Source organism: Sinomicrobium endophyticum (assembly GCF_052983315.1).
Genome location: NZ_JBRKIS010000053.1, coordinates 1 through 57,671, shown reverse-complemented (window position 1 = coordinate 57,671; position 57,671 = coordinate 1). Strand labels below are relative to the sequence as shown.

42 protein-coding genes are annotated in these 57,671 nt (G+C 44.3%); 12 read left to right on the top strand and 30 right to left on the bottom strand.

The annotated features are described in order from the left end of the window. Positions 1 to 23: 23 nt before the first annotated feature. The 5 genes from ACVBDU_RS20535 to ACVBDU_RS20515 form a co-directional block, all read right to left on the bottom strand. Positions 24 to 935: a DUF5777 family beta-barrel protein gene (locus ACVBDU_RS20535; RefSeq protein WP_447181568.1), complete on the bottom strand. Its 912-nt coding sequence runs from the start codon at positions 933 to 935 to the stop codon at positions 24 to 26. Positions 936 to 1,242: 307 nt separating this feature from the next. Further along, a complete protein-coding gene (locus ACVBDU_RS20530; RefSeq protein WP_447181567.1) occupies positions 1,243 to 1,791 on the bottom strand; it encodes a YceI family protein in 549 nt (182 codons plus the stop codon). Between the two features lie 18 nt (positions 1,792 to 1,809). Beyond that, positions 1,810 to 2,241 (bottom strand): OB-fold protein, encoded by a 432-nt coding sequence (locus ACVBDU_RS20525; RefSeq protein WP_447181566.1) that lies wholly within the window; start codon positions 2,239 to 2,241, stop codon positions 1,810 to 1,812. A 12-nt stretch (positions 2,242 to 2,253) separates the two neighbouring features. Further along, entirely contained in the window at positions 2,254 to 2,574 is a 321-nt protein-coding gene (locus ACVBDU_RS20520; RefSeq protein ID WP_447181565.1) for a hypothetical protein, read from the bottom strand. 98 nt (positions 2,575 to 2,672) lie between these two features. After that, positions 2,673 to 3,542 carry a COG4315 family predicted lipoprotein gene (locus ACVBDU_RS20515; RefSeq protein ID WP_447181564.1) on the bottom strand — a complete coding sequence of 290 codons (870 nt, stop codon included), beginning with the start codon at positions 3,540 to 3,542 and terminating at the stop codon, positions 2,673 to 2,675. A gap of 204 nt (positions 3,543 to 3,746) precedes the next feature. Here ACVBDU_RS20515 and ACVBDU_RS20510 point away from each other — a divergent pair, with 204 nt between their 5' ends. Beyond that, positions 3,747 to 4,877: a LytTR family transcriptional regulator DNA-binding domain-containing protein gene (locus ACVBDU_RS20510; RefSeq protein WP_447181563.1), complete on the top strand. Its 1,131-nt coding sequence runs from the start codon at positions 3,747 to 3,749 to the stop codon at positions 4,875 to 4,877. Between the two features lie 86 nt (positions 4,878 to 4,963). Beyond that, positions 4,964 to 5,272, top strand: coding sequence for a ribosomal eL19 family protein (locus ACVBDU_RS20505; RefSeq protein ID WP_447181562.1), 309 nt, complete (start codon positions 4,964 to 4,966; stop codon positions 5,270 to 5,272). Positions 5,273 to 5,457: 185 nt separating this feature from the next. Here ACVBDU_RS20505 and ACVBDU_RS20500 read toward each other — a convergent pair whose 3' ends face one another. The 11 genes from ACVBDU_RS20500 to ACVBDU_RS20450 all read right to left on the bottom strand — a co-directional run bounded on the left by ACVBDU_RS20500 (position 5,458) and on the right by ACVBDU_RS20450 (position 27,052). Further along, a complete protein-coding gene (locus ACVBDU_RS20500; protein ID WP_447181561.1) occupies positions 5,458 to 7,620 on the bottom strand; it encodes a family 43 glycosylhydrolase in 2,163 nt (720 codons plus the stop codon). 105 nt (positions 7,621 to 7,725) lie between these two features. Further along, the gene (lacZ, locus tag ACVBDU_RS20495; protein ID WP_447181560.1) at positions 7,726 to 10,911 is read right to left on the bottom strand and encodes a beta-galactosidase, LacZ type; all 3,186 of its coding nucleotides are present in this window, start codon (positions 10,909 to 10,911) and stop codon (positions 7,726 to 7,728) included. A 225-nt stretch (positions 10,912 to 11,136) separates the two neighbouring features. Continuing rightward, a complete protein-coding gene (locus ACVBDU_RS20490) occupies positions 11,137 to 12,732 on the bottom strand; it encodes a glycoside hydrolase (RefSeq protein WP_447181559.1) in 1,596 nt (531 codons plus the stop codon). Between the two features lie 326 nt (positions 12,733 to 13,058). Next, positions 13,059 to 13,931, bottom strand: a complete 873-nt coding sequence (locus ACVBDU_RS20485; protein WP_447181558.1) for a sugar phosphate isomerase/epimerase family protein — start codon at positions 13,929 to 13,931, stop codon at positions 13,059 to 13,061. 185 nt (positions 13,932 to 14,116) lie between these two features. Beyond that, positions 14,117 to 15,157, bottom strand: a complete 1,041-nt coding sequence (locus ACVBDU_RS20480; RefSeq protein WP_447181557.1) for a zinc-dependent alcohol dehydrogenase family protein — start codon at positions 15,155 to 15,157, stop codon at positions 14,117 to 14,119. A 164-nt stretch (positions 15,158 to 15,321) separates the two neighbouring features. Then, positions 15,322 to 16,740, bottom strand: coding sequence for a cardiolipin synthase (cls, locus tag ACVBDU_RS20475; RefSeq protein WP_447181556.1), 1,419 nt, complete (start codon positions 16,738 to 16,740; stop codon positions 15,322 to 15,324). A 231-nt stretch (positions 16,741 to 16,971) separates the two neighbouring features. Further along, positions 16,972 to 18,534, bottom strand: a complete 1,563-nt coding sequence (locus ACVBDU_RS20470; protein ID WP_447181555.1) for a glycoside hydrolase family 43 protein — start codon at positions 18,532 to 18,534, stop codon at positions 16,972 to 16,974. A gap of 143 nt (positions 18,535 to 18,677) precedes the next feature. After that, positions 18,678 to 19,823, bottom strand: coding sequence for an endo-1,4-beta-xylanase (locus tag ACVBDU_RS20465; protein ID WP_447181554.1), 1,146 nt, complete (start codon positions 19,821 to 19,823; stop codon positions 18,678 to 18,680). Between the two features lie 220 nt (positions 19,824 to 20,043). Continuing rightward, complete coding sequence (locus ACVBDU_RS20460) at positions 20,044 to 21,978, bottom strand: RagB/SusD family nutrient uptake outer membrane protein (protein WP_447181553.1); 1,935 nt, start codon at positions 21,976 to 21,978, stop codon at positions 20,044 to 20,046. Between the two features lie 11 nt (positions 21,979 to 21,989). Continuing rightward, positions 21,990 to 25,085, bottom strand: a complete 3,096-nt coding sequence (locus ACVBDU_RS20455) for a SusC/RagA family TonB-linked outer membrane protein (protein ID WP_447181552.1) — start codon at positions 25,083 to 25,085, stop codon at positions 21,990 to 21,992. A 230-nt stretch (positions 25,086 to 25,315) separates the two neighbouring features. Further along, positions 25,316 to 27,052: a glycoside hydrolase family 43 protein gene (locus ACVBDU_RS20450; RefSeq protein WP_447181551.1), complete on the bottom strand. Its 1,737-nt coding sequence runs from the start codon at positions 27,050 to 27,052 to the stop codon at positions 25,316 to 25,318. 736 nt (positions 27,053 to 27,788) lie between these two features. Between ACVBDU_RS20450 and ACVBDU_RS20445 the strand changes: the two genes are divergently transcribed. Beyond that, positions 27,789 to 31,886 carry a hybrid sensor histidine kinase/response regulator transcription factor gene (locus ACVBDU_RS20445; protein WP_447181550.1) on the top strand — a complete coding sequence of 1,366 codons (4,098 nt, stop codon included), beginning with the start codon at positions 27,789 to 27,791 and terminating at the stop codon, positions 31,884 to 31,886. Between the two features lie 24 nt (positions 31,887 to 31,910). Here ACVBDU_RS20445 and ACVBDU_RS20440 read toward each other — a convergent pair whose 3' ends face one another. From ACVBDU_RS20440 to ACVBDU_RS20430, 3 genes are all read right to left on the bottom strand, one after another. After that, complete coding sequence (locus ACVBDU_RS20440; protein ID WP_447181549.1) at positions 31,911 to 33,359, bottom strand: phytoene desaturase family protein; 1,449 nt, start codon at positions 33,357 to 33,359, stop codon at positions 31,911 to 31,913. Positions 33,360 to 33,597: 238 nt separating this feature from the next. Continuing rightward, positions 33,598 to 33,837: a hypothetical protein gene (locus tag ACVBDU_RS20435; protein WP_447181548.1), complete on the bottom strand. Its 240-nt coding sequence runs from the start codon at positions 33,835 to 33,837 to the stop codon at positions 33,598 to 33,600. Positions 33,838 to 33,839: 2 nt separating this feature from the next. After that, on the bottom strand, positions 33,840 to 35,501 hold the full coding sequence (locus ACVBDU_RS20430; protein ID WP_447181547.1) for a YeiH family protein: 1,662 nt from the start codon (positions 35,499 to 35,501) through the stop codon (positions 33,840 to 33,842). 315 nt (positions 35,502 to 35,816) lie between these two features. On the opposite strand from ACVBDU_RS20430, the gene ACVBDU_RS20425 reads away from it, so the two are divergent. From ACVBDU_RS20425 to ACVBDU_RS20385, 9 genes are all read left to right on the top strand, one after another. Beyond that, the gene (locus tag ACVBDU_RS20425) at positions 35,817 to 36,176 is read left to right on the top strand and encodes a hypothetical protein (RefSeq protein ID WP_447181546.1); all 360 of its coding nucleotides are present in this window, start codon (positions 35,817 to 35,819) and stop codon (positions 36,174 to 36,176) included. A 325-nt stretch (positions 36,177 to 36,501) separates the two neighbouring features. Beyond that, complete coding sequence (locus tag ACVBDU_RS20420; RefSeq protein ID WP_447181545.1) at positions 36,502 to 36,927, top strand: hypothetical protein; 426 nt, start codon at positions 36,502 to 36,504, stop codon at positions 36,925 to 36,927. A gap of 186 nt (positions 36,928 to 37,113) precedes the next feature. Continuing rightward, positions 37,114 to 38,196, top strand: a complete 1,083-nt coding sequence (locus tag ACVBDU_RS20415) for an efflux RND transporter periplasmic adaptor subunit (RefSeq protein WP_447181544.1) — start codon at positions 37,114 to 37,116, stop codon at positions 38,194 to 38,196. A 23-nt stretch (positions 38,197 to 38,219) separates the two neighbouring features. Beyond that, complete coding sequence (locus ACVBDU_RS20410) at positions 38,220 to 41,462, top strand: efflux RND transporter permease subunit (RefSeq protein WP_447181543.1); 3,243 nt, start codon at positions 38,220 to 38,222, stop codon at positions 41,460 to 41,462. Then, on the top strand, positions 41,455 to 42,906 hold the full coding sequence (locus tag ACVBDU_RS20405) for a TolC family protein (protein WP_447181542.1): 1,452 nt from the start codon (positions 41,455 to 41,457) through the stop codon (positions 42,904 to 42,906). Before ACVBDU_RS20410 ends, ACVBDU_RS20405 begins: the two co-directional genes overlap by 8 nt. 688 nt (positions 42,907 to 43,594) lie before the next feature. Then, entirely contained in the window at positions 43,595 to 44,266 is a 672-nt protein-coding gene (locus ACVBDU_RS20400) for a response regulator transcription factor (RefSeq protein ID WP_447181541.1), read from the top strand. A 3-nt stretch (positions 44,267 to 44,269) separates the two neighbouring features. Further along, a complete protein-coding gene (locus ACVBDU_RS20395) occupies positions 44,270 to 45,547 on the top strand; it encodes a sensor histidine kinase (protein WP_447181540.1) in 1,278 nt (425 codons plus the stop codon). Between the two features lie 80 nt (positions 45,548 to 45,627). Beyond that, positions 45,628 to 46,080, top strand: a complete 453-nt coding sequence (locus ACVBDU_RS20390; RefSeq protein WP_447181539.1) for a PepSY-like domain-containing protein — start codon at positions 45,628 to 45,630, stop codon at positions 46,078 to 46,080. Positions 46,081 to 46,306: 226 nt separating this feature from the next. Further along, entirely contained in the window at positions 46,307 to 46,771 is a 465-nt protein-coding gene (locus tag ACVBDU_RS20385) for a PepSY-like domain-containing protein (RefSeq protein WP_447181538.1), read from the top strand. 103 nt (positions 46,772 to 46,874) lie between these two features. On the opposite strand, the gene ACVBDU_RS20380 is transcribed toward ACVBDU_RS20385, so the two are convergent. The 11 genes from ACVBDU_RS20380 to ACVBDU_RS20330 form a co-directional block, all read right to left on the bottom strand. Next, positions 46,875 to 47,486 (bottom strand): hypothetical protein, encoded by a 612-nt coding sequence (locus tag ACVBDU_RS20380; RefSeq protein ID WP_447181537.1) that lies wholly within the window; start codon positions 47,484 to 47,486, stop codon positions 46,875 to 46,877. A gap of 875 nt (positions 47,487 to 48,361) precedes the next feature. Beyond that, positions 48,362 to 48,655 (bottom strand): RNA polymerase sigma factor, encoded by a 294-nt coding sequence (locus ACVBDU_RS20375; RefSeq protein WP_447181536.1) that lies wholly within the window; start codon positions 48,653 to 48,655, stop codon positions 48,362 to 48,364. Then, positions 48,652 to 48,951 carry a hypothetical protein gene (locus tag ACVBDU_RS20370; protein WP_447181535.1) on the bottom strand — a complete coding sequence of 100 codons (300 nt, stop codon included), beginning with the start codon at positions 48,949 to 48,951 and terminating at the stop codon, positions 48,652 to 48,654. The genes ACVBDU_RS20375 and ACVBDU_RS20370 overlap by 4 nt, the downstream gene beginning before the upstream one ends. A 783-nt stretch (positions 48,952 to 49,734) precedes the next feature. Then, positions 49,735 to 50,343 (bottom strand): hypothetical protein, encoded by a 609-nt coding sequence (locus ACVBDU_RS20365; RefSeq protein ID WP_447181534.1) that lies wholly within the window; start codon positions 50,341 to 50,343, stop codon positions 49,735 to 49,737. Between the two features lie 65 nt (positions 50,344 to 50,408). Next, on the bottom strand, positions 50,409 to 51,668 hold the full coding sequence (locus tag ACVBDU_RS20360) for a hypothetical protein (RefSeq protein WP_447181533.1): 1,260 nt from the start codon (positions 51,666 to 51,668) through the stop codon (positions 50,409 to 50,411). Between the two features lie 392 nt (positions 51,669 to 52,060). Continuing rightward, entirely contained in the window at positions 52,061 to 52,492 is a 432-nt protein-coding gene (locus ACVBDU_RS20355) for a hypothetical protein (protein WP_447181532.1), read from the bottom strand. A gap of 281 nt (positions 52,493 to 52,773) precedes the next feature. Beyond that, entirely contained in the window at positions 52,774 to 53,238 is a 465-nt protein-coding gene (locus ACVBDU_RS20350; RefSeq protein WP_447181531.1) for a DUF423 domain-containing protein, read from the bottom strand. Between the two features lie 194 nt (positions 53,239 to 53,432). Continuing rightward, positions 53,433 to 53,903, bottom strand: a complete 471-nt coding sequence (locus ACVBDU_RS20345) for a hypothetical protein (protein WP_447181530.1) — start codon at positions 53,901 to 53,903, stop codon at positions 53,433 to 53,435. A 167-nt stretch (positions 53,904 to 54,070) separates the two neighbouring features. Then, positions 54,071 to 54,535: a hypothetical protein gene (locus ACVBDU_RS20340; RefSeq protein WP_447181529.1), complete on the bottom strand. Its 465-nt coding sequence runs from the start codon at positions 54,533 to 54,535 to the stop codon at positions 54,071 to 54,073. A gap of 190 nt (positions 54,536 to 54,725) precedes the next feature. After that, positions 54,726 to 55,592 (bottom strand): outer membrane beta-barrel protein, encoded by an 867-nt coding sequence (locus tag ACVBDU_RS20335; RefSeq protein WP_447181528.1) that lies wholly within the window; start codon positions 55,590 to 55,592, stop codon positions 54,726 to 54,728. Between the two features lie 96 nt (positions 55,593 to 55,688). Further along, positions 55,689 to 57,671 (bottom strand): MBG domain-containing protein (locus ACVBDU_RS20330; protein WP_447181527.1); only part of this gene is annotated, 1,983 nt, incomplete at its 5' end.

Below are 57,671 nucleotides of genomic sequence, written 5' to 3'. Positions count from 1 at the left end.
ACTTCAGCTTCCCTTTTATATTTCTACCATTCCTTTTCTTCATCCCCCGGAATTTTCCGGCGTTTGTTACCAATTTGAAAGGCCCGGGATATATTAAATCCGAAGTGGATATCTCCTTTAAAGAAATCATCTGTCGTCTCCGTGATAAACGACTTTTCGATCATGGTAATGGCATTGGAGACCATGAGCTGGAATACGTGTCCGCCTGTTTCTATGTCCACACTCAAAGCAAAGGCATTTTTGGTGTCCACGGACTTTAAGGGGTTAATCGTGTAAAAATATTCGGCGTTGACAGACACTCTTTTGCTCAGTTTATAACGGCCACCTGTACCTACGGCAAATATATCATGAGGATCGGCATCTGTTTTTACCGAATTGCGGTGTACGTATGTCGGAGAAAGTTGCAGCGACAGGTTTTCGTTAAATTTCCGGGCGATGAGTACCTGGGTGGTATAAAACAAACGGTCACTGAAATCGGGCTTGTCTTCCGGGTCGTAATCCTTTAGTGTTTTCCAGGCAACACTGCCGAACAGGGACACACTTAACGGAAACGGTTTTTCTCCCGTGGCCTGCTTGAGAAGTTTGTATTTCGCAAAGCCGTCATAAGTCTTCTCAAAAGAACTCCTTCCTATACCGAACATCAGATCATCGGTTAAGGCGTATTCCAGGGCAAAGCGGATATTGGAATCATCCAGGCCGAACAATTCGTCTATACCGTCATTGATCCGGCCGAAGCGGTGGGAAATGAGAAATTCCAAAACGCCTTTTTTCCGGTTTTCTATGGAATGGCCGTTAATGATCCGGGTGCCTTTGAATGCAGCACTTACGTATTCTTTATTTTCCGGAGTTTCTTCGTCCAGTATCTCCATAAGGTCCTGGGCAGATACCTGGGTATAAACACACAGGAAGAGCAATATGAATATTGTTTTTTTCATTGATTTCAAATAGGTTAAAAGTTTTTATTTAATGTGCCTATGCGATAATGTGCCGTGCAAATCGGTCAACCGGTTAATAATGCGAATTAAGGATTGATATTAAACCTTTATAGCCTTCAGAGGGTATACGTTGTTATGATTTAGTTATTGGTTATTGGGTTATTTGGGCAATACCTATAGATTTAGTAACTCAATAACCTAATAACCGGATTGAAAAACCGCAATTAATTGATCTTTAGCCAAAACAAAAATCTGACCCTTAATTCGATCATTAATTGCCCCATTGGCTCATTGACTAATTGGCACATTAATTATACGGCAGGTGTTTAAGCTTAAAAGAAACCTCTACTTCCCTGGCTATATTGTTGCGTACAATGGCCGGTATTTTTATGTCGTAGTCTGCAACGGTTATCATAAACTTTCCTTTCAGGGTCACCGTATCGCCTTCCATATCGGTTTTAGCTTCGATTTCCACGGGTTTTGTAATACCGTGAATCGTCAGTTTTCCCTTTACCTCTGCCACGTGATTGTCTCCGGAAAGGACTTCCTTTAGGTTGTATATCTTTCCTGTAAAAGTCGCTTTGGGAAACTTATCGGACTCTACATAATTCTCATTGAAGTGTTCCTGCATCAGGGCTTTTTCAAAAACGAAAGATTTCATCAGTATGCTTATGGCGACTTCTCCGGAAGAAAGATCTATTATACTCAGCACCTGTTTATTCTCCGCCTGGATATCTTCTACCGGGGTGTGGGAATAAAAAGAGATCTCTCCCTGCCTGGTAAGATATTTTTCCTGGGAAAACAACACGGAATTACAACTTATAAAAACCAGTAGTATTATGAATCTGATATACATTTTGTTTATTTATTAGTTTTAACTGCTGATCACTACTCTGACCAGGATAACATCGAGCAGGAAGCCGGTGCATATTCCTTTGACCTCTATCTTTTGTCCCTTATGCAGGCCAAGTACCTTTTTATTTTCCGTAGGATACATATTGCATATGATGTTCTCTACGGAATTTTCCAACCCGAGGGTGATAACACTGTTGCCATCGGTTGCACTGATGTCTTTTATAACTCCTTCTACCTGTATAATCTTGTCCAGGTACAAACTATTGGCACCTGTTTCATCGGTTTTAAATGCTTCTATCAGGGTGGTTGCCGTAAGGGTATAGTCCGGATCAGCCCTATGTACATCGGTATGGGGTTTGTTATACAGTTTCATAAAGACCAGGGAACCTATTAAAGCGCCCGCAGCTATAATTATGCCCGAGATATAGACAGAACGTTTTACTTTATTCATAAATTTCCAGTTTTAATTGTCCGGAGCTCCGTTGTCTACCCAACAGCCTATCATGGCAATTTCCTCCGAAGTCAATGATCCCTGCAATGGCATTATCCTCGCCTGGGTAAGCTCCTTAATCTTTTCGGCATTGTTCTGTACCACGGTAAAATCGCGGAAATCGAGCGGATGCCCCGAACCGTTGTGGCATTGTATGCAGCTATTGTCTATTACAGGCCTGATCGCGGTGGTGAAAGAGATATCGGGATCGCATGGAAACTGTTCCATATCCTCATTCTCTACATTATACTCGCAGGAAATCATACCAACGGCAAGCAGAACAAAGGCCGACACACGGTTTCTTTTTATAATTTCTGGTATCATGGGTCATTAAAATAAAATGAAGGGGAAAGGAAATTGTTTCCATTCCCCCTTTTTTAAAATTATTTGTTCTATCCTTCGTCGGTTGCTTCCGGGGCTTCGCCGGATTCCGTGTTCACTATGGGCCATACTCCCGGACCAGGAAAGCTGATTCCCTTGTTATCGCCTTTGGTTTCATCTTGTCCGAAATAATACAGGGGCCATCCTTTATAAGTCAATTGATCGCGCTCTCCGTGGACACTGATCGTGTTAAAATCGTCAGCATTCAATATACTGGGAAGCCTGTCCAGGTCTATATGAAAGATCGGCCACACGGCATCATTGGAGAAATCCTCGTTCGTATAGGTATTATTATCCCTGGTATCCGGCGCAAATGCGTAAAGCGTGTTCCCTTCGGCATCGGTTATGTAAAAAGAATCGCCATTGCCTTCCACATATGCTCCGTTTTCGTTTATAATGTAGTTTTTGCCGTCATGACCTACCAGTTGAGCGTGAACGTACATCAGCGAATAATCGGGTTTGGCAACATACCATATATCGCCTACCCCGTCTCCGTTAACATCTCCGGCGTCACTGTCATTCGCAAAATAATATAACGGCCATCCCTTGTATGTGGTCTGTTTTGTCCCGTCTTCCCGTGTTATGGTTGCAAAGTCATCTGCATCCAATCCTTCATCCACGGTAATGTCTTCGGTATAAAATACGGGCCAGACACTCAGGCATCCTCCCGTACAGGTTGAAGCCGCCCGGGAATCATCGGAGAAGAAATACAAGGTCATCCCCTCGCTGTCGGTAAGCATCGTTCCATGTTCGGAATTTTCTGTCAGTTCAATAGTGTTCCCCGTAGGTTCCGGATCCGGTGTGGAAGGGGAATCATCATCACTGCTACAGGAATAAAGGGCTGAAATTGCAGTTGCAAACAAAAATAAGGTTTTTTTCATGGTGTAAATTTGTTTTAAATTCGACACATCAAATTAACTGAAATCAAATGTATTACATATAATAAATTTGAACGAGAGGGAAAAAATAGCCGATAAAAAGGAAAAAACCCGATTAAAAAACCCGATGTAAATAATCTTTTGGTTTAATTTGTTAATAATTTCTTAAAATCCGTATTTTGCACGCCGTAAAATACTACCCTTTATATGAAAAAAGATCAAGTTTACTTTTTTACTTTCTTAGGCCTGGCTATCGTAACCTTTATCGTAGGCTATTTTAGCATGAACTACCTGCTGGAAATATCTACCAATCATTTTTTGCAGACCCAGATAGAATCTAGCAAACGGGAAGCGAGTGAGGTTTCCTCCCTGGTACAGTATCAACTGGAGAACGGCCTGTCTAAGGAGCAGGTGATAGACAACCTGCAAAGGAGCCTGGAGAATACGAGTATGGAATCGGGCTTTGTTTGTATGTTCAACTGGTCGGGAGTTGAGATCTGCCACCCTGACCCGGAAAAAATAGGACAGCAGATAATTCCTGAAGAATCCTTTGTTCAACCTGCTGTGTATGCCGAACCGGACTCTTATGACCTGTACAATCTCCTGAAGGAAAAAAAAGAAACAGGCGGTATCCGGGAATTTTCGGATGAAGGAAGGGATTCGGAGATTATTTACCTCTATCCGGTGAAAAATACGGACTGGATTATCGCCGCCCATGCCAACATCAACCATATTAAAGGGCGAATGCAGACGCTCAAGAGCAATTTTATCCTTGCTTATGCCGTGTCCGGTATGCTGATCGTACTGATGTCCCTGTTTATGGTGCGCCTTATCAGCGGGCGTTATGAAAAGAGATTGGAAATAAAGAACGAAGGACTGTCCAGGGAAATCGTCACCCTTTCCAAACTGAATCACGATCTCATCCTGTACAAACAAAAAGTGGAAGATAAAGAAAATACAAAGGAAAACGATCCGGAAGAGGGCGCGGAGAATAATTTTGTTAAAAAGAGATTGTTGACGTATGTGAAAGATGAAATCGTCTCCATAGAACCGGATAATATAGCCTTTATATACATGGAGAATACCGTTACCCATATTTGCTGCGGGGACGGCAGGATCTTTCACAGTAACAACAGCCTTGAAGAAGTCTTCTCCGACCTGGACAGTGCCCTGTTTTTCCGGGCAAACCGACGTTTCATCCTCTCTATTAACAGCATTGACAAAATCTACAAATACGGGAACAATCAGTTGAAGATAGAAGTCAGCCCCAGGTCCCCGATCGATATTGTTATAAGTAAAAATAAGGCTTCGGAATTCAAGCAATGGTTAAGGGGGTAAAAGGATGGTTGATTAATACCCCCGGCGGGCCATCCTGATAACCCAGGGCGAATTGTTTCAAATCTCAAATAGTTCGTAATGTCGGGATGCTTATAGATAAAGTTAGCATCCCCCGTACAAAAGTTGACGTTCCCCGTACAAAAGTTGGCACCCCCCGCACAAAAGTTGACATCCTTCCTGCAAAAGTCGGCATCCCCCATACAAAAGTTGACATCCCTCATGCAAAAGTCGGCATCCCCCGTACAAAAGTTGACATCCCTCCTGCAAAAGTTGGCATCCCCCGTACAAAAGTTGACATCCCTCCTGCAAAAGTTGGCATCCCCCGTATAAAAGCTGGCATCTCTCCTGCAAAAGTCGGCATGCCCCGTATAAGAGTAGGCATTCCAACCAGCTAAATCGGTAACTCCATAGAAAAACAGATTCGAATTGCACCCTATGTATTTCGGGGACATCCTGTACTTTAGTTTTGAAATCGTATAGCAGACGGAAATTCCGGCATGAGAGGAAAGAATAACTACTGCTGCTTCCCATTGCCCCGGCTCTTACCTGTATCTCAAGAATTTATATACTGTATTCTCAGCTATTCCATTTCCACACCTGAAATTCCTTTCAGGCTTGGTATTACTTCATTTACAGAACCGTCTTCGTTAAACGTCAGGCTGTCTATACATACTTCCCGGTGAAAACCTGCCGCTCTTCCCATTCGCTCTCCGCCGGGCCTGGTGAAACGATGGTAAACAATATACCACTCGTCTTTTCCGGGAACCTGTATCACCGAGTTATGCCCGGTAGCGAGTATCCTGTTTTTTTCGTCTTTCCGGATGACAATATTGTTTTTCGGTATTTCCAATGGCCCCGACGGACTGTTGGCCGTAGCGTATCTCACCTTGTAATCCGGGCTACGGGTATCGTCTTCGGACCACAGGAAGTAATATTTGCCATTCCGGAAAAACACTTCGGTTCCTTCACGAAATGTTTCATCGGGTGTTATGACTTTTACAGTCTCCTTTTTTACGGACATCATATCTTCATTCAATTCTGCTACGGCCATAAAACCGTTCCCCCAGTACAGATAATTCTTTCCGGTTTTCGGATCTGCAAAAACATCCGGGTCTATATTCTGACCGTTCTTTACTCCTTCGGGGAATTCGGAGATCAAAGCTTCTCCCTTATCCCTAAACGTACCGAAAGGTTCATCGTTTACGGCAACGCCAATCTGTTGCCCTGCGGTATAATAGTAATAGTATGTATAAGCCCCGTCAACTTTTTTCTCTATCATCGCGGGAGCCCAGGCATTACGATCGGTCCAGGAAACATCTTTTCGGAGATCGAGGATTGTTCCTTCGTCTTTCCAGTTTACCAGGTCTTCGGAAGAGAATGTTTTAAAATAAGTTCCGGACCAACTGTTGAATCCGTCACTGGTGGGATAGAGGTAAAACTTCCCGTTTTTTTCGGAATATATGATCTCGGGATCGGCATAATAGCCTTCTACTACAGGATTATTAGCTATCTCCGCGATAACTTTATAAACTTCGGTCGTACCGCCGAAACCCAATTGGTAATCCACGCTTCCATTGGTAAAATCCCGGGGCCCTCCGGGCTGTATTTCCGTACCAGGAAGTGTTACAAAACCGGGGTCGAATGCGGACACGTCCTGCCCCGCCTTTACCGGCAGATAAATGCTTTTTTCTTCGCTATTTACTACTATATTATTGGTTTTGATCGCCGGGTTTGAAGCAGTTAAAACCGGGGAAACATCACGGGACGGAAATTTTTGAAGCAAGTGTTCCAACTCCGCCTGTGTGATCCGGATAACGGTACCATGCCGGGGATGGAAATTCATGGATACCTGCTCGTCCACGACTTCGAATTCTTTAAGATCTGTACTTTTGGTAAACTGGTACTCCCCGCTGGTATAGACATCATACATTAAAATATAGGCATCGGAACCGATCAGTTTAAATACCCCGGAACCTTCCACCGCTTTATCCGTCTGGTCCACATTGCCCGGTTCCGGCTTATACCCGGAGGTCAGCGAATCGGAAATAGCAACTTTTATTCCTTTATCCGTATCTCCTTCGGTCTTGTAGAACAGGTAAAACTTCCCATCTTTTTTAATGATATCCCCGTCAATACACGCTTTTTCGGCAGGATTGAAAAACAATTGTTTCGGGGCTTCTTCCAAAGCGGTGAAATCTTCATTGACATAGGCGTAATAGATCTTGTCATAGCTATCCGGCTCCAGCATGGAAAAATAGACCATGTATTTTCCTTTGGCCTCATCATAGATGGTCTGGGGTGCCCAAACCCGGTGGACTTCCGAAAATTCCGGATAGGTTTCCGGAATATCAATTACGGTGGCAGACCAATCCATGAGATCATCGGACTTCATTAAAACCATAGCGGTATTGCTCCAGCCGTTTTTGGTCAGCAGGTCCGTAACTACCATATAAAAGCCACTGTTATCATCTTTGCGAAGAATGTGCGGATCGCGTACACCTCCTGTAGTACTTATTTTTTCGGAAGCAATGATGGGTTCGTTATTGTTCAAGGCGTAATAGTTGTAACCGTCTTTGCTTATAGCATAGCGGATGGCCTCCTCTTTTCCGCCATTACCTGTAAAATACGTAAACAAGTAAGCCGAATACCCATCGGCTTCTTTATCAGTCTGGCAGGAAATAAAATTTAAAAGAAGAAAGGCGGACAGGACAAACTTCATGCAGGAACGTAAAGTCTTGTTCATAATCAAATGTTTTTTGGTTTTCGCTGGTTTTAAGTGTCAAATATACGATTAAAAAATATACTGTTGTACCCCATTGATTTTTTTCAATCCGCCCTTTATCCGTTATTATTTCAACAAAGTAACCGTATAGGAATAGCTATAGGAATTGTCTTCCAGGCGATATGGTTTATGCGGATATCTACCCCAGCTGTCATCGCCGCCCAGGCCGCGTTGCTTGTAATCTACATGCAGGAATACCTTGTCCTGTACATTCAGGTCGGCAGGATGGCGCTGAGACTTGCGTTCTCCCGGGTCCAGATCTTCGGTAGCAATGTTCATGGCGCTGAACCCTAAAGGCTGCTCCCCGGTAATCTGAACTCCATTTCCCGTTTTATTTTTCAGCCGCAGCCAGCGAACATCGGTCTTATACCCGGACTCCTGCGGACGGATATATCCCCAGCTAAACTGGTTTGCTACTTTGTCTTTATACGTTCCGACGAAGGAAGCCGTATTCCGATCGGCATAATTTTCCCAGGGGCCTCTGCCGTAATATTCCAGGGCATCATAGGCTCCCGGCAAGATCATACGCATCCCGAAACGCGGGAGTTCGGGAAGTTCCTTGTCCGAATCCAGACTGGCAGTCACCTTGATATCCCCATTGTTTTCCAACAGATAATGTACGGTATAGGGTACCTCTACTCCGGCTAATTGGTAGGTAACGGTAATGGGCTGGCCTTTTTCCGTTTTCTTACCGACTTCCACCTTAACTACTTCGGATTGATTTGTTGCCGTTTTCCAGGCTTTCAGTTTTTCCGGCATCCTGTTTCCGAAATCATTATCGGTAGGAGCCCGCCAGAAATAGGGTTGCGGGAATGCCGATATGGGGCCTTCCGAACTACCGGTGGTATGATAACTTTCAAATGTTCCTGTTTCCGTATTGAAAGTTCCTTCTACCCGGCCGGTGGTAAAGGCAAGAAGATTTCCTTGCTGTTTTATCTTCAGTGTACCTGCGGTATTGCCACGGGGATGGTCAAAGAAAGAATTCTTTCCCACTTTAAACTCCTCCCTGGCAACTTCATGCCCGGCAGGGATTATCTCGTCTGCCGTTTTGGTATGGGCGAATACCTGCAAAAAATATTCTTTATCCTCCTGCTCCGGAAGATCGATATGTACGGTTGCGGAGGTATTCGGAGCCGCTTCGACATTAAAGGTTCCCGTTTTTACCATTTCCCCGTCGGCCATCAGTTTCCATTGGAAATCAAAATTGTCGAGGTTAGTAAAATCGAACTCATTTTGTATACCTATGGTATTGCCTTCCAAAGTAAACCGGATATTCTGATATACTTTCTTAACTTCCATGAGCCCGGGATGTGGTTCCCGGTCGGCAGTTACCAGTCCGTTGGCATTAAAATTCTCGTCGTTTTGCAGATCTTCTCCTCCGAGATCACCTCCATAGGCCCAAAACTCTTTTCCATCCGCAGTTTCTGCTTTCAATCCCTGGTCTACCCAGTCCCATATAAAGCCGCCCTGCATATGGGGGCTGCTGTCTATAATATCCCAGTATTCCTGAAAATTCCCGGTACTGTTTCCCATAGCATGGGCGTATTCACACATGATAAACGGGCGTTTTTTGGTATTGTCTTCCGCATATGCTTTCATGTGGGCCATCGAAGGATACATGGGGCAAACAATATCGGTATTGCGGTTTTCTCCGGCTTGTTCAAACTGTACCATTCTCGTGGTGTCGCGTTTTTTAATCCAATCGTAACCATCATAGAAAACCGGTCCGTTCCCGCTTTCGTTACCGAGCGACCAGATGATAACGGACGGGTGGTTTTTGTGAAATTCCACCATACGCTGCATACGGTCCATATGTGCCGGCGCCCATTCTTCGAGATAAGCCGGATGTTTTGATTTATCAAAGTTCGCCTGCCATTCCGCACCCATACCGTGTGTCTCGATGTTGGCTTCGTCAACGACATACATACCGTATTCGTCTGCCAGGTCGTAGATATAGGTATCGTGCGGATAATGGCTCATCCGGATGGCATTGATATTGTTCTGCTTCATCACTTCCATATCCTTACGCATCATCTCACGATCAGGCACATGTCCTTTTATTTCATGATGTTCGTGCAGGTTTACTCCTTTGACGGTAACGGGCTCCCCATTGATGGTCAACCGGGCATCTTTGATCTCGACTTCCCTGAACCCGGTTCTTCCGGCCAATGCGGCAACTTCTTTATTGTTTTGATCTAAAAGACTTATAGTATATGCATAAAGGTTAGGATATTCCCCGTTCCATTGTTCGACTTCCGGGATTATCTTTTGGAAGCGTACTTCCCCGGCAGGTTTACCTGCCTCCTTGGTTTCTGTATAAATTTCTTTTCCTTTCGGATCGAACAGGGTTACTTTTACTTTTGCTTTTTTGATATTGCTTTTTCCGAATTCTTTCAGTTTTACATTTACGTTGAAATTTCCATCGGTATAATCACGGGTAAGCCCGCTGGTCAAAAAGTAATCCCAAAGGGTGGTTTTAGGCATAGCCTGTAGATAAACATCGCGTTCTATACCGCTTAAACGCCAGAAATCCTGGTCTTCGAGATAACTGCCGTCATGCCAGCGAAAAACCTGGACAGCCAACAGGTTTTCGCCGTCTTTTAGCAAAGAAGTAATATCGAATTCCGCCGGGGTTTTGGATGCCTTGGTCATTCCGGCCTCTTTCCCGTTTACAAATACTCTCGCATACCCGGAAACCGAACCGAACCTCAGGATGATCTCCCTGCCTTTCCAATCGTCCGGAATTGTAAACGTACGCCTATAGGAGCCTACGGGATTGTAAATTTCTTCACTGTCCTTTCTGCCGGCCAGGTTCAGGCTGGTGGACCCGGCGGACGACAATTCTTTATTAGAGGGCTGGGCCGGGTAACCGATATAGGGCGGATTTTTCGGGAACGGATAGGTGATATTGGTATAGATGGGAATATCAAATCCTTCTAACTCCCAATTGGAAGGCACGGGAATATCATTCCAGTCCTCGTCGTCCAGGTCTGTCTTATAAAAGTCCTTCGGACGCTGGTTAGGGTGCTTTACGATATGAAATTTCCAGGTGCCGTTAAGGCTCTTGTAAAAACGGGATGATTCGGGATTTTTCTTTAACGCTTTTGAAGCCGACTCATACAACACAAAATCACTTCGTCCTTCAATTTTGTTACGGTCAACCACAGTAGGGTTTTCCCATTCATTACGTTTCTGGGCATAAATTGTCGTGAAAAGCAGAGCAAAGAGAAAGGGTAAAACGGTCTTTTTCATAATGGTATGGGATAGGTTTAGTCTGTTAAGATAGATAGATTTATTAATTGATCTTTTTTAATAGTTATATACACAGGCAAACGCATTAAAAATCAAATTCCTGATTATCAATACTATTTAATATCGTTTTTTTGCTCTGTGCAACTTCGTGCTTCTCCGTGAAACTTTGTGTAATAGCTATAACGCAGAGATACACAGAGGTTCACGAAGATGTTGAACTGCTTATTATTCTTTAATGCGTTTGCCCTGGCTATATACAAGGGTAACTATTGAACTTCCCGGAATCACCAGCTCCTTTTCTTTCCGGATGTCTGCCTGTCCCAGGTTTTTCTCTGCCGAGGTCACATAGGACCGGACGGGGCCCGGAAACTTCTCGGTCGGGATAAAATTCACTTTTACATCCTCCTGTCCCGAATTTATTGCTACCAGTATCAGTTCTTTATTTTCGACGTCCCTGTATCCGGACACCAACAGATCACCGGTATTGCCGGCACTGGTTTTCGTTACTTTGATACGTTGAAACCCGGGTCTTATAAAACGACTGTAATTTCCCAAAGCCCAGAGCATTTTGCTTTCGTAAATGTTTCCGTCGGTTTTATTTTTGTCTATATATAGCAACCCGTCTTTGTAATCGTATGGAGAAACGGCCAGCCACCAATGCCATGCGGAAGCGTTTGCTATAACGAGATCGTGATGTATAACCCCGGCCATATAAAGGGCCGGACCTATACCAAGGTCTCTGCCGTTACCTTTTATTTCATTGTTATTATCTCCTAAAATACAATATTCCGACATCCAAAATTTGAGATCGGGATATTTTTTCAGATTTTCGGCTAGTTTTTCTCTTTGCCGGACTAACTCGGACCGGGGCGAAGTAGTAAAATAACTATGCCCGGATATAGCCCGGCTCAAATGTGGCAGGTCTCCTAAATAGTTTTCCGAACCTTCCCGGAAAAAGGCTTCTATCTGGGAACCTCTTCGCACTTTACCGGCAGTTTCGTATAAGTAATTGATCTGACCTGCTTCGGCGATATCGATCTTAATATCCAGGTCTTTTTTACTAAGTTCTTTATCCAATAGCCTGGTGATCGCGGCTATCTCGTTATTCCGGAAAGGTGTTCCTTCCTGTCCTCCCTCGTCCCAATCCCATTGCGGTTCATTAACAGGGCTGATGACATCGACGGTCAATCCCATGTTTTTGAGTCCCCCGGCAGTCTGGGCTAAATAGCGTGCAAATTCATCATAATTATCCGGGGAGAGGTTGGAATGATTTCCGTTATCGGCATAGGCTTTACCATTCCTGGTCAGGTTAACCGGCGGGCTGTTGGAAAATACCAGGAAATTCTCTACATCATATTCTTTGGCAGCACGGGCAAACCACACCTGCCCTTTCTGCCTGCTCCAGTCATAAGTACCATCTTCCCGTAAAAAGGATTCTGTTCTTCGCCATTCGTCTTTTATTCCGCTGGCTTTACCTTGCCGTGCACTTCCCGCTCCGAGGTTAAACCTCCATAATGACAGGCCGATACCTTCAGGATTTCCGTTCGAATCCGTTTGTTTACTAAAAAGCAGGTCGGCTATTTTTTGCTTTTTGGCTGAAGGCCATTGTCCGACAAACTGGCAGGACCAGGCATCCGAGGCTCCAAAATTATCTATGGTCTGGTAGGTAGTGTTCGGATCGATATGAAACTGCAAGACATCGGTAGGTGTTTCAGCGATTGAAACTACGCCATCGCCAGGTTTATCCCGGCATGAGATAAAACAAAGACTAATGGTAAATGGTATAATGATAAATAAAAGCGGGCAGTTATTTATTTTCATGGTTTAAGATTACAGGGGGCAAACAGTTAGATGTTTGCAGCTTCTACAATTTTATGAATTGAACTCGTTTAAACTTTTTTGATTGAAGCGAACCTGCTTGCCGATAATTATCGTGATGGAAAAAGTTTAAACGAGTTCGTTGTAAAAGAGGTCTTAAAAAGATATTTAACGGAAAAGGTAATCAAACAAATAAGCAATTAATTACAAGGTATGGACACCTTTTATTTCGTTGTATCTGCTTTATGCGCCCTTTGTGGTTTGATAGCAGTTCAAGGCTTTAAGATGTCCTGTCTTTACCGGCGGAACAGAAATCAAAGTCCGTCCGCTCACACTTTCAAAGCCTTCATATATGCCGCATCGTTCTTCAGACTTTCCAGGGAAGATACCGGATATTCCTCCTGTTCTACGATATAATATTTAATACTGCTTTTCAGCGCATTTTTCAGGGTATTTTTCATATCTACACTTCCTTTTCCCAGGTCGCACTGAACGGGTTTTCTATTCTCTATATTATAGTCCTTTATGTGGCACAATTCGTACCGGTCACCATATTTCTTAAGGTGTGCTGCCGTATCCACTCCGGCTACATCTATCCAGCAAAGATCGAGTTCAAACATCACATGATCGGGATCGGTATTTTCCAGCAGATATTCCTGGGGGAGTTTTCCTTCCAATGGCTTAAACGAATAATCGTGATTGTGATAACCGAACTTCAATCCGGCTTTGCCTGCTTCTTTCCCGGCTCTATTCAGGTTTTCGGCAATTCTTTTCCAATCGTCCCAGCTCTTCTGTGCGCCGAGATACGGGCATAGCAGGTATTTGAGGCCTGCGCCCTCGGCCATCTCAATATTTTTCTTTAATTCGTCCGGTTTATCCGCCACTCCCATGTAGTTAAAGTGCGTACTCACCATATCCACGCCTATATCCGCGAGGAAAGCTTTCATTTCCCGGGGCGACAATCCCCACAGAAAACCTTCGGAACCGGCATAACTCTCAAACTGTTTGTATCCCATACCGGCCAGTTTGGTCATCACTCCCTTAGGATCGCCGGGCAATACATCCCGTACACTGTAAAGTTGTACCCCAAACGGGTCTATAGTTTTATTTTTTAAAACATTGGCCACCATATCGGTATGCCCCATAGCAAAGGCCCCGACGGTAAGGAGCCCAGTATTTTTCACGAAATCTCGTCTTTTCATCTTGTAATTATATTGGAGTTGAAAGATTCTTATTTAAGCCAGCCTTTACGGACTTAAGCATACCAATATACACTTTTTTCCATCTTTATGGTAAAAAAAGCATAGATATCCGTGAGTTTACGATGTTGGGGCCAGCGAAAACAAACCGGACAAACGTATTTTCGGAATATTCGTTTCAAACAATCTCAATCATTGGAAATGATAATTTTCAGCGCTTTTTCCCTCGCTCCGTTTAAGAATACCTGGTAGGCATGTTCCAGTTCATCCAGTCGAAAATGATGTGTGATCAGTTTTTTCAGGTCAAAACGATTGGTGGATACCGCTTTTAAAAGCATCGGGGTGGTATTCGTATTTACAAGGCCGGTGGTAATGGTTAGATTTTTAATCCACAGTTTCTGGATATCAAAATCTACTTTTTTACCATGTACCCCAACATTGGCAAGATGAGCTCCGGGCTTTACAATACCCTGACATATATCCCACGTTACCGGGAGGCCAACGGCTTCAATAGCGACATCTACTCCCTCTTCTCCTACAATTTTCTTTACAGCTTCTTCTGCATTCTCTTCAGCGGAATTTACAGTATGTGTTGCTCCCAGTTCTCCTGCCAATGCCAGCCGGTTTTCATCCACGTCTATCATAATTATAACAGATGGCGAATAGAACTGGGAAGTTAGAAGCACGGACATTCCCACCGGACCAGCCCCTACTATCGCTATGGCATCTCCGGGTTTTACATTACCGTATTGCACCCCTATTTCATGACCGGTTGGTAAAATATCGCTTAACAATACCGCTATCTCGTCGTCTATAGTCTCCGGAATCCTGTGCAAACTGTTATCGGCATGGGGTATACGTACGTATTCGGCCTGTACGCCGTCTATCATGTACCCCAGTATCCATCCCCCGTCCTTGCAATGGGCATACATTTGTTTTTTACAGTATTCACAGGAACCGCAGGATGTTATGCAGGAAATAAGAACTTTATCTCCTTTTTTAAATTGCGATACACCGCTCCCCGTTTCTTCGATAATACCTATACCTTCGTGCCCGAGTATGCGTCCGCTCTCTATTTCGGGATTTTTGCCTTTGTAGATCCCCAGATCCGTACCACAAATGGTGGTTTTCAAAACCTTTACGATGACATCCGTAGGTTTTTGGATTACAGGTTTCGGCCTTTCTTCCAGGGCGATGTTATGTTCGCCGTAATAAACCAATGCTTTCATTATCTTACAGATTAAAGTTATTTTTAAAATGTAAGTTTACACCATATCTTCTCCTCGCGAAATGATATTTATCATACGGAAAGTTAACCCTCGGAGTATCCAGATCGTTATCGGGAAGGGTCATAAACTTCACTTAGTGAACGAGACCGGAACAGGTAAGAGCATTACAAAAGCGGACTGAATATCCTGGCAATACCTTCGAGCATTTTGTTCAGGAAAGATCTTTGCCGGAATACGGCAAGTTCCAGCTTTTTTGCTTCGGAGCAATCCCTGTCAAAATCCTCCCGGAGCTGCATGGCAATCCCTTTGTCAAAAAGAAGAGCATTCACCTCGAAATTCTGATCGAAACTACGGTTGTCAAAATTTCCGGAACCTACGGAAGCTATTTCATCATCGACGATAATTATTTTACTGTGCAAAAACTTAACGGGATGTTCGTATATTTCCACTCCGGCATGAAGCAACTCTTCAAAATAGGAGTGCATACCGTATTTCACCAGGGAGGTGTCTGACTTTTTCGGGACCAGCAGTTTTACTTTTACTCCACCCAGGGCCGCTATTTTCAGGTTTTCCAGTATGGTGATACTCGGAATAAAATACGGATTTGCAATACATACGGACCGTTCTGCCTGGCCTATCATCACAGCATATTGATACATTACGGAAGAAAAATCGGAATCCGGTCCGCCGGCGACCACTTGTATCGTAGTTTTTCCCACTTCGCCGTTTTCCGGGAAATAACCGGGTTGCCAGAGGTCTTCTCCGCTACTGGCAAAATAGTAATCCTTTACAAAAACCCGGTGAAGGCTTCCAACGGCAGGCCCTTGAATGCAAAGGTGCATATCGTTCCATATGCCGAGATAGCGTGAAGGGTGTATATATTTATCCGAAATATTAACGCCACCGGTAAAACCTGTTTTACCATCAATAACAATGATCTTCCTGTGATTTCTGTAATTGATGGTAAAGAGTATGCTACCGAACCGCAAAGGCATGGTAGAGTATATTTTAACTCCTGTTTTCCGGAAACGTTTAATGTGTTTTCTGCTTAAAGCAAAGCTGCCGACAGCGTCGTAAATAACCCGTACTTCCACGCCCTCTTTTATTTTCCTGCGGAATAACTGAAAAAGCCTTTCCAGCAATTCCCCATCCTCAAAAATATAGAACTGTATATGAATAAAGCTTTCCGCTTTTTCCAGGGCTGTAAAAATTGCTTCGAAGGTTTTTATCCCGTCATTCAGAACGGTTACTGCATTTCCCTTTTTCGGTAAAGCTCCCGTACTGCCTTTTACCAGTTCCGATATCTTTTTTTCCTTGTCGGATGAAAATTCCGCAACCGAAGTCCTGCCGTTGGTATGGAACAAGGCATAGGTCTTCATTTCATCAATTCTCTTAAGCTTAAAGAATTTTATCTTCCTTCGGTTAATGCCGAAAAGTACATATAGCAATACCCCTATGTAAGGCAGCATAACAATAACCAGTAACCAGCTAAAGGACTTGGATGGCCTGGTACCGTATAAGATAAGCGTTACCAGGGAAACCAGCGTTATAAGGATATAAAAGATAAAAAGGACGGTTGTCATCTGTCAGGGGACTTAGCAATAACACCCCGGGATACGAATATCCTGAGTGGCTATCTTTAATTTCCGCTAACCAATTTAGTAATTCTTTTTCATTCGCACAGGAAAAAGGCATATCTCCCAGGGCAAACGCATTAAAAAAACTATAATTGAAACGTTTAATGGTTCCAGGTTCCAGGTTTCAGGTTCCAGGTTCCTCTCTTAATATAATGCGTTTACCCTGCTATACTCCGGTTATTCTTTTATATCAAAATAATCAAAATCCACATGTCCGCCAGGGTTTTGGGTCGCATAGTTGAAGAGGGCAAACCGGTATCCCATAAAGTGAGAAAGGGTGTATTTCATGTGCAACACATTTCCGATAGGCTGCCATTCTTTACCATTAAGGCTGTAGTAAAAACGAGCTTCGTCCTTTTTATTCCGGAAGTCACAAACTGCCCTGAGATGTACGACATCCTGTTCCAAAGGAATTTGTTGTACGATTTCCGGTTCTCCTGGTCCGGTATTGATCATAACCACACTCTTTTTACCATCGGCATATTGCACTCCTACCATGCCATAGAATTCCTGTAGTAAAGCCAGCCCGGCAACGTCGCCTTCTTTCATTCCGGAAACATCAATACCTGTACTTCCCGTACATTCAGGGCCGATAGTGCGCTGTGTGAGGGTATTACGTGCTTGTTCGAGAGTTTTATCCACTCTGCCTGTAATGATACGCAGAAATCCTTTTTTTCCGTTCAGGGACCAGTGTTCCGGATCGGGATTATGGTTCCATTGCCATACCAGAGGCAAAGCTGCTTCTCCTTTTTTTCTTTTAAAATCGTCCGAAGCTACAATTCCGGGAATCAGCGATTTGTTTGCCGGAAGTCCTTTCAGGGTATCCGGTACTTTACCACCTATCCCCAATACAGGCCAGCCATCTTTCCAGGTTAGCGGAACGAGATAAGGAATACGGCCTACAGCCCCGTAATCGCGAAACAGGTAAGCATACCAATCGCCATCGGGGGTATCCACGAGCCCTCCCTGGGCCACTCCTTTGTCCTGTAAAACCACTTTGCCTTCATATGGCCCGGTAATTTTATCGGCACGATGTACGAGTACGGTCCGCATACCATCCCGGGGCCAGGTTATATTAAAAAGATAGTATTTACCGTTTACCTTAAACAATTGCGAACCTTCTGCCGGAAGCGCTATATCCGTCCCGGCCGGCGCGCTGGCATTTTCAATGAGTACGCGTTCCGTACCTTCTTTGACCCCGGTAAGATCTTCTTTGAGTTCTGCCATACGCAGGTTCCCTCCTCCCCATATCATATATACCTTTCCGTCATCGTCAAAAAACAGGGTATGATCGTGATAAGAAGGACTAAAAGAAATAGTTTTCCAGGGGCCCTTTTCAATATCTCCGGTACTGTATATATACGTTTTATCGGTAGTCTGTGCAAAGGTACTCACGTAATAGGTTCCGTTGTGATAACGCAAACAACTGGCCCAGGATCCTTTGCCATATGCACTTTTACCATCGGCCAGGTTAAGAGCTTCGTTGTCCGGGTCCAGGATATCATAGGCATAGTTTACGATCTCCCAGTTGGACAGGTCTTCGGATTTCATAACCGGTACCCCCGGATTCATGTGCATGGTGGTACTGCTCATGTAATAGGTATCTCCCACCCGTATCACGGACATGTCCGGAACGTCGGCATGTATTATGGGATTATGTGCGGAATGAGATTGCGCCCGAAGGCTGTGACCATACAAAATAATGATTCCCAGGATAATATTTATACAACGATAATACATGCTTACCAGGTTTAGGTTTTGTTTTCTTCTTATCCGGATACTTTTAATTTTTAACCGGGGGCTCCTGCTCTTCCGAAGTTACGATTATTTACAAAGAACGCTATTCCGGGAAACGTTCGGACAGTTTATTTCATCATACATGATTACCTGCTGTTACGGATCAGCCCCAGAATAGAATCCATGGCCGGTTTGGGTTGATTATTACGGTCAAACAGCAGCGGATAGTCCGTTCTTCCGGGTACCGGCCAGTTATTGCGCCAGGAATTGCCATCGTTTACTCCCCAGAAGGTCACGCGTGTAATCTTGTCTGCATGTTTTAAAAAAAGTTTGAATAACCGGGTATAACGCTCGTCAAACTGACGGCGGATACTATCCGTTAGTCCTTCGGCATAGGGATCCATTTCCTTACTGTATTTAAAATTTGCCGAGACCTCAGCTCCTGTTCTCTCCCACGGAGAAGGCAATACGGTAAGATCGAGTTCTGTTATCATTACTTTTGCTCCCAGGCCGGAAAATGCCAGGATCGTTTTTTCCAGTTCTTCAATAGCAGGTTCGTTCAGTCCCACGTGTCCCTGCATACCAATACCATCTATAGTTATGCCTTCTTCCCGAAGCTTTTTTACAAGCCTCACGATCCCTTCCCGCTTTTCCGGTATGGCCGTGGAATAATCGTTATAATACAATTCTGCTTCCGGATCGGCTTCACGGGCAAATTCAAAGGCCAGTTTCAGGTAATCTTCTCCTATAATCTGATAGAATTTACTTTTCCGCAATTCACCATTATCCAGTACGGCTTCATTCACCACATCCCAGGTATGGACCCTGCCTTTGTAACGCCCTACCACGGTATGGATGTGTTCTTTCATCCGTTGAATAAGCACTTCCCTGTTTACTGTGTTTCCGTTTTCGTCTTCAAAAAACCATTCAGGTGCCTGTGAATGCCAAATCAGGGTATGCCCGTTGATCTGCATTCCGTTTTGTTCGCCGAATGCTACAAATTTATCGGGCAGGGTAAAATTATAGATGTCTTCCGCAGGATGTATCCGTTCGCTTTTCATGCAATTCTCCGCTACAACAGCGTTAAACTGTTTTTTTACCAGGGCCATTTCATCTGCACTCTTTCCTGCTATCTGGCTCTCATTAAGTGCGGTGCCTATGTGAAATTTACCGGCATAGGCATCTTTTAACGTACTCTTTCCCGCTATATGATCCATTCCTTTATGAGCTGTTACTCCGGCAATAAAGCCACCAATACAAAGCAAGCTTACTATCCGTTTTTTTCTTTTCATATTTTATGTAATATTTCCGTTTTTAACGACGAGTTCTTTATCATCTCCAATCCGGTCCTGACTATTCTTCAGGATATATGCCAAGAAACAGGGACTTCTGTATAAAGCAGTCCCTGTTCCATAAACAAACTCCATAGCTAAGTTCAACAGAGTTTTCTTTTTTCTGTTCCGGAACTCCGGGAAACTTCGCCGGGGGATCCTTCACAGCACCATACGGGATTTAATACCCGGGGTTCTGATAATTACTCTTGTCCCCTTCCATGGCATCCAGCTGACCTTGCGGAATGGGGCGCAAATAGTGATATGGCTGAATGTTACGTGTAACGGTCTCGGGGGTATGGTCTCCGTAATTCCTTCCGCCGATTTCGTAAGTAGCGGCAAGCTCTTCCCATTTTTGCGTACGTATCAGATCGTACCAGCGATAACCCTCGCCGTAGTATTCGCGCGAACGCTCGGCAAGAATATAGTCGATATCTATATCCGTCGGGGTAGCGGCGACCATTGCGGCACTATTGTCCTCTGTTTTTTCCATGTTCCCGTTGTTGTCCCAACGCCATTTTCCGGCACGTTCACGGATAACATTAATAAGGTCGTATGCGCTTTGTCCGCCGGATGCGCCTTTTACGGCCGCTTCGGCAGCAATGAAATACAGTTCCGAAAATTTGGCAATGTTAAAAGGGCGCGTACTTCCGGCATTGGGTTCTCCTAATCCACTACCGCTGTCCGTACGATACGGGCCAAGCTTCCAAAGGCCGGGATAAACGATCCTGCTTATCCCTTCGGGCGATATGACAAAATCGGATCTTCCGGGTAATACGCCCGCACCTACATTGGCGCCCTCGCTCACCGGGGTAATGTAATCTATGCTTTCGGCCGGTTCTTCGTTCAGGAAAGTTAGGATCGCGTCGCCCGGATGGACTTCCATGGAATTGGCATTATACAAAGAACCGCTAATGCCTGCCTTGTCCCAGTTACCACGGTACACGGTGGTAAAGGTCCCGTCGTAGCGGGAATCGTTTTCCTTATCGGCAAATGTATTGGTAATAGCTCCTATGGTGGGGCACATACGGGTCCAGGGGCGGCCCAGGGCCTGTACCGCTTCTCTTTGAACGGAACTTACAGGCTCCCAGCCTGAGCTCGATGAACTGCTGTTGATCACCGTATAGTTCCAGGTCATCATCCAGCCCGCAAAGTTATCGGGGGCGCCGCCATTACCCCAGGTAAGGCTTCCGCCATTATAAAACTCGCTGGTTTCGGTATGGTCGGCATACAGCAGTATTTCATTATTGCGGTCGTTCGGCGCCAGGTTTACGTCATAAAAAGTTTCCTGCAAACCAAAAGGGCCCGGGTTGTTGATGGCCTCTATAGCCACATCGTATGCCTGCTGAAAATACCACTGTGCATCGTGCCCGTCCGGATCGGTCCGGCCTGTTTCCGGGTAGGTGGGGATATTGTTCGGGTTTTCCAGCCACCACCCGTAGGTGAGATAGGCTTTGGCCAGGTAAAGGCGTGCCAGTGTTTTGGTTGCGCCGCCGGTAACGCGGCCGGCATCCGGCAGATCGTTAACGGCTGTGAGAAGGTCCGGAAATATGGCCCTGGTATAGACTTCGGGTACGGTATTGCGTTCGGAAGTCCTCGAAGGGTTGGTATTGAACGTCAGTTCGCCCGCTCCCAGGTCTAAAGATACACCTCCGAACGTCTGTACCAGCATAAAATAATCGAACGCGCGGAAAAACCTGGCTTCCGCGATCAGGTCATCCGAAATTCCCACTTCGGCAGCATTTTCAATGATACCGCTGGCGGTATTGATGTTGGAATATGCGGTTCCCCACAATACATCGGCCCGGCTAGTCGTGGAAGTTATGCTTCCTCCTACACCACTGAGGTCCATGACCTGAAAATTCTGGTCCGCACTCTGCGCATAGGTCACTTCATCGGTACCGGTAAGGCAGGTATTGTAATAATACGCCTGGCCGTATATGTAACGCAGGTGGGCATACATGGATGTCAATCCGCCACGGACCCCGGCTTCGGTAGCAAAAAAGCTGGGTTCATAAATGCTGCGCGGCTCTTCATCCAGAATATCGGAGCACGATGTCAGGAACAACGCCATCAAGGCCGCTCCCATAAATGTTTTTATATATATCCTCTTCATTATAGATTTTTTTAGAATGTTACATTAAGCCCTAACATATAATTGCGTGTTGCCGGTGCGTTGGTGCCTATGGTAAGCAAACGGCTGGGGTATGTCCCCGTCACTGCCGCATTTTGATCTGCATATGAGTTGGTTTCGGGGTCCATACCGGTTTCCCTGTGGAAAGGCGAAAACACAACAAAAGGGTTTTGCACGGTGGCGTAAAGTCTCAGGTTTCCGATACCGGCTTTTTTCAGCCAGTCGTTCTGATCAAAATTATAGCCCAGGGTTATGGTACGTATCTTGAGGTATGAGGCATCGAAATACCCCAGGGTACTTCCGTACTTGGGATTGTCCCCACTCATAATGCCCCCGGGTGCGGGATATTTGGCATCGGTATTCTCCGGGGTCCAGTAGTCTACTTTTACGTTGTTGCGCCTTCCGCTCAGCATATTGAGGTACCCGGATGCCGTGTGAAGTGTACTGATGAGTGTACCTCCGCTCCTGAAGGCTCCTACCGTAATGAGATCAAAATTTTTATAGGCTACACGGGTATTGAAACCTCCCTGGAAATCGGGTTGCATGTTAATGATCTGCCGGTCCTCAGGGCCGATTTCCCTTGTGGGCGAACCGTCCTCGTTGTAATCACCGGCATATTTTGCCTTGATCATCCCTACATTCCCGCCCGGTTCCAGGATATCCAGGTAGGGATCCCCTTCCTGCCAGAGCCCTGTGTATTCGTAGTCATAAACCACATTAATAGGATGTCCTACAAACCACCAGTTTCCTTCGTCCCTGTCCGTTCCGGAAGCGAGCGACACCAGTTTGTTCCGGTTGCCGTATATATTGATCCCGGCCTCCCATGTCCAGCCACCGGGGGTGTCGAGGATCAAACCGTTGAGGGAGAATTCCAGGCCTTTGTTCTGGGTTTCCCCTATATTGGCCGTATAACTGCCCACTCCGGAGGTGGCGGGCAGGCCAACGCCGAGAAGAAGGTCTTTGGTGTTCGTCACATAATACTCGATGGTACCGGACAGGCGATTGTTCAATAAGGAAAAGTCGAGTCCGTAATTCCAGGTCTCGGAGTATTCCCATCCCAGATTGGCATTGGGTAGCGTAGACACAAAGTACCCTGTTGCGTAGTCGTCATCACCGAAGTTGTAAGGCCTGGTGGCCAGACGTCCAAGCGTGGCATAGGGGGAAATGGCCTGGTTGGACGTTTGCCCGTAACCAACACGCAGTTTCAGCATATCCACAAAGGATACATTGTCCATAAAAGATTCCTTTTTGATATTCCATCCTGCCGACACCGCAGGATACGTATGCCATTTGTGCCCCGGTGCGAGCCTGGAAGAACCATCGGAACGCACAGTGGCCGACAGCATATAGCGGTCATCGTAGGAATACATAACACGGCCCATCCACGACATCAGCCCCCAGAGTTCATAAACCTGATCTTCCGGGTTTATGGTGATCTCTCCGTCGGCATGCCCCAGGTTGTAGAACTGAAAATGCTCGGCAGGGATGTCTCTTGCTGCCATGCGTGACCTGGTAAATTTATTCTGCTCGGTAGAATACAGAGCCGTTACATTGATATTGTGTTTTTTGGCAAAGGTGCGGTCGTAAGTCAACAGGTGTTCGACCAGCCAGTGAAACGTATGCGAATTGCTGACAGAAGCTGTTGAAGGCGTATTTTCATTGACACTGTTTACTCCTCTTCCCTGAAAAGCCCCTCCGTTGGACTGGCGATAATCCAGTCCGACATTCATACGGTATTTCAAGCCTTCTACCCAGGGAATACTTACTTCCCCGTAAAGAGAATTGTACGTGGCAAACCCCCTGGTCTCACTCAGCCACCGGTCTCCCAATCCTTCTACTACATCCCGGGTATATACCCAGGAATCATCCAGGGCCGAACTTACGGTCCGTTTCAACGTACCGTCTTCATTATACGGATTGATAAGCGGGGACATGCCCAGCGGGCCTCCGACACCGATCTGGTTGCCCTTGCTAACATTGTAGTTGTTATTTGAGCTTAAACCTACGCGAAGGTGTTCCCCGATCTGCTGGTCTATGGTGGTCCGCATGGAAATACGTTCGTATTGCTGTGTCGGGATTACGCCTTCGTCTTTAAGGTATCCCACGCCAAAGTTAAAGCTTCCTTTTTCGCTCCCTCCCGTAACCGTAACATCGTGACTGGTCAGTATCCCCGTTCTGTACAACAGGTCCTGCCAATCGGTATCTACATCGTTAAATTCATCCGGGCCGTTCTCATACAGACCGGCTGCTTCGCGGAGCGCTACGAATTCGGGGCCGTTCATCATGGGATATTTGGCAAAAACGGACCGTGTTCCGAAATAACCGTTGTAACTTATTTTGGCTTCCTCACCCCTGTACCCCTGGTTGGTTGTCACCAGGACAACGCCATTGGCCCCGCGGGAGCCGTAAATGGCCGTAGCGGAGGCATCTTTCAGGATATCGATACTCTTGATGTCCGCAGGGTTTATATCTGCGATAGATCCTGTAAACGGAATACCATTCAGTACCACCAGCGGATCATTACTGGCCGTAAGTGAGCGGGTACCACGTATACGTATCTGCATGGTGGCCCCCGGCTGGGACGATGTTTGCGATATCTCTACCCCGGGCATACGCCCCTGCAGGGACTGCGTGATATTGGGTGTGGCTACTTCGCGCATCATATCCCCGCTTACGGAAACCACCGATCCGGTTACTGCTTCTTTTCGCTGGGTTCCGTAGCCTACAACCACCACTTCATCAAGTAGCTGTAAGTCTTCTTCCATAGTAACATTCACGGTGGATTGTCCTCCAACGGTTACTTCCGTAGTTTTAAACCCGATATAGGAAAATACGAGCACGGTATTTTCTCCGGGTACTTCAATAGAATAATTACCGTCGAAGTCGCTCACAGTTCCGGTATTGCTATCTTTTACCCGGACACTCACTCCCGGGAGTTCCCTTCCGGATTCGTCCAGGGTCTGCCCGGTTACGGTTTGCTGCGCGTTGGCACCGACCGTAAAAAACAGCAGGAATATCAGGGGGCAGGCAATCCGGAGAAACCATGAACACCTCCATTGCAAAAAAGATCGTAGAATTACACTTTGCATAGAATTTGATTTTAAAGGTTAATTAAAAACCAAGGCGTATGCGGAAGGCAACTATAAAAGAACAGCGGCATTCCACGAAGACATTCTCTTTGTTTACAGACCTGGTTTTTAATTTTTTGATTGGTTAAACTTCATATACCATTATCAACATAAGCCGGTATGTCCGAAAAGATATTGGGGGGCGCAAAGGTTCCACGGTATGTATTGGCACGTGAAACTCTTATTGTGTTTTAAAACTCTTTGGAACTGGCATACATCCCTACGGTGGTACCTGTAAAGCCGGATGCATTGGCGGTGGATAAATGCCTTGCAGGTACCCGGCCTGCCACCCTGCTCCAATCATTTTCTCCCTGTTTACAGAAAAAATCAAAGTATTTACCGGATGAGATTATTTTCAGTGCAACGGGTACGGAGGCTTCACTTGCCGGAATATCCCGGCTTCCGAGTATTTCCGTCCCTTCGGGACTGATCTTCTGAACGGATACTTCCGTTCCTTCTCCTTTTTTTCGCACCAGTAATCCGTATTGATGTTTTTCATCCTTAAACAATAACAATCCGGCCCGGTCATTTTCTGTTTCCGGAACAAAATGCAATGCGGTCTCACATTGAAACTTGTGGTGTTGTACTCTTCTGGATACAAAAGCCGGTTCTTTTAATTCGGTGGTATTTACATCCGTACATTTAAGGGCCAGGTAGTCCGGTTTGTCCTTTAAGGAATACAGGCTATCTGCCGGTCCGCGTAAGGTCATCCATTCCGGGGGTAGTTGTCCGGTATTAAACTCCTCTTTTACCGAAAAATTTCCGAAGGTCACCTTATCTTTTCTTGTCGTCCCATCCATTTTCAGTATCCTGGGCACAACTTCATCTTCCCGGGTCATATAAGGGAATCCGTCTTCGCTCCAGTGTACCGGCATTAAAAATGTTTCCCTGCCCAGGTTTTCAAATTCGTTTTCTATGGGCCGGCATGCCAGGAATACGGCCCACCATTCGCCGTCCTGTTTTTGAATGAGATCGGCATGGCCGGCACAGGTAATGGGCAAGGGCCGTTCCGGATCGAGGTGTTTTTGGGTAAGAATGGGATTTTTATCCCAAGGCTTATACGGCCCCATGGCAGTTTCCGAAGAAAATATCACCTCCCGGTGATTCACGGAGGTCCCTCCTTCGGCGCACATCAAAAAGTATTTGCCGTCTATCTTATAAACATGCGGGCCTTCTATCCAGATCGGCTTTTCTTTTAAATCCACGCCCCCGTTGATAAGCATTTTACTGACACCTGTCGTTTTTTCGCTTTCCACGTCAAATTCCAGGATACGGATGGCACGGTGGCCATCGTAAGTAGACCCTCCGTCGGGTTCGTCATTGTTTACTATATACGCCTTTCCGTCATCATCGAAAAAGAAAGAAGGGTCAATACCGTGAACATCCGGAAGCCATACAGGATCGGACCATTCGCCGAAAGGGTCTTTGGTCTTTACAAAAAAGTTTCCTCCACCAATATTGGTGGTTATCATATAATAGGTCTTATTATGCGGATTATAGCTAATGGCGGGAGCAAAAATCCCCTGGCTGGTCCGTTGCCCGTCCAGTTTCAGTTGAGAAGGGCGTTCCAGTATATTTCCGATCTGCTCCCAGTTTACCAGGTCTTTGCTGTGAAAGATGGGAACCCCGGGAAAATAGGAGAAGGTACTTGTTACCAGAAAATAATCGTCCCCGTTACGGCAAATACTGGGATCCGAATACCATCCGGGAAGAATGGGATTGTAAAAAGATGCGGCATCCGGCAGGGGATTCTCCTTGTAAAAATCGTCTTCACCCTTGTAATGAAAATAATCAAAGTATGCCGTCCGGGCATTCCATTGCTCCTTTTCTCCCTCCTTCTCTTTCCGTCCGCAGGCAGCTAATTGCACACATAGAATTATAAGGAACAGGTTTTTTAATCGTAACGAACAGGTCGTGAATTCTGGCATGGCTGGTTTTCTGATATGTTTTAATATTAAATGAGTGATGAAAGCTTCCCGCTAACTAATACCGGGATACTTTGGTTTTATTAGTTGTGCCGTAACAATAAAACAGCATGGTACGGATACCGGGTTACTCCCTAAGTGAGATTTATGCTCCGTCCGGAGGTGATTGACTTTATCATTTCACCGGTTATAAAATTATTTCTTCGGGTACAATAAGGGTATTCGCCAGGTTACAATTTTTTTCCGGTACGTTACAACATTTTAAAACCGCAACACATTTAACAATAATTAACCTACATCAGATATAAAAACAGTATTTTTTAATCTTTTTTAGTAACAAATCCTCATATAAATGTCTATTCAAAAATCAATATCCTATTACCATCAAATCCAAATCCCTCTCCTTACAAGGATAAACACCTGATAATCAATTAAAAAATATGATTTTACCGCACACCTGTATTGACAAATACTTTTCATTATTTAAATACTTTAAAAAACCACACTACACGGACACTGTTAATATTTTTTTAGCATAAAAATTGAGAATATCAAAAAATAACAATACATTGTAGTCATTAAAACTATATGGTGTATATACAATACACTATACCGGTTTTAGAGCGAGGTCTGCGGAGCCGGAAAACCGTTTTGTTTTTAGTATATAACAACTGTTTCGGAGGATCAATAGAAATTATATACCAGTACCCTGTTTTAGTTTAATTTCAGAGCGACCACCATGATAAAGAACATAGTATCCAGGTATTTTAAGTCCCTAATCACTTTTACAGGTCCGTTTTTGTGTGTGGCCATAAGTTGCCTGCTTTTTATCCCGATGGCATGGGGCCAATCGGGGAAATTATACTCCACCGATGCCGAACTGTCAAGCAGTCTTGTCAACCAGGTCTATTCGGATTCCAGGGGTTTTATCTGGGTAGCTACAGAAGACGGGGTGAACCGCTATGACGGGGCCAAATTCCGAAAAATAAAACACGATGAACGGGATACTTCCTCGATTTTAAACAACTACATCCGCGTTATTTTTGAAGACAATAAAAACCGCCTGCTATTCGGTTTTTTCAACGGACTGCAAATGTATGACTACGATACGCAGTCTTTTACCGAAATTCCTATCTATAACCGGGACAAGACCAGGCTGCACCCCCATATAACATCGATTACGCAGCGGAAGAACGGAGATATTCTGATCGGCACTTCCGGGTTCGGGATTTTTATATTGAAAAAGGAAAACCGGCAGTATTCCGGAATACGCATGGACCCGTTAATTTCATCGGACTTTATCACTAAACTTTTTGAAGATGATTCCGAAAATTTATGGATACTGACCCATGACCAGGGACTTTTCCGGGTTTCTCCAGATAAGAAAACAAACAATTTTTTTACTGCCAATACGGGAGACGGAAATATTTCCAGCATTTGCCAGGTTCAAAACGGGGATATTTATGCCGCGAACCTCAATCAAGGACTTTTTAAATACGATAAAGAGCAAAAGTCTTTCCGCCCCGTTGCCGGGAAAAACCGGAAACAACTATCCGTAAAAACGCTATATGTAAGCGGGGAAAACGAAATTCTTATCGGAACGGACGGGGAAGGCATTAAACTGTTCAACACTCAAAACCGGCAAATAAGCGACCTGAACCCCGGGGTAGACAAATTTGACTTCTCCAGGGCAAAAGTGCACTCCATTACAGAAGATCGGTCCGGGAACCTTTGGCTGGGTATTTATCAGAAAGGGGTTATGTTAATCCCTTCCACCTCCAATAATTTTAAATATATAGGATACCAATCCGCGCAAAACAACGCCATTGGTTCCAATTGTGTCATGTCGGTACTTAAAGACCACCAGGGTGTATTATGGGTGGGGACGGACGGGGACGGCCTGTATGGTGTAGCCCCGGATGGCAGGCAGATAGCCCATTTTGCCCCTCCGCATGCCCCTGCTACCATTATGTCGGTTTTCGAAGATTCCGAACATAATTTATGGGTAGGTTCTTATCTCAAAGGCCTGGCAAAAGTAAACCGCAAAACAGGGAAGTTTGATTATGTAGACCGGATTGTCGACGATCAGTCGCACAAGGTGGAGAGTATATATGCCATTACGGAAGACAGGGACAAAAACCTTTGGATCGGTTCTATGGGCGCCGGGCTGTTTTCTATTAACCTGAAAACCAACAAGGTAACAAGGCACTGCCGGGCATCCAACGGTAAAGCAGGTGACCGGCTGAACAACAAATGGATAAACTGCTTATTATATACGGACGATAACCAATTGTATATCGGCACCTATGACGGGCTCGGTTTCCTCGATCTCAATACCATGTCCTTTATAAACAAAGAAAACACCAATCATATACTCGGTAACAATATTGTTTATACGCTTTATAAAGACAAGGATAAAAACATCTGGATAGGTACTTCCGAAGGATTGTACCGCAAATCCTCCAACCCGGGAAATCTTAAAAAATTCACCAATGCCGACGGTTTGTCCAGCGATTTTATCTGCGCAGTCCGGGGCGATGAAAAAGGGAACCTGTGGATAAGTACACATTACGGTATATCCCGATTAGACATTAAAAAACAGCATTTTACCAATTATTACATCAACGACGGTCTCCAGGGAAACGAGTTCAGCAAAGGAGCCGCCTACTCCGGTCATTCGGGAGAAATTATCTTCGGGGGAACCAATGGCGTAACCTTTTTTGCCCCGGAACTTATAAAAGACGGCGGAAAAACTCCCGATGTAAAAATTACCGCTTTTTATGTGCAGAACAAGGAAGTAAAAAAGGGAACGAAATCCGGGAACTATGCTATTATCGATAAAAATATTTCGGAATCCGACACCGTACAACTGGCTCATCAAGACAATACGTTCAGTATTGAGTTCGCCACTGCCGACTTCACCGCCCCGGAAAAGATCACCTATTACTATTCCCTGAACCGGAACGATTGGGTGAGCCTGAGACAAACGGGCAATAATGTAACCTTTAACGACCTGTCTCCCGGAACGTATACATTCCGGGTAAAAGCCAGGGAAAACAAGACTTTTTCCGTACCCCAGGAGATAACCATAATCATTCACCCTCCGTGGTACGCATCCGTACTGGCAAAAATATGCTATGTCGTGCTTGCCATACTCATCGGTATCCTGATCTACCATCAAATACACCAGCGGTACAGAACCCGGCAAAAGATCCGGAAACAGCAATATCACAACCAGATAAATGAAGCCAAGCTACAGTTTTTCATCAATATTTCGCATGAAATAAAGACTCCTATTTCCTTAATCATCAACCCGCTGAACAAGCTTATTCGTTCCGACGGTGACCCGGACCGGCAGAGGAGTTACAAACTTATGCAGCGGAACTCCGAACGCATCCTCCACCTTATCAACCAGCTGATCGATGTGCGGAAAATAGACAAAGGACAAATAGCCCTGAAATTCCAGAAAACGGAGATCATCGGTTTTATTCATAAGGTATGTACCATTTTTGAAGACCAGATACAAACCAAAAACATACGTTTCGAATTCCGTCACAGCCTACCTTCGCTATACATGTTCGCGGACCCTGCATATTTTGACAAGGTGATCCAGAACGTACTTTCCAATGCTTTTAAATTTACCCCGGACAACGGCACTATTCTGCTGGCTCTGGAAACGGTAAGGCACAGTAATGGTGAAGACTATGCCAGGATAACCGTAAAAGATAACGGCATCGGCATTAAACCGGAGGAGACCGAACGCATATTTAACCGTTTTTACCAAAACCCGAATGCCGACAAACCTGCGGAGGGCACCGGGATAGGCCTGCATTTTACCCGATCTATCGTAAACCTGCATCACGGTACCATCCGGGCGGAAAGCGACCCGACTTCCGAAGGCGCTACTTTTGTTATAGAAATTCCCCTGGAAGCACATCATTTCGGGATGGAATCTTCATCGCAACCGAATACTTTGCTGCCGGAATACGAGCCTAAACGAGAGCCTTATATCACCAATTTTTACCCGGATACCGAAGACAGGCACGTACGGTCCAGAACCAAGTACAACGTACTTATCGTAGATGATGACGAGGACATTCGCAATTACCTTCACAAAGAACTGGCCCCTTTGTACCATGTTGCGGAATGCTGTAACGGCAAACAGGCCATTGTCCGTATCCTGCAAAAAAATCCGGACCTTATTATCAGCGATGTAAAAATGCCGGAGATAGATGGCATTACGCTTTGTAAAAGAATTAAACAAAATGTGAATATCAATCATATCCCTGTGATACTGCTCACGGCAAAAACAACAGTAAACGATAATATCGAAGGACTGGCCACGGGAGCGGATGCCTACCTCTCCAAACCTTTTAATATGGAGATCCTGAAAAAAACGGTACGCAACCTCATACAAAACAGGGAATTATTAAAAAACATATACAGCGGAAATCAGGTCAAAGAAGATAACCTGTATAAAATCGATATTAAATCGGCAGACGAAAAACTATTACAAAAAGTAACCTGCCTCATTAACGATAATATCAGTAACCCGGACCTCCATGTGGAAATGATGGCAACGGAAATCGGTATCAGCCGTGTTCACCTGTTCCGGAAGTTAAAAGAACTCACCAACCAGTCCCCCCGCGATTTTATCCGGAACATCCGCCTGAAACAGGCCGGTGAACTGTTAACTTCAAAAAACCTGAGTGTAACGGAAGTGGCTTATGCCACAGGCTTTTCCAATGTGTCGAAGTTCTCCTCCGGTTTTAAGGAATTTTACGGGGTAACCCCTACGGTGTACCGGGAGAAAGAACCGGAAACTGTGGTGAAATAGGTTTGCCGGGGGGTATCTGTACTTTTATTGTTTCGGGGTCGGGCTCTCTGTCCGGATTCCCATGTCCTTCAATACCCTGACAGCAGCATGATACCCACACATGCCGTGTACCCCTCCTCCGGGCGGTGTGGAGGATGAACAGAGATACAAGCCTTTTGCAGAGGTGCGGTATGGAGAACTCCTGAGGGCGGGACGGGTAAAAAGCTGGCGGATATCCATAAGTCCGCCATTAATATCTCCTCCTATATAGTTAGGGTTATACGCCTGCATCTCCCCGGTATTCATCGTATTCCGGGCAAGGATAAGGTCTTTGAACCCGGGGGCAAAACGTTCTACCTGGTTTTCAATAACGGCGGTGCGGTCTGCCGCAGAACCGTGAGGTACATGGCAATAAGCCCAGGCGGTATGTTTTCCTTTCGGCGCCCTGGTCGTGTCAAACAAACTTTGCTGGGCCAGCAGTACAAAAGGTTTATCGGTTAACCTGCCTTTTCCCGCTTCCCTTTCGGAATGCACTATCTCTTCCATCGTATTCCCCAGGTGCACCGTTCCTGCCTTTCTGCAGACTTCCGCCGTAAAGGGTATGGGGCCATCGAGGGCCCAGTCTATTTTAAATACGCCCATTCCGTAACGATAGCGTTTTAACTGCCACTTGTAGACCGAAGAAAATGTATGCCCGGCAATTTCCAGTAATTGCCGGGGCGTAACGTCAAAAAGAACGGCACGGGCAGATGGCAATTGTTCTAACGATCTCACATGCAACCCGGTCCGGACAGTTCCTCCCAACGAGGAGAAATAAGAAGCAAGGGCATTGGCGATGCTTTGCGAACCTCCTTTTGCTATGGGCCACCCTCCCATGTGCCCGGATACGGAAAGGACAAGCGCTGTGGCCGATGTGGTCCAGTTCGTCAAAGGCTGTAACGAGTGGGCCGCCATACCGGCCCATAGTCCCCTGCCCTTCTCCGTGGCAAAGCGATTGGCAAACCTTGTGGCCGGTTGCAGGGCTTTCCACCCGAATTTCAACATTTTTACCGGGTGTGAAGGTATGGACAAAGGCCCCAGTACATCCGGGGCTATCTGTTTCCAGTATTTTTTAAACGGTTTGTATGTATCCAGGTAGACTTCTTTATCGGAACCTAGTGAATTTGCTGTCCGCTCCACCGAACGTTCCAGGTGAGCCGCCGAGCCATCGTCAAAAGGATGTGCGCAGTCCACTTCGGGCAGAATGTATTCCAGGCCGTGTTCGTGAAGCGGAAGTTGCGATAAATAAGGAGAAGCAATTGCCGTAGGATGAATGGCGGAACAGACATCGTGACGGAACCCGGGCAGGGTCAGTTCCATAGTCCGCATTCCCCCACCTATTGTATCTTTTCCTTCCACCAGCAAAACCTTCAGCCCTTCGGACTGGAGTTTTATTGCGGCGGCAAGGCCATTCGGCCCCGACCCTACCACTATGGCATCGTATTCCGTTTGCATGTTACCCGGTGGTTATGGCTATTGTTCCTGTATCCTTGTATATACGAATATCCGAAAAATTATTTGGTTTTATGCTTTCCCGCCGGGGCTTCGATACATTCCGGGCATAGCCCGGAACACTCAGCCGCCTTTGCCCGGGCTGTAAAAGTTTATTTTTACGATATCGAAAAAGCTAAAACGGAGGTGGCTGAGTGCCCGGGCGCAGCGAAGGGGGGTATCAAAGCCCCGGGGACTTTATTCAATCTTCTTTCATCCCGTTTGACCTGTTCCTTTCCCGGACTTTATCCCGCAGGTAGCGTGCTGCATTGCTGGTATGTTTTTCTTCGGAATAGAACAAGGCATTCATATCCACATCCGTCTTTTCCACGCCATCCCTGAACTTTTTATAACCAGGCAGGTTACGGTGTACACAGAGCAAAGCAAGCTGCACCAGCAGAATAATAATAACGGCACCGATCAGTTTTTTTACTTTTTTCATTCTTACAGGCTTTCTGTGATTTCCGGAAATACGATATAAAACATAAGGTATGCCATTCCAAGGGTCAGCAACAGGTTAAAGAGTTGTCCGCAGGCATAAAGTATCAAAGGTTTTCCTCCGCTAAAGTGAGATCTCAGTTCCTTAAAATTAACAGACAGGCCAATGCTTACAAATGCCAGGCAAAACAACCAGCTCCGGATATTTTTGGTAAAACCCCGTATGAGCCCACGGTCTATAAGCGCTTCGCCAAGCGTTGTCCCGCTCCAGTGATACAGTAAGGAAATGAGTACGGACGCACCTACGAAACCGAGGATAAATTTCGGGAAACGCAGCCAAAGTTCATTGGCCGTCCCCTTAGTTTTCGGTGTATCTTCGGATTTCCGTGCAAAATAATACGCTACGAAAAAGGCAATCAACCCAATCAGCATATTCTGGATCATCTTTATAGTGGCCGCTACCTGCAGAGCCGTTTCTCCCAGGAATGCCCCCGCTGCCACTACCGCACCCGTAGCATCTATAGTACCTCCTATCCAGGCGCCACCAAGTACCTCGGGCATCCCTGCCATATTGATAAAAGCCGGTAAAAGCACCATCATCACGGAAGTGAACACCATAGAAAGGCCTACGGCAAGAGTCAGTTCTTCTTTACTGGCCTTCGATGCCGCCGCCGCGGCAATGGCAGCGGAAACACCGCATACGGACATATCCGCACTAATGGTTATATTAAGCGATTTACTGGCCATCTTCAATACTTTCTGCCCAAACCAATAGGTCAGTACCAGTACCAGCGGGGTAACTACCCATGCCACAAATATGCCGGGAAGGCCTATGGAAAGTACCTTGCTGAAAAGAATTTCTGCCCCGAGCAGCACCAGTCCCGTTTTAATATAAAATTCCGTTTTGACTGCCGGAAGCAACCACGATGGCGTTCCCACGGTATTGGAAATAAGCATGCCCAGAACAATTCCCCATAAAGGATAGCCGAACCCCATGGAGCTTACATCTTCTTGTTTTCCCAAAATAAAGGAGATCAGCGCCAGGGCAAAAACCCCGAGAAAAGCAATGAAAAACGACCGGAAACCATAGCCCATAAAATAGCCTCCCACCGAAAACAACAGCCCCAGAACCAAAGCTAAAGCAGGTATTGTCCCCATTAAATTATAGGATGAATTACTTTTCTGCACTTTGTCCCATGCTTTACTGGCTTCATACCATGTTGCCGCAGCCTCACCGGCATTATGGGCAGCCTGCGAACCGGACTCTCCCTGGCGAATAAATTGACGATGAAGTGCAAGGGCTTCTTTTTCCAGTAGGGAAAGACTATCTTCTGCCGCTGCAATTGTCGTTTTGGCAAGGGCCTGGTCTTTATACAACGACCTTACAGGATTATACTCCCATTTGCCGGGGGTTTGCAATAACTTATGTACAGCCTTCCCCGCCGGAGTCTCTGCAGATGAAGAAGCAGATATTTCTTCCGATAGCCGGTACCATTCTACCGTCTTATAAGGGAACGATTTCTGCTGTTCTAATGCTTCCTGAAAACTGCTATTCTCCTGCTTTATTTCGGGATACGGACTTATAAAAAAGACCATAAGTCCGGTAAGTATGAGAAAAAGGCCGATGATTATAGACCAGGTATCTTCATTTTGTAAAGCACGTCTCATGTAGATTATCGTAATGATTGGTTAGGAATAATGCGGCAAATTAATAAAATTCCCATATATACATTATTTACATGGCCGACAGATCTTATTCTCTCCTGACTTTTCTCTTTTAAAACCGGAAAAAGATACACCCCGGTTTATTTTATTCCAAAGGCATTATCTACTGTATTATAGATATTTATATTATTACGATACCTGTAAAATGTATATTATCTATACATAAATATCCCATACATCAAAAGTTACACACTTATTACACATATCTAAAAAACCATAACCAGATAAAAATCAGACAATTAACAAGTAATGGCTTCTATGGCACGAAAATCTCTATATACTAACTACAAACAATTAAGTTTAATTAAAAAATATAAGATCATGAAAAATTTATTTTTAGCAGCAGCATTAGTTTTAGGAGGATTTGCTACCCAGGCAGCAACTACTACAGATGCTAACGAGAATCTGGTAATTACAGTTAACCAGGAAGAGTTTACAGAAATTTCTGCAGATGAGGTTCCTGCTGCCATTACAGAGGCTTTAGAGAGAGATTATGCCGGAGCTACTATAGACAAGGCGTCTGTAAACGAAGCTAAAGAATACAAACTGGAAGTAACCATCGGTGAAGAAGCCAGTGTTCTTTATGCTAACGAAAACGGAGAATGGATCCAGAAATAACGGAATAACATTCTTCCGTTAAAAAAGTATTTTACAGTAAAGAGGCTGCAATAATTATTGTAGTCTCTTTACTTTTATTACGGGCTCATAAGGACAGGGAACATTCTTACCGTAAATTGCCTTATTACCCCTCCTTTCCTTGGGGATAACATGAAAAATACTAAGATAACCATGTTCCTTCCTTTGAAAACATCGGAAAATTGGAGGAAAAAACTTCAATAAAATCAAAAAACACCTTTTTAAAATAAGCTTCACGAAAATCTAACATTATTTAACGAGTGACCCCTTGTCTGGCTAATTAACTTTCTTTAGTTTTGGCCCCGATATGAAATTAGTAATCCGGTTTTTTATATCGTTGAGCGTTTTTCTTTTGAGTGGACATCATCTGCTCTACGCTCATATGGACCACGATGAAGGCGTGGCGCCGGTATCCAACCTGGAGAGTTATGAATTTGCCGGCTTGGAAACGGCACATGACCATCCGGACTTCGTCATCCGGCCTGCTTCCCTCCACAGGGAAAAACGGGGACACGAAACCGAAGAAAGAAATATCGAAGAAGAATATAACGAGTTAATTTCGTTAAAAAAACATTCGGGGAGCGGTAATGTACATATTACTGCTCTTTTTTATGCCCTTATTTTTGGCAATTTTCTTTACCCCGCCAAAAAACGTTTATTCTTTTCCAGGCATTTTTCCCACTTTTTATCCTTAACACCTTTGTACATCCGGTTTCGCGTATTCCGGATATGATTTATCTTTTTACAGGCATTCCGGAGTAGGTAAGATCTGCCTGTACTTTCCTTTTGTATATATTTCGGTACGGAAACGTTCTGCAGTTATTTATTTGCTGTAAGACCGGTACTTTCCATGCCATCTTTATATCCTACTACTAAAATCATCTACCTAAAACTGTATTACTAAAAAACTAAAGTTGTGATGAAGAAAATTCTCATGCTCACAAGCTTGTGTGCCCTGTTGTGCCATACGAGTTGCAGTACCAAAAAAGAAAAAAAAGAAGAGATTACAGAGTTCCTTGTTACCAATCCTATAAAAAAGGATACGTTGATCACCAAAGATTATGTGGCCCAGATACAATCTATACAACATATAGAACTGAGAGCACAGGAAAAGGGTTATCTGCAAAACATTTATGTGGACGAAGGACAATTTGTTAAAAAGGGACAGTTGTTATTCCGCATTATGCCAAATCTTTACCAGGCCGAACTACAAAAAGCCCGGGCCGAAGCCGAATTTGCGGAAATCGAATACCAGAATACCAAGAAACTGGCAGACAGTAACGTTGTGGCGCCGAACGAACTGGCCATGGCCAAAGCCAGGCTGGACAAAGCCAGGGCAGAAATGCAACTCAACAAGGTGCACCTGCAGTTTACCGAGATCCGGGCTCCTTTTGACGGAATCATCGATCGCTTTCGCGTAAGGCAGGGCAGTTATCTCGAAGAAGGAGAATTACTCACCAGCCTGTCCGATAACAGTAACATGTGGGTGTATTACAACGTTCCCGAAGCCGAGTACCTGGACTATATGTCCAAGGCTAAAGAAGATACTCCCACCCGGGTCAATCTCCTCATGGCCAACAACCGCATTTTCGACAACCCCGGGGTTGTCGAAACCATAGAAGCAGACTTTGATAACACCACCGGTAATATTCCGTTTCGTGCCACTTTCCCTAATCCCAAAGGGCTTTTGAGATATGGAGAAACAGGTAGTATTCTTATGGATGTTCCTTACAAAGACGCCCTGATAATACCGCAAAAGGCCACTTTTGAAATCCTGAGTAAAAAGTTTGTGTTTGTCATCGACAAAGAAAACCGCGTCAGGCAAAGGGAAATTTTCATTAAAGGAGAATTACCGCATTTATTCATCGTAGATAAAGGTTTGTCCGTTAACGACAAAATATTACTCGAAGGGATACGGATGGTCAAGGACGGTGAAAAGATCGCCTATAAAGTAGAAGAGCCGAAAGAGGTTATAGCGAACCTGGACATGTATGCAGAGTAATTCAAACCTAAAAACAGCACAAAATGTTTGCTAAATTTATAAAGAGACCGGTATTGGCCATTGTCATATCGGTAATCATCGTTTTTGTCGGTTTACTGGCCATCAAACAGCTACCCATATCACAGTTTCCGCAAATTGCCCCTACTACGGTCAATATTTTTATTGCATATCCCGGAGCCAGTGCGGATGTATTGGTAAAATCGACGCTCATTCCCCTGGAAACATCCATCAACGGTGTCCAGGGAATGCGTTATATCGCTTCGGATGCCACCAGTGCGGGCGAAGGGACCCTGCGTATCATTTTTGAACCGGGCACCGATCCGAACCAGGCTGTAGTCCGCGTAAAGACCCGGGTAGACCAGGTGATGCCTTTGCTCCCCGAACTCGTGCAACGGGAAGGGGTTATCATCACCCCCGTACAGCCCAGTATGCTCATGTATGTGAATTTATACGGTAAAGAAAAAAGCAGCGACGAAAAGTTTCTGTACAATTACGCATACACCAAGATCATTCCGGAAATTCAGCGTATAAACGGTATAGCCAGCGCACAAATACTCGGTAGCCGCAAATACGCCATGCGGGTGTGGCTGAAGCCGGATCGTATGAGAGCCTATAAAGTCTCTGCCGAAGAGGTCCTGGAAGCAATGGATGAACAGAGCATTATCGCCCGCCCGGGAAGACTGGGAAGAAGTTCGGGCAAAAAGACCCAGTCCCTCGAATATGTACTCGTATACCAGGGAAGGTATAATGAACCGGAAGACTATAAGAATATCATCATCAGGGCTAAAGAAGACGGTGAAATACTAAAACTCCGGGATATTGCCGATGTGGAACTGGGCAGCGAATTCTTCGATATCTATTCCAACCTGGACGGCAACCCGTCGGCCTCCATTGTACTGAAACAAACCTTCGGAAGTAACGGTAGCGATGTTATTGACGCCGTTAAGGAAAAACTTAAAGAACTGGAAGAAGATTTTCCCCCGGGAATAGATTACAAAATAGGTTATGACGTATCCAACTTCCTGGATGCTTCCATAGAGCAGGTATTGCATACGCTTCGGGATGCCTTTATACTGGTGGCCATCGTGGTATTCCTGTTTTTGGGGGATTGGCGTTCTACGATTATCCCCATCATCGCCGTACCCGTATCCTTAATAGGTACGTTCTTTATTATGCAACTGTTCGGACTTTCCATAAACCTGATTACGCTCTTTGCGCTTGTGCTGGCCATTGGTATTGTGGTAGATGACGCCATTGTGGTGGTAGAGGCCGTCCATGAGAAGATGGAAAAAGAACACCTCTCGCCTTACAAGGCATCTTATGCCGTACTGGGAGAAATAGGCGGGGCCATTCTGGCTATTACACTGGTTATGGTGTCCGTGTTTATTCCCATTTCGTTTATGACCGGGCCCGTGGGAGTATTTTATCGGCAATTCTCCATCACCATGGCCGGTTCCATTATACTATCTGCTATTGTAGCGCTGACGCTTACCCCCGTATTATGTGCCATGTTGCTGAAAAACAACCATGGGAAAGCCAGGAGGAAATCGCCAGTAGACCGGTTTATAGATTGGTTTAACCGTAAATTCGATACGCTGACGGGAAAGTATGTAAGCCTTCTGAAACTCATCGTAAACCGGAGGGTAATGACCTTTGGTATATTAATCGCTTTTTGTGCCGGTATCTTTTTGACGAACCGGGTATTACCGGCCGGATTTATTCCGAATGAAGACCAGGGAATGATCTATGCTATTATACAGACGCCCCCTGGGTCGACCCTGGAACGTACCAACGAGGTTGCCAGGAAACTGCAAAAGATCTGCGAAGAAATGGACGGCGTAGCGTCTGTTTCCTCCCTGGCCGGATACGAGATCATGACCGAAGGACGGGGCTCTAATGCGGGTACCTGTCTCATTAACCTGAAACCCTGGTCAGAACGCCATCACAGTGTCCATGAAATTATGGAAGAACTGGAAGAAGAGACCAAAGATCTCGGGGCTGTTATAGAGTATTTCGAACCACCGGCCGTTCCCGGGTTCGGTTCTTCCGGAGGGTTCTCCCTGCGCCTGCTGGACAAAACGAACGGTACGGATTTCCAGGAGTTCGAAAAAATTAATGACAACTTTATGGAGGCACTGAAGCAACGCAAGGAAATAACCGGGTTGTTTACCTTCTTTGCTGCAAATTATCCGCAATACGAACTAAAGATCAACAACAAAGCGGCCATGCAGAAAGGCGTTTCTATCGGAAAAGCCATGGAAAACCTGAATATCCTTATCGGTAGTACTTACGAGCAGGGATTCATCAAATACGGCAGGTTTTTTAAAGTCTATACACAAGCGGCCCCGGAGTACCGGAGAATGCCGTCCGACCTGGAAAAACTCTATGTCAAAAACGAGGAAGGGGAAATGGTCCCTTATTCTTCTTTTATGACCCTGGAAAAGAAATTAGGACCAAACGAGATCACCCGTTATAACCTTTACAATTCCGCAGCCATAAGAGGGCTTCCGGCAGCCGGGTACACTTCCGGAGATGCCATTAACGCTATAAAGGAGGTCGCCGCACAAACGTTGCCCAGGGGATATGACATTGCGTGGGAAGGCCTTTCGTATGACGAGGCATCCCGCGGAAACGAGTCTGTATACATTTTTGCCATCGTACTTGTTTTTGTATACCTCGTACTCGCCGCCCAGTACGAAAGCCTTATGCTGCCACTGGCCGTTATTCTTTCCCTGCCCATAGGTGTTTTCGGTTCTTTCTTATTACTAAAAATGATGGGGCTTGCAAACGATGTATATGCGCAGATCGGTATTATCATGCTGGTTGGCCTTTTGGGAAAGAACGCTGTACTGATCATCGAATTTGCCGTTCAGAAACGAGCGCAGGGAGCTTCTATTAAAGATGCAGCCATTGAAGGTGCCCGCGTAAGGTTCCGGCCTATCCTGATGACCTCATTTGCATTTATTGCCGGACTGATACCGCTGGTTATTGCAACCGGAGCAGGAGCCATAGGAAACAAAACCATAGGTGGTTCTGCCATGGGAGGAATGCTCCTGGGAACTACGCTCGGGGTACTGGTAATTCCGGGGTTATACTACATTTTTGCGAAGATGTCCGACGGAAAACAACTTATCCGGGACGAAGATACGGAGCCTGTTTCGGAAGAACTTATGCGAATAAGTGAAGGAAAAAGCAAAATACAGGACAAAATCCGCAAAATGAATGCGCTTTTGACAAAATTAATGAAAAGATCAGACGATGAATAAAAGAAATATAGTACACTATGGTAAAACCTCCTGGATCGGGATTTTTGCACTGGCTATGTTGTATTCCTGCGCCCCTGCTTTAGAAACCGTGCAGGAAGATACCACGGTTCCGGAACAGTATGCAAACCAGTCCGAAGACAGTCTGAATTCCGCACAAATAAACTGGAAGGACTATTTTACCGACCCTCACCTCGATACGCTTATCCGCGAAGCCCTGCAAAACAACCAGGAACTGAACATCACCCTTCAGGAACTGGAGATTGCCCGCAACGAGGTAAGGGCCCGAAAGGGAGAATACCTGCCTTTCATAGGCCTTAAAGGAGGTGCTGCGGTGGACAAAAAGGGCCGATACACAAGCCTCGGCGCCAGCGAAGCCACTACCGATATCAAACCCGGACGGGAAATGCCGGAGCCCTTACAGGATTATCTCGTAGGCGCTTATGCTTCCTGGGAGATCGATATCTGGGGCAAGTTGCACAATGCTAAGAAAGCTGCCGTAAGCCGGTATCTCTCCACTATGGAAGGAAAGAATTTCGTGATTACCAACCTGATCGCGGAAATTGCCAATTCCTATTACGAATTGCTGGCCCTGGACAATCAGCTGGATATTGTAAAGCAGAACATCGACATTCAGACCAATGCGCTCAGGATTGTAAGATTACAGAAAGAAGCCGCACGGGTCAACGAACTGGCCGTTCGCAAATTCGAAGCGGAGGTACTGCACACCAGGAGCCTGCAGTTCGATATACAGCAAAAGATCACGGAAACCGAGAACAGGATCAATTTTCTCGTAGGCCGGTATCCCCGGTCTATAGCAAGGGATTCCAAAGCGTTCAGTGACCTGGTCCCCGAACAGGTGCATTCCGGCCTGCCATCGCAACTGCTGGAAAACCGGCCGGACATCAAGCAGGCGGAACTGGAACTCGTGGCTTCCAAACTGGATATAAAAGTGGCCAAAGCCCGTTTTTATCCCTCGTTAGGTATTTCGGCAGGTATAGGCTACCAGGCCTTTAATCCCAAATACCTGCTCCGCACCCCGGAGTCCCTGCTCTACTCGGTTGCCGGCGACCTTACCGCTCCTTTGATCAACAGGAACGAGATAAAGGCCACCTATTACAGCGCCAACGCCAAGCAGATACAGGCAGTCTACAATTACGAACGTACCATCCTGAATGCGTATATAGAAGTAGCCAACCAATTGGCGAAAATAGACAACCTGGAAAAAAGCTACGATTTAAAATCCAAAGAAGTCGATGCACTTATCCGGTCTATTGATATTTCCAATACACTATTCAGGTCCGCAAGAGCAGATTATATGGAGGTACTGCTCACACAAAGAGATGCCCTGGAGTCCAGGTTTGAACTGGTAGAGACCAAAATGCAGCAAATGAGCGCCATGGTAAATATGTACCGCGCCCTGGGTGGCGGCTGGAATCAAGAGTAAATAACATACCCGTTATTTTTTAGCTGCGGGGGTAGCCGAAATTAGGGCAATGTTATTTCGTAGTGTTATAGTAGTTTTAATATGTTCTATATTTTATAAGCTTCTAAAAGCTCCTCCCTTCATCCCGATGATTATCGGGAGAAGGGAGGTACCCGAGCGCAGCGAAGGGGGGAGGGTTTGAAATCCCGGGCCATTGGTATAACCGTAAACACTTATGTGTATATGCCAAGGTCTGCGCCTGTCAAAACTCCCCGTACCGCAAAGCGGTCCACCCCTCTTCTCCCGATAATCATCGGGATGAAGAGGGGAGCCGTAAAAAGGCTATAAAAATGAATAAACCTGCTTCACTAAATAACATTGCCCTATTTCGGCCGCCCCCTACTTCCAAAAGCCTTCGGAACTGCCATCCCGAAGGCTTTTGCCTATAACGGCATGTAACAAACGGAACGCATTCCCAAATCATTCCTAATTTGGAATGTACTTTTACATGTTACCCTTAGAGCATGTTTAAAAAGGATTGATTGTAGCGAAAAAATGATGATTTTTGTTCCATATGAAGGCTTTTTTGAGCTGCATAGCCGTAGCTATGGTGCGAGAAAAAGACAAAATATGGGGCAAAAAGGGCATTTTTTAGCCAATTGAATTCTTTTTAAACATGCTCTTACAGTTTCTTAGTAATTTAGTATTTATGAAAATCCTCATTATAGAAGACGAGCACGACCTGGTACAGGTCATGAAAAAGTCCCTGGAAAAAGAGACGTACCTTATAGAGACCGCTACCGACTTCCGCAGTGCGTTGGATAAGATCATTTCTTTTGCATATGATTGTATACTCCTGGATATTATGCTTCCCGGGGGAAGCGGACTGGAATTGCTCTCGGAGATCAAAAAACTGAAAAAACAGGAAGCCGTTATCATCATCTCGGCAAAAGATGCGGTGGATGATAAGGTCCTGGGGCTGGAACTGGGTGCGGATGATTACCTGGCAAAACCCTTTCACCTGGCCGAACTGAATGCCCGGGTAAAATCGGCTATCCGGCGGAGGAACCAGAACGGGGAACAGCACATCGGCTGGCGCAATATCACCGTAGACCCGGAAAACAGGACAGTACAGGTAGATAAACGCGAACTGGTACTCAACCGGAAGGAGTTTGACCTGCTGTACTATTTTATTACCAATCCGCAGCGGCTCATTACCAAAACCTCCATTGCCGAGTATGTATGGGGAGATCATACGGACCAGGCCGATAGCCTGGATTTTGTGTATTCCCAGATCAAGAATCTCCGGAAAAAACTGAACAAAGCCGGGGCCGAAGCCGATATACAGGCCGTATACGGTGTCGGGTATAAAATCGTATAAATCATGCAAAAACGCTCCCTTAAGAATTATACACTACGCTACCTGGTCATTGCCATCCTGGGCATTATCGCCCTCTGGGCCGCATTGTTCTATATGTATATCATTGAAGAAGTATACGATAATATAGATGACGGACTCAAAGACACCCGGCTGCGTATTATACATGAAGCCGAAGGAAACCCCGAAATACTGCAAACCCGCGAATACGATATTGCCCGTTTTAAAATAACCCCGCTCCCGCCCGGCGATTATTCCCGGAAGTCCCACATATACAATTCCAAAATGTATATGCCTTATGACGATGACGATGAACCGGTACGGGTATTACAAACCATTTTTCAGGTCAAAGGACAGGAATACCAACTGGAAATCTATACTTCTACGGTGGAAGAGGACGAACTTATGGAGGATCTTTTCACGGCCCTGGTGGTGTTGTATATAGCCCTGGTGGTCAGTATTATACTTATCAATCATTTTATCCTGAAAAAGGCCTGGACCCCTTTTTACCGCCTTATGGAACAGTTGGGGAATTATAAAATAGGTGGTCGCAAAAACCTGGAGCCCGTAACGGCCAATGTCCGGGAGTTCGACGAGTTATACCACGAGGTCTCCGCGATGATCGAAAGGAACGAAGCGGTTTACATCCAGCAAAAACAATTTATCGAAAACGCCTCGCACGAATTGCAAACGCCCCTGGCCATCGCTACCAACAAACTGGAATTGTTCATGAGCAAACAGGACCTTCCGGAACAGGACCTGGTGCAGATAGACGATATAAACCGTACACTCCAACGCCTGAAAAGATTAAACCGTTCGTTACTTATGCTTTCGAGGATAGAGAACCGGCAGTTCCGGCCTTCCGAAAGTATAATTATCAACGAACTTGTACCCCGCTCCTTGTCCGATCTTGAGATACTGACCGAACATAAAAAGATCACGGTTTCCATAGACGAAAAGGGGAAATTTATCATGGATATGAACCGGGACCTGGCTACTGTTCTCCTAAACAACCTGCTGAAGAACGCCATTGTTCACAATACCACAGGCGGAACACTGGATGTGTTTATTTCGGAAAAAAAGATGGTCATTTCCAATTCCGGGGAAACGCCCCTGGACCCGGACCGTATCTTCGAACGTTTTTATAAAAACGAACAAAACGAAAGCTCCACAGGGCTGGGCCTGGCCATCGTTAAATCCATTATTCACCTCTACCCTGCCCTTACCCTGGCATATCGTTATGAAGGGAAGCATTCGTTTGTACTGCGGAAAAACAATCCCTGAAAAAGGAAGCGGAAAAACATTCCCAATTCTTTCCCAAATCGTTTTTCAATTTTGTCCTGTAAATCATAAAAAACAGGATCATGAAAACAAAAAGGAATGTTATAGCGGTGTTTACGGTGCTTACCATAATGCTCTTTGGTACACGGGTAAATGCACAGGAAACTGTAATTACGAAAGCGGAACTTCCGAAACCGGCACAGGAATTCCTGGATGCGAATTTTAAGGAACAGAAGATCATCCAGGTGGTCAAGGATGTGGATTACCTGGTAAAAACGGACTACGAGGTATTGCTGGACAATGCCATGAAACTGGAATTTGACGGTAAGGGCAACTGGAAGGAAATAGATGGTAGCCATAACCCCGTTCCCGCCGCGCTGGTGCCGGAAAAAATAGGCGATTATGTTAAACAGAATTTTCCTATGCAGACAATAATTAAAATGGAAAGGGGTTCTGTTAAGTACGAAGTAGAACTGGCTAATGACCTGGAACTGGAGTTTACTTTGGCGGGGGAGTTTTTGAGGATTGATGACTAGGTTGCAGGTTCCAGGTTGCAGGTTGCAGGTTGCGGGTTGCACGGCCGGAAACGGAGGTGGCTGAGTGGCGGCCTTCAGGCCGTTGTATCGAAGCCACCGGGTTTCGGGTTATACACAAAATGTGTAGATGTGGTTTAAGTGTTCCGGGAGGGGCGGGTTTTATAAATAGTGGCCGTACGCTACGGAATTGGTAAAAGTATAGGAATGATTTGTAAATTTTATAGGAATGAAAAAACGTTTTTTTAAAGGATTGGCGGTACTGGGAGTGGTAGGTGCCTTTGTAGCTTGTAGTAGTGATGATGATACTAATGACAGTACTATGGATGCTTCGGACCTTCCGGCAGCCGGGATAGTGCTTATAGAAACGCATTTTGAGGGGGCTACGGTAACGCGGGCGGAAATGAAAAATAAGGCAGATGGGGATGGTACGTTGTATGAGGTTAGGTTGAGCAATGGTTTTGATATAGACCTGGATGCGGAAGGCAACTGGACGGATATTGACGGTAACGGACAGCAGGTACCTGACGGGCTGGTGCCGGAACGGATACTGGAATATACGGAGGAAAATTATCCTGCTCCTCTTTTTATTGAGGGTATAGACCTGGAACCTGCGGGGTATGATGTGGAGATCTCGGACGGGACAGACCTGGACTTTGATGCGGAGGGTAATTTTGTCCGTGTAGATTCGTAATATCTAATCTGCTATTCTAAAAAAACGAAAGGCCACCGGTACAACGGAAGGCCTTTTGTTTTTTACAAAGGGGCCTACAGCCCCTTTGGCACCACGGCTTTTTTTACAGTGTAAAACTCCGTACGCTTTCGCTATATATCTTTTGCGGGGCGGCGCCTACGCCCGCCACACGAAATTCGTATTCACGCCCGCTGTCCAGGCTGTTGAGCAAAAGCGAGCTCTTGGTATGGGCTACTACGGTCCAGGGCTCCTCCCCGACCCTGCGGTATTCAAACAGGTAGCTTTTGGCCCCGTATATGGAGTTAAGGCTTGCTTTTATCATCCCCCTGTTTACGGGTACGACTACAAAGTTTTTGGGTTTTGCCAGTATGCCTATGGGTTCCGGGGTTTTACGGAGCGTAAAACCGGAACTGGCCAAAACCACTTCGTCGTTGTTGCTTTCCATTTGTACATACAGCGCCAGCTTTTGAAGCAGGGCCACCAGGTCTGTTCGCTTCTGGTCGCGCGCAAGCCTGTCCGTCTGCCCCCCTTCCCCGGCTTTTACTATAGCGGCACCAAAGGTGTCTATAGCTGTTCTTACTTCGGTAAGCGACGGTATTGGTGTTGCAAAACTGGCATTGTCCGTCATGCTGTCTACAATAAGTTCTGCCTTTTGTATAAAAGCGGCATTATTGTAACTCGTAAAACTGGTGAGAATCTTTGTTGGTGTTCTCATAACGTAAAAAATTTAAAAGATTAGACAAATAGTTATCACGCAGGAAACGGGTACCTGGCCAGATCGCATCCCGTTTTACCTAAGTATGCATATCATGTTATTCCGATTGTGAAAATCATGTAAGACAAAAGATATGTCCTGGTGCTACAGCAAAGCAAAGGGGGGTAATACTATACACTGTGCACTTTTCACACATATAAATTTATCTATTTAAGAGAATTACACCAACAATTAAAAGGGAAAAGTGTTTAAAAAGGGTGAAAAATGTTTAAAAATGAAAAAATTAATATAAAATCAAGAATATTTTTATAAAACTCACTGTTATTTTAATAAAAAACAGGCGAAAAACTGTGAAAAAATACCATTTTTAAACAAAAAGACTGAAATATAAACAAAACGGGGGTGAAAATAAATAAAAACCGGGGGATTTAAACAAAAGTAGCGGGGTTTTTGTTTAAAAATGAGGGAAATGAATTCGTTTTTGCGCGGATTGATATCAAGTGTCGCATTTTTAAACAGAAACAGACGCATATAAACAAAAACGACCGGGGATAAACAGAAACCCGGCCCATTCTGTTTAAAAATGCCCGGGATAAACAAAAATGCCGGTGCATAGAACAAAAACGATGAGAAATAAACAAAAACCCCGGGGTTTTAAACAAGAAAGGGGGGTACTTTAACACAAGTGGTGGATTTTTAAACAGTAAAACGGGGGCTTCGATACAACGGCCTGAAGGCCGCCACTCAACCGCCTTGTTTTGGCTTTACAGTATCGTAAAAACAAATTTATACAGCCAAAACGGCGGCGGCGGCTTATTCCGGCCCCTGGCCGGAATGTATCGAAGCCCCGGTATTGCACAGCCCCCTCTCCTTCCCTAAAAATGTCCTGTATAATGCATATGGTAGCAAAGATGCTGCTGTGCGGTTTCCCTGGCTATGGCAAATACCTCTTTTACAAAAGTACCGTGTACGATGTTCTGCCGTTTTAGCCATACTTTCTCAAATACGTTCTGCACAATGTCCCTGGCATCATCATCGCAACGGGTATATGGTTTTACAAAGGCTATGAGCCGGGGGTGCAGCAGGGTAAAAACGTTGCGGAATGCTGTGGCATCGCCTGCCCTGAGGCCATTGATCTGCCGGTAACTTATATGGTGTTCCCTACTCATGGCAGGCTGTTTTCGGGTTTTTGAAAAAACTCCTGTGTTACCTTATAAGTCACCGTGTGTATGGTATCTTCAAAAGTACCGTACTCCAGGTGTTCGCGGTGCAGCCAAAGGCGTATAAAGATTTCCTGTATTATCTTATCGGTATGCTGCTCGTTGGTACTATAGGCATTTACATACCAGTCTATCTTTTGGGCCAGCAGTTTCAGGGCGTCGTGAAACCCTTCCGGTTGTTCTGCCTTAAACAACCGGTATAGCTTACGGTTGAGGATATGCCTCTGCATGGGGTTGTACGTCATTTTTTGGTGTTTTTAAAGTTTTTGATATAAGTAATAAGTTCAGGTAATACTTACCTGCCTGCACTACCTGCACACCCAAGACGGTTGCAGTATGCCTTTTTTACCCTCCATTATGCTACGGCCTTAGCACTACAAGGATAAAAAAGGGGCTCAGCTATGCAAGACTTCTGTAAAGAATGCTGCTTGCTTAAAACATGACGAGTTACCGGAAATAAAATAGGCGTGGAACTCGACTTATCGAATCGTGGTACTGGCATACCGTGGAAAGACAAGTGAGCCCACGCCCGGGTCGTGAGCAAACTTACTTATCCTCTCTTTCCATTTGAAAAGTGCCAGTTTTCGATTCGAGATTCAAAGCAATTGCTTCTAATATTTTTGCTTATAGAAGTATCGCAAATATATGTTTAACTGTAGTAAATATAATAAAAAACTTTTAAAAAGGGACGATCGTCCTCTTTTTTTTTAAACCAATGGTGTTTCTTTGATATATGCAGGATATCAACCAAATAGTTTGCAATTATATATATACAACCTGGATTAAACCCTGGTTAGCTGAAGGCAAGAAACTTGCCGAGTTCTCCCGTAAACATAATATTGAAGCCAAAGTAGTCCGGAAAATTACTTCTCCTAACGGATACAGAATACCTTTGGAAACACTTGATAAGCTTTGTGAAGCGCGAGGTATTTCGCTTTTATCTTTTTTTAAGGATTTGGAGAAACATAATAGTTCTCAAAATTAGATTATATTAAAAAGAACTTGTCTAGCAATATATCCATATTATGTTAATTAAACTCAAGAGATTTCCATATTTTCATAAAAGAAAGTGCTTCTGCTTCAAGAAGAGAAAATTCTGAGGATGTTAGTTTTGTATTGTCGTAAAGTTTTTTATTCCCAATGTCTAGTACAGCAAATATAGCATCTTCATATTTTTTGCTTTTTAACTTTTCATTCATCAAAAGAATTATCAGATCTGCTTTATTTTTCGATAATTTTTCTGCCTTAAACCACAATTTTATAACATAGAACTTATTATTTATTTCAAGTCCTAACTCAGGATTTAACCTAACTCGTAGTTCTTCATATTTCCATTCTTTAGATGGTGGTTTAAACCATTCAGTTTTTTTACGGCCAAGAAAAGATTTATACTGTTCAACAAGTTCCGGATATCTATTAATTTTTTTCTTGTCATTTAACTCTTCTAAAATTTTGTCAAGTTCTTTCTTATTCTTTTCTTCTACATGCAAATCTATAATAGCATCTCTTAAAATTTTCCAAAAATCAAGCGCAGGGTGATAATCTTCACGCCTACTAATTTCTTTAACTTTAGAAAATTTAGAAGTTCCTGCTTTTGATACATAGTCAACGAAATCTGAAAGTGAAATATCTGCCATAATTTTATATCATTGTTAATACTCTATTCTAACAACTTAGCATAAGAAAATTTAATAATATAGAGCTATTCTTTACGAGTTAGTGCCTCGTATAGTTTGGTTCTCCAAAAATTAAGGGAAATAATATCATCATGCTCAAATAAATCTTCTACATCTCTAAGCAATTCAAACAACTTAAATGTGCTATCTACCGAAATGCTCATTAATTTTTTGAGTACTTGTTGTTTGTAAACCTGAAATTCCGCCTTTTTAGAATTTTTTACTTTATCACTTATAAACTTTCTGATGTCATCAGGGTTTTGGATACTGGATATACTCTTAGCGTCTTTAGTAACTTGTTGTATAAAAAAATCCATAAGTGATGGAAGTTCTTTTATCTTCTCAAAAACTCCCTCTACTTTTCCTCTATGTTGGTATGTTAATAAATCTACTGGAGAATTATAATCCTTTTTTTTCAGTCCTTGAGGTCTTAAAGAAATTTCACTTGTTTTCTTATTTTCTCTCCATTTTAATTTAAAAATTCCATTAAATGAGACTGCACTTCTTTTAATTTCATCATTTTCCAAAATCAAATTAAATGTCAGAAAAATATTCTCATTAACCTTCACTTCTTTTTTCAGTGAGAATGAAATATATAAATTCGAATCATCTATTTTAAACTTGGTTATGTAAATCTCATTTTTAGAATCTTTGACATATTTATCTAAAGTAACCAAGGCAACAAAAATTGAAAAATTTATACCAAAATCTTTATAGCCCGATATAGAAGTTAAAGCCCTAATATAAAACTTGGAGTCTTCATTTTTATAAATTAATCTTAGGCTTTTACCATCATGATTAGTACTATTCTTTTCTTTCAAGTATTCTTTAATTACATCTATTAAATCTTGAAAATTTTTATCTCTACAGTAATTGGCAAACTTGCTAAAATTATAATAATCCAAAATATCAGTTTTTGCTGAATATGCGGTTTCAGCAACTAAAATGTCCGTACGATTTTTTTTCAGAATAAAATTATCCGTTATATTATATATTTCAAATTCAGCTTTCTCGGATTCCAACATTTTTTTTAGATGTAAATACTTAATTTCGGTATCTATATCAATTTTTTTACACATGGAATCTATATCCATTACCGACTCTATCAGTAATTTTGAATTACCTATTTGCATGACGCCAGGTTTGTGTGCATCAATTTTAAAAACTGAAATGAGTTCATCTTTAAATTGACTCCTGCCTTCAAGCATTTCTAATAGCTTGAATTTTGATACGTAGCTTTGATTATCAAAATCTTCAAAACTTCTTGTTATTGGTTCAATTATCATAATTTAGGTTTTGGTTATGTAGTATTAAACTTTACTATTATTTATTTATCATCTATGCATTTATATTTTTCTTACTAAGCGCTTAATATACTTCCATCATTTTTTGGCATAGTATATATACGCCTCACCATAACTGAATAAAACTTGTATATCAAAAAATTATAAAAATCCACAACTTTTATAAGTCTATACTAATAAGTTGCTTAACAAGCCTCTAATATCTTAGTAATTCACTAAACAATTTTACGGGTTTCCACATCTTACAAAAAAACATAGCTTTTCTTTATTTTGGTATGGGAAGTTGGGGGAATGATACATTCCGGGCTATGCCGGAAATACGCAATTGTCTTTATGATTTTTAATAGTAGGTAAGTGTAACGTCGTTGGGGGAGTTAATGAAGTTCCGTCATGCCCTGTTGGTCAATGGCTTGCTTTTCGTGTTCGCCCAGGGAAAAACTCAGGGCTTTCCATGTGGTTCCCTTCACGCCTTTAAGGGCAATGCCGTCTTTGGTTTTGGTGATGACAAACATAAAACCGGCATGTTCTTCGTTGTTTGCAGGTGATGCATCGTCTAAGTCGGCCATTCCGCGCGCATTAACGGCCTGCGATTGGTTGGGGCCCAGGCTAAAGGACAGATTGACCCAGGCGGTCCCTTCCACGCTTTGCATGGCAATGCCGTTGGCTGTTTTTTCAACAATAATCTTAAAGCTTGCCGGAGGGGATGGTTCTTTGTGCCGGGCAAGGAGTATGGTGCCGGAGGTGGTGATAAAAGCGATAAGCAGCAATTTTGCGTATCGTTTTTTACAATGCAGTGGTATTTTCATAACGGTGTTTTGGTGTATAGGTGGTTCTAAATATACAAAATTATCTTATAGTGTTTATAGGGTGTCTGTTAAAATGGAATAATGTGATGCACAACTGGTTCTCGTTTCAACACAACAGAAAAGAGAGCCTATCGTAAAAAGCGTTTGTAACGCGACATTAAAGGGACATTACAAATGTCGGGATAAAATGGGTTCTCGTTGCAGACGAGCACCAGATGGGTTTAGATAGAAAATCCAAAAAATAGCTTTTTTTTACATGGTGCTACCAAACATTTATCCTTTTAAAGTTCTAATATACCAGAAATCAATGCCCTATATTCTTGAACATTTTTATCAAATTTCTTCTCTAAATGAAGCCATATTAAAATTCCTACCGCTGACAATATTCCCCCAAATATGAATATATACATGGTACTACTTGATTTGAAGATTAGCCCTGCTAACAAACCTAATATGAGAATAATATGAAAATAAACTACCAATTTCAATATAGGGTGTTTGGTAAAAGAAATTTCTACATTTGAGCCATTTCCAGGATTTATTTGAAATATTTTTCCCTTCAAAATAACTTTATTTTCCGCATTGATGGTGTCCCATCCAAATAGAATCCGTTTCCGTATTCTAAATTTCAGGGAATTTTTATTATTTTCATTAAGTGCAAATATGTGAGCACGCCCAAGTGAGGATTTTAATTTCTCGGAAATCTCTTTAGGGTTACTTTTTGCTTGGAAACTCCATGTTTTCATAATTATTATTTTTTTAAATGTTTGACAACGCATAAATATATACAATCAACCATTTCTTTTAATAGAATGCCGCAATCCCAGGAATTTTCATAACGGTGTTTTGGTGTATAGGTGGTTCTAAATATACAAAATTATCTTATAGTGCTTATAGGGTGTCTATTAAAATGGCATAAGCTGATATGCTATTTGCATGGTTACGCAAAGTGTTTTTTTATTTTCCTTTTATTTAAAAACCAAACCAGTAATCCAAGGGGTACTGACCAAAACAATGCGCTGAAAACAGCCCCGTAACGGAATATTTCCATGCCGTCCTGTTGCCCTGTCGATACCGATATGGCAATCATTAGTCCCCAGATTACCAGAATGAGCAGAACGGATAAGATACTAACCATTCGGTTAGCCCATAATTTATACTTCCGGATAAAAATCCCCCCGATCAGGTAGGCAACTCCTATCAGGAGCATTATTAAACACAGTTCCATATAGTGTGAAAACAGCAATGCTATTGGGTCAGCGTTTTCCGTATTTGGATTATTCAGGTCTTCACCTATTCCCATTACCGCCCAGGTTAAAGCCCCCATTGCATTGCTGAATATGATAAATCCTGAAAAAACTGCAATTAAAAGCCCGATAGTTTTAATTGATTTTGGTTTTTGTTCTTTCATTTGGTTTTATTTGATTTTGTAGGGAAGCCTGCAACCGGTATAGCACCCTTGTATTTTATAAAGCCCCAATATCCGGGAAATTTACTAAATAATCTTACGGTTTTCCATATGTTACAGAAAAAAATGTGGGTTTGTTTGGGTTTCTGTGAGGAAGAGTGACTACGAGGTTATCCTCGCTTTTTTATGTTTTTAATTATTTTTATGAAGCTTGGAATAATAGATATTACAGCACTTGTCGTTAAAATCAATCCGTATTTAATTTCATTATATCCTAATTGTCTAATTCCATCATTACAAGCTGTACACTCAATAATTTTCAGATTTGCATCTAATGCGCTAAACCCAATTAAAGCTATACCAAACATTAAAATTAACAAAATGCCATTTCGAAATATTTTTAAAGTTTCCTCTTTTCGATTTGCTATGCTAAAAATCAGAAAAGCAAAGCCAAAACTTGTGAAATAGATAGGGTTTCCAAAAAGGTAGAAATCCTTTCCTACAAATTGAATTCCATTATTTGTTGTCCATTGAAACAAGTCTTGAATGATATAACGGAAAAAGGAATCTGCAAAAATTGCGGTTCCAAATCCGATAACAAAGAAAACAATTCCAAATAATATTCTTTTTATCACTTTGTTTTTTTTAGCTTACGCATAACACACAAATATACATAATCCCCTATCTCCGTATTTTTTAAGATCAAATTTTAAAGAACTATGGTAAAGACCTCGAAGAGGACCGAGGGCAGTGAAGTTAAAAAGCCCAGGCGGAGGTGGCTGAGTGGTGGCCTTCAGGCCGTTGTATCGAAGCCACCGGGATATGCTACCAGGAAAAACCATACCGCAGTTTCAGCCCGAAGCCAACAGCCCTGAGTTTGTCTCCGGATGAAGTATTTGAAGAAGTCATAAGGGAATTTATCCTAAAATCGGACGGGGTTTCGGGCTGGTAAGTTAATACGGAGGTGGCCGTGTCTCCTTCGGACAGATCATTTAATCCGTAGTTCAGGTAAATGCCCAGGTACATCGCATGGTTATCGTTGAGTATTTGTTTGATGCCTGTTTCCAGTTTTAAAGTATAAGAAGTGTTGAGTTCCAAGGACCGGGAAGAGACCTTACCGGCCCCGTAATCACCGAATCCCATAAATTCGGGTGCATGTAACTCTGCATCCCATTGCGGGTAATAACCACTGGTACTTAAATGGTCGTAAACCGCGGAATAATCCGCATCGGCTACAAAACCCACACCAACTCCCGCGGCGGCATAGAACTGCGTATGTATTCCTTTGGTGGTATATTGCAGCATCACCGGGATTTCTATAAAATATGCTTTTTGTTTTTCCTTATACCCGGAAAACGCGTAGCGGAACTCCAGATTATCTCCTTCCACATCGGTAGTTTCATAAGCATCTTCAACATGCGTATACCCCCATGCCGAACGGTACAGTTGTACTTCGGCATTCAGCAACAGGCTCCAGTTTTCGTTAAGGGCATACCCGTATCCTATACCAAAACTTCCCCCGTTTCGGGAGTGGTATTCCCCTCCTTCCCCGGCATCGGATCGCAGGGACTGAAATGGTCCGGAAACATAGACGGATACTTCGTTATGGTTTTGGGCCGTACATGGCATGATCGTAAAAGCCATGATTAAAAGCAGTATTGCAGGATATGTAAACGCTATAGTATTTTTCATCGCAATGTTTGTTTGTCTTTTTAAAAGAGACGCCTGAAGTCTCCGGCCATTAACATCTGAAACGGTTTTTCGTTCAGGCGTCTCTGCGAAGTAATGTTATTTTACGATAATCTTAAAGGTCTTTTTTCTCTGATTGGTCTGGCAATGTACCAGGTACACCCCGGGAATGCGTGGCAACGATATACCTGTTTCTTTATCCCTGCCGGTCGTACGCAATACTTCTTTTCCGTTATGGCTATATACGCTGATGGAAAGGTGCGAAAGTTCTTCCTGTGGTAAATCGGCCAGGATGTGCAAAAGTTCACCGGAAAGTACGGGGTTGGGATAGGCCTTCATAGTCAGGGATGCCTCCAGCATAATCTGTCCCCCACATGTGGTCAGTACATCGCCGGTATCTGTAGTCATACGTACACTGTAAACGGCTGTTGCGTCCAGCAGATCGTCATTATTGTCGCCGGCGGAATAATATTGTTCCGTACCTATGGATTTTCCGTTCTTAAACCATTCGTATTCTACAAATCTATATCCCCCGTTAGTTTCCGGGTTGTTATTGACCAGGAGAACATTGTTGAATTTTTGTTCTACGATATCCCCGAAGCTAAACCTGCGTTCTACCGTGACCAGGTATTTCCTGGTCTGTTCCCCGTTTTGCGAAGTAACCGTTACTTCCCGGTGGTAAAGGCCCGCTTCGGGAGTATTTATTACAAAGGTACGACCGGGGTTTACGGTTGCATCAGGATCATCCGGGTGTATGTGCACTTCGACCTGCGGGGCAAAGTTATTACAATCCATGATGTAATAGGTTTCCTCCCCGGGGTTGTCGTAAGCCGTGCCGTTAATTTCCAGCAGGCTAACGGATGTATTAGAGCTGTTGATACGTAACGTCCTGGTTACGGCATTTGCCGGCAGGTAATTCGTATTACCTTCCTGGTGTGCCGTAATCTTCACTTCTCCTGAACTCAACAGACTTACCATTCCGTCCGGACTTACCCCGGCAGGTGGGTCTGCGGACAGGTAAGTATAGGTATAACTAACCGGCAGACCGGAACTTGCCGTGGCTTCCAGTTGAAAATCCGGGTCGCTTTCCAGGTTCCTGTCTGCAATCGGTGCAAAGTCGATAACCTGGGGGGCTTTTTCTACAGTCAGTACGGCATTCTGCACCAGGGTCTGGTAGTTTGCGCCGGTGATGGTAGCCATAACCTCCTGTGTACCCGCTTCTGTCCGGCCGTTGTTTTCATAACTGACGGACGTTCCCTCGGGCAAGGCGCCTGTAATGGCCAGTTGATGTATGCTGCCATCGTACGTAAAAACCGCATCATTGAAGGTAATATTGCTGATAGGAGCCTTGCTGATCTCCAGTGTCGCGCCTTCAAAAGTCAACTCGTAGTTAGCATTTAAAACCAATGTGCCCTGGTGTATGGCGTACGTTCCTGCTTCTTCTCCTGCCTCGCGGGTCAATGTCCCGGTGAAACTGTCACCAGCCACCAGTTCCGGTGTATGGGTATAGGTCAGTTCCGGGTCGGTTGTTCCGTAAACTTTTTCTTTATCGTCAGCCGTTACCGCAATGGCAAGGGGATTTATCGTCAGATCGGCGGTCAGTTCCAACGTTTCGTAATTGGTGCCGGCAAGCGTAGCGGTTACTTCCTGTGTCCCAACATCCGTTCGGCTGTTGTTGCCGTAACTTACCGATGTACCTTCCGGGAGGGTTCCTTCCAAAGACAGTGACCGGGCGGTGCCGTCGTATACGAAACTACCGTCGTTAAAGGTAATACCTGTTATAACTGCCGGGGTGATGGTCAGATTGGCGGTCAGTTCCAGCGTTTCGTAATTGGTGCCGGCAAGCGTAGCGGTTACTTCTTGTGTACCAACGTCTGTACGACTGTTGTTGCCATAACTTACCGATGTGCCTTCCGGAAGGGTTCCTTCCAAAGACAGTGACCGGGCAGTGCCGTCGTATACGAAACTACCGTCGTTAAAGGTGATGCCTGTTATAACTGCCGGGGTGATGGTCAGATTGGCGGTCAGTTCCAGCGTTTCGTAATTGGTGCCGGCAAGCGTAGCGGTTACTTCTTGTGTACC

Coding starts and splice junctions, on each gene's coding strand:
- ACVBDU_RS20385 (WP_447181538.1), top strand. CDS start 46,307: ATGAAAAAACGTTTTTTTAAAGGATTGGCGGTACTGGGAGTGGTAGGT.
- ACVBDU_RS20375 (WP_447181536.1), bottom strand. CDS start 48,655: ATGAGTAGGGAACACCATATAAGTTACCGGCAGATCAATGGCCTCAGG.
- ACVBDU_RS20465 (WP_447181554.1), bottom strand. CDS start 19,823: ATGAAAAGAAAAAAACGGATAGTAAGCTTGCTTTGTATTGGTGGCTTT.
- ACVBDU_RS20425 (WP_447181546.1), top strand. CDS start 35,817: ATGGCACGAAAATCTCTATATACTAACTACAAACAATTAAGTTTAATT.
- ACVBDU_RS20350 (WP_447181531.1), bottom strand. CDS start 53,238: ATGAAAACATGGAGTTTCCAAGCAAAAAGTAACCCTAAAGAGATTTCC.
- ACVBDU_RS20430 (WP_447181547.1), bottom strand. CDS start 35,501: ATGAGACGTGCTTTACAAAATGAAGATACCTGGTCTATAATCATCGGC.
- ACVBDU_RS20455 (WP_447181552.1), bottom strand. CDS start 25,085: ATGCAAAGTGTAATTCTACGATCTTTTTTGCAATGGAGGTGTTCATGG.
- ACVBDU_RS20405 (WP_447181542.1), top strand. CDS start 41,455: ATGAATAAAAGAAATATAGTACACTATGGTAAAACCTCCTGGATCGGG.
- ACVBDU_RS20460 (WP_447181553.1), bottom strand. CDS start 21,978: ATGAAGAGGATATATATAAAAACATTTATGGGAGCGGCCTTGATGGCG.
- ACVBDU_RS20345 (WP_447181530.1), bottom strand. CDS start 53,903: ATGAAAGAACAAAAACCAAAATCAATTAAAACTATCGGGCTTTTAATT.
- ACVBDU_RS20335 (WP_447181528.1), bottom strand. CDS start 55,592: ATGAAAAATACTATAGCGTTTACATATCCTGCAATACTGCTTTTAATC.
- ACVBDU_RS20525 (WP_447181566.1), bottom strand. CDS start 2,241: ATGAATAAAGTAAAACGTTCTGTCTATATCTCGGGCATAATTATAGCT.
- ACVBDU_RS20420 (WP_447181545.1), top strand. CDS start 36,502: ATGAAATTAGTAATCCGGTTTTTTATATCGTTGAGCGTTTTTCTTTTG.
- cls (WP_447181556.1), bottom strand. CDS start 16,740: ATGACAACCGTCCTTTTTATCTTTTATATCCTTATAACGCTGGTTTCC.
- lacZ (WP_447181560.1), bottom strand. CDS start 10,911: ATGAAAAAGACCGTTTTACCCTTTCTCTTTGCTCTGCTTTTCACGACA.
- ACVBDU_RS20500 (WP_447181561.1), bottom strand. CDS start 7,620: ATGAACAAGACTTTACGTTCCTGCATGAAGTTTGTCCTGTCCGCCTTT.
- ACVBDU_RS20485 (WP_447181558.1), bottom strand. CDS start 13,931: ATGAAAAGACGAGATTTCGTGAAAAATACTGGGCTCCTTACCGTCGGG.
- ACVBDU_RS20390 (WP_447181539.1), top strand. CDS start 45,628: ATGAAAACAAAAAGGAATGTTATAGCGGTGTTTACGGTGCTTACCATA.
- ACVBDU_RS20440 (WP_447181549.1), bottom strand. CDS start 33,359: ATGCAAACGGAATACGATGCCATAGTGGTAGGGTCGGGGCCGAATGGC.
- ACVBDU_RS20360 (WP_447181533.1), bottom strand. CDS start 51,668: ATGATAATTGAACCAATAACAAGAAGTTTTGAAGATTTTGATAATCAA.
- ACVBDU_RS20445 (WP_447181550.1), top strand. CDS start 27,789: ATGATAAAGAACATAGTATCCAGGTATTTTAAGTCCCTAATCACTTTT.
- ACVBDU_RS20415 (WP_447181544.1), top strand. CDS start 37,114: ATGAAGAAAATTCTCATGCTCACAAGCTTGTGTGCCCTGTTGTGCCAT.
- ACVBDU_RS20435 (WP_447181548.1), bottom strand. CDS start 33,837: ATGAAAAAAGTAAAAAAACTGATCGGTGCCGTTATTATTATTCTGCTG.
- ACVBDU_RS20365 (WP_447181534.1), bottom strand. CDS start 50,343: ATGGCAGATATTTCACTTTCAGATTTCGTTGACTATGTATCAAAAGCA.
- ACVBDU_RS20395 (WP_447181540.1), top strand. CDS start 44,270: ATGCAAAAACGCTCCCTTAAGAATTATACACTACGCTACCTGGTCATT.
- ACVBDU_RS20450 (WP_447181551.1), bottom strand. CDS start 27,052: ATGCCAGAATTCACGACCTGTTCGTTACGATTAAAAAACCTGTTCCTT.
- ACVBDU_RS20505 (WP_447181562.1), top strand. CDS start 4,964: ATGCTTATAGATAAAGTTAGCATCCCCCGTACAAAAGTTGACGTTCCC.
- ACVBDU_RS20410 (WP_447181543.1), top strand. CDS start 38,220: ATGTTTGCTAAATTTATAAAGAGACCGGTATTGGCCATTGTCATATCG.
- ACVBDU_RS20370 (WP_447181535.1), bottom strand. CDS start 48,951: ATGACGTACAACCCCATGCAGAGGCATATCCTCAACCGTAAGCTATAC.
- ACVBDU_RS20510 (WP_447181563.1), top strand. CDS start 3,747: ATGAAAAAAGATCAAGTTTACTTTTTTACTTTCTTAGGCCTGGCTATC.
- ACVBDU_RS20380 (WP_447181537.1), bottom strand. CDS start 47,486: ATGAGAACACCAACAAAGATTCTCACCAGTTTTACGAGTTACAATAAT.
- ACVBDU_RS20480 (WP_447181557.1), bottom strand. CDS start 15,157: ATGAAAGCATTGGTTTATTACGGCGAACATAACATCGCCCTGGAAGAA.
- ACVBDU_RS20490 (WP_447181559.1), bottom strand. CDS start 12,732: ATGAAAATAAATAACTGCCCGCTTTTATTTATCATTATACCATTTACC.
- ACVBDU_RS20470 (WP_447181555.1), bottom strand. CDS start 18,534: ATGTATTATCGTTGTATAAATATTATCCTGGGAATCATTATTTTGTAT.
- ACVBDU_RS20535 (WP_447181568.1), bottom strand. CDS start 935: ATGAAAAAAACAATATTCATATTGCTCTTCCTGTGTGTTTATACCCAG.
- ACVBDU_RS20400 (WP_447181541.1), top strand. CDS start 43,595: ATGAAAATCCTCATTATAGAAGACGAGCACGACCTGGTACAGGTCATG.
- ACVBDU_RS20355 (WP_447181532.1), bottom strand. CDS start 52,492: ATGAAAATACCACTGCATTGTAAAAAACGATACGCAAAATTGCTGCTT.
- ACVBDU_RS20515 (WP_447181564.1), bottom strand. CDS start 3,542: ATGAAAAAAACCTTATTTTTGTTTGCAACTGCAATTTCAGCCCTTTAT.
- ACVBDU_RS20530 (WP_447181567.1), bottom strand. CDS start 1,791: ATGTATATCAGATTCATAATACTACTGGTTTTTATAAGTTGTAATTCC.